This window comes from Pseudomonas sp. P4_C4 (assembly GCF_056402055.1).
Window position 1 is genome coordinate 1 of sequence record NZ_JBFUID010000015.1, and the last position, 57,671, is coordinate 57,671.

51 protein-coding genes and 2 pseudogenes (1 of these 53 running past the window's edge) are annotated in these 57,671 nt (G+C 61.1%); 34 read left to right on the forward strand and 19 right to left on the reverse strand.

Features of this window, described 5'->3' with window-relative positions; all coding sequences use genetic code 11:
• Positions 1-125 precede the first annotated feature (125 nt).
• The gene (locus tag AC1DXW_RS10240; protein WP_477756189.1) at positions 126-1,019 is read right to left on the reverse strand and encodes a PA4780 family RIO1-like protein kinase; all 894 of its coding nucleotides are present in this window, start codon (positions 1,017-1,019) and stop codon (positions 126-128) included.
• A gap of 446 nt (positions 1,020-1,465) precedes the next feature.
• On the opposite strand from AC1DXW_RS10240, the pseudogene AC1DXW_RS10245 reads away from it, so the two are divergent.
• Positions 1,466-2,554, forward strand: a pseudogene (locus AC1DXW_RS10245) (cache domain-containing protein); the annotation flags it as partial.
• A gap of 129 nt (positions 2,555-2,683) precedes the next feature.
• Positions 2,684-3,412, forward strand: coding sequence for a methyl-accepting chemotaxis protein (locus AC1DXW_RS10250; protein WP_477759999.1), 729 nt, complete (start codon positions 2,684-2,686; stop codon positions 3,410-3,412).
• 125 nt (positions 3,413-3,537) lie between these two features.
• Here AC1DXW_RS10250 and AC1DXW_RS10255 read toward each other — a convergent pair whose 3' ends face one another.
• Complete coding sequence (locus AC1DXW_RS10255; RefSeq protein ID WP_477756188.1) at positions 3,538-4,815, reverse strand: acetyl-CoA C-acetyltransferase; 1,278 nt, start codon at positions 4,813-4,815, stop codon at positions 3,538-3,540.
• A gap of 82 nt (positions 4,816-4,897) precedes the next feature.
• Between AC1DXW_RS10255 and AC1DXW_RS10260 the strand changes: the two genes are divergently transcribed.
• Positions 4,898-6,250 (forward strand): 3-oxoacyl-ACP reductase, encoded by a 1,353-nt coding sequence (locus AC1DXW_RS10260; protein ID WP_477759988.1) that lies wholly within the window; start codon positions 4,898-4,900, stop codon positions 6,248-6,250.
• A gap of 2 nt (positions 6,251-6,252) precedes the next feature.
• Positions 6,253-7,107, forward strand: coding sequence for a MaoC family dehydratase (locus AC1DXW_RS10265; protein WP_477754453.1), 855 nt, complete (start codon positions 6,253-6,255; stop codon positions 7,105-7,107).
• Between the two features lie 62 nt (positions 7,108-7,169).
• Here the strand turns inward: AC1DXW_RS10265 and AC1DXW_RS10270 are convergent, their stop codons facing one another.
• The 5 genes from AC1DXW_RS10270 to AC1DXW_RS10290 all read right to left on the reverse strand — a co-directional run bounded on the left by AC1DXW_RS10270 (position 7,170) and on the right by AC1DXW_RS10290 (position 10,598).
• Positions 7,170-7,475 carry a DUF6124 family protein gene (locus AC1DXW_RS10270; protein WP_477754454.1) on the reverse strand — a complete coding sequence of 102 codons (306 nt, stop codon included), beginning with the start codon at positions 7,473-7,475 and terminating at the stop codon, positions 7,170-7,172.
• 831 nt (positions 7,476-8,306) lie between these two features.
• Entirely contained in the window at positions 8,307-8,870 is a 564-nt protein-coding gene (locus AC1DXW_RS10275) for a DUF4136 domain-containing protein (RefSeq protein WP_477754455.1), read from the reverse strand.
• Positions 8,871-8,925: 55 nt separating this feature from the next.
• Positions 8,926-9,534 carry a DUF4136 domain-containing protein gene (locus AC1DXW_RS10280; RefSeq protein WP_477754456.1) on the reverse strand — a complete coding sequence of 203 codons (609 nt, stop codon included), beginning with the start codon at positions 9,532-9,534 and terminating at the stop codon, positions 8,926-8,928.
• Positions 9,535-9,546: 12 nt separating this feature from the next.
• A complete protein-coding gene (locus tag AC1DXW_RS10285; RefSeq protein WP_477754457.1) occupies positions 9,547-10,296 on the reverse strand; it encodes a methyltransferase domain-containing protein in 750 nt (249 codons plus the stop codon).
• Positions 10,296-10,598 carry a MazG-like family protein gene (locus AC1DXW_RS10290; RefSeq protein WP_150813548.1) on the reverse strand — a complete coding sequence of 101 codons (303 nt, stop codon included), beginning with the start codon at positions 10,596-10,598 and terminating at the stop codon, positions 10,296-10,298. Before AC1DXW_RS10290 ends, AC1DXW_RS10285 begins: the two co-directional genes overlap by 1 nt.
• A 157-nt stretch (positions 10,599-10,755) precedes the next feature.
• On the opposite strand from AC1DXW_RS10290, the gene AC1DXW_RS10295 reads away from it, so the two are divergent.
• Together AC1DXW_RS10295 and AC1DXW_RS10300 are read left to right on the forward strand one after the other, a co-directional pair.
• The gene (locus AC1DXW_RS10295; RefSeq protein WP_477754458.1) at positions 10,756-11,049 is read left to right on the forward strand and encodes a hypothetical protein; all 294 of its coding nucleotides are present in this window, start codon (positions 10,756-10,758) and stop codon (positions 11,047-11,049) included.
• Between the two features lie 196 nt (positions 11,050-11,245).
• Positions 11,246-12,595, forward strand: a complete 1,350-nt coding sequence (locus tag AC1DXW_RS10300) for an MATE family efflux transporter (protein ID WP_477754459.1) — start codon at positions 11,246-11,248, stop codon at positions 12,593-12,595.
• A gap of 11 nt (positions 12,596-12,606) precedes the next feature.
• Here AC1DXW_RS10300 and AC1DXW_RS10305 read toward each other — a convergent pair whose 3' ends face one another.
• The 6 genes from AC1DXW_RS10305 to AC1DXW_RS10330 form a co-directional block, all read right to left on the reverse strand.
• Complete coding sequence (locus AC1DXW_RS10305) at positions 12,607-13,407, reverse strand: DUF4123 domain-containing protein (RefSeq protein WP_477754460.1); 801 nt, start codon at positions 13,405-13,407, stop codon at positions 12,607-12,609.
• Positions 13,404-14,723 (reverse strand): type VI secretion system Vgr family protein, encoded by a 1,320-nt coding sequence (locus AC1DXW_RS10310; RefSeq protein ID WP_477759989.1) that lies wholly within the window; start codon positions 14,721-14,723, stop codon positions 13,404-13,406. Before AC1DXW_RS10310 ends, AC1DXW_RS10305 begins: the two co-directional genes overlap by 4 nt.
• A 232-nt stretch (positions 14,724-14,955) precedes the next feature.
• On the reverse strand, positions 14,956-16,869 hold the full coding sequence (gene speA, locus AC1DXW_RS10315) for an arginine decarboxylase (protein WP_115947750.1): 1,914 nt from the start codon (positions 16,867-16,869) through the stop codon (positions 14,956-14,958).
• A 217-nt stretch (positions 16,870-17,086) separates the two neighbouring features.
• Entirely contained in the window at positions 17,087-17,458 is a 372-nt protein-coding gene (locus AC1DXW_RS10320) for a translation initiation factor Sui1 (protein WP_007991289.1), read from the reverse strand.
• 289 nt (positions 17,459-17,747) lie between these two features.
• Complete coding sequence (locus AC1DXW_RS10325) at positions 17,748-18,305, reverse strand: NUDIX hydrolase (protein WP_477754463.1); 558 nt, start codon at positions 18,303-18,305, stop codon at positions 17,748-17,750.
• Positions 18,306-18,308: 3 nt separating this feature from the next.
• On the reverse strand, positions 18,309-19,376 hold the full coding sequence (locus tag AC1DXW_RS10330; protein WP_108219840.1) for a DUF2333 family protein: 1,068 nt from the start codon (positions 19,374-19,376) through the stop codon (positions 18,309-18,311).
• Between the two features lie 486 nt (positions 19,377-19,862).
• Here AC1DXW_RS10330 and gcbA point away from each other — a divergent pair, with 486 nt between their 5' ends.
• From gcbA to AC1DXW_RS10400, 14 genes and pseudogenes are all read left to right on the forward strand, one after another.
• Complete coding sequence (gene gcbA, locus AC1DXW_RS10335) at positions 19,863-21,533, forward strand: diguanylate cyclase GcbA (RefSeq protein ID WP_477754464.1); 1,671 nt, start codon at positions 19,863-19,865, stop codon at positions 21,531-21,533.
• A gap of 1,483 nt (positions 21,534-23,016) precedes the next feature.
• Positions 23,017-23,532 (forward strand): annotated as a pseudogene (locus AC1DXW_RS10340) (methyl-accepting chemotaxis protein); the annotation flags it as partial.
• Positions 23,533-23,709: 177 nt separating this feature from the next.
• Positions 23,710-25,455 (forward strand): protein-disulfide reductase DsbD, encoded by a 1,746-nt coding sequence (locus AC1DXW_RS10345; RefSeq protein ID WP_477754465.1) that lies wholly within the window; start codon positions 23,710-23,712, stop codon positions 25,453-25,455.
• Positions 25,456-25,587: 132 nt separating this feature from the next.
• Positions 25,588-26,043, forward strand: coding sequence for a type II 3-dehydroquinate dehydratase (aroQ, locus tag AC1DXW_RS10350; protein WP_007971361.1), 456 nt, complete (start codon positions 25,588-25,590; stop codon positions 26,041-26,043).
• A 24-nt stretch (positions 26,044-26,067) separates the two neighbouring features.
• Complete coding sequence (accB, locus tag AC1DXW_RS10355; RefSeq protein WP_477756861.1) at positions 26,068-26,532, forward strand: acetyl-CoA carboxylase biotin carboxyl carrier protein; 465 nt, start codon at positions 26,068-26,070, stop codon at positions 26,530-26,532.
• Between the two features lie 17 nt (positions 26,533-26,549).
• Complete coding sequence (gene accC, locus AC1DXW_RS10360; RefSeq protein WP_477756862.1) at positions 26,550-27,908, forward strand: acetyl-CoA carboxylase biotin carboxylase subunit; 1,359 nt, start codon at positions 26,550-26,552, stop codon at positions 27,906-27,908.
• Positions 27,909-28,147: 239 nt separating this feature from the next.
• Positions 28,148-29,026, forward strand: coding sequence for a 50S ribosomal protein L11 methyltransferase (gene prmA / locus AC1DXW_RS10365; protein ID WP_477753239.1), 879 nt, complete (start codon positions 28,148-28,150; stop codon positions 29,024-29,026).
• Positions 29,027-29,056: 30 nt separating this feature from the next.
• On the forward strand, positions 29,057-30,310 hold the full coding sequence (locus AC1DXW_RS10370; RefSeq protein ID WP_477753240.1) for a DUF3426 domain-containing protein: 1,254 nt from the start codon (positions 29,057-29,059) through the stop codon (positions 30,308-30,310).
• Positions 30,311-30,494: 184 nt separating this feature from the next.
• Positions 30,495-31,505: a tRNA dihydrouridine synthase DusB gene (gene dusB, locus AC1DXW_RS10375; protein ID WP_477753241.1), complete on the forward strand. Its 1,011-nt coding sequence runs from the start codon at positions 30,495-30,497 to the stop codon at positions 31,503-31,505.
• Positions 31,502-31,822, forward strand: coding sequence for a DNA-binding transcriptional regulator Fis (gene fis / locus AC1DXW_RS10380; protein ID WP_015093301.1), 321 nt, complete (start codon positions 31,502-31,504; stop codon positions 31,820-31,822). The genes dusB and fis overlap by 4 nt, the downstream gene beginning before the upstream one ends.
• 81 nt (positions 31,823-31,903) lie before the next feature.
• The gene (gene purH, locus AC1DXW_RS10385) at positions 31,904-33,511 is read left to right on the forward strand and encodes a bifunctional phosphoribosylaminoimidazolecarboxamide formyltransferase/IMP cyclohydrolase (protein ID WP_477753242.1); all 1,608 of its coding nucleotides are present in this window, start codon (positions 31,904-31,906) and stop codon (positions 33,509-33,511) included.
• A gap of 189 nt (positions 33,512-33,700) precedes the next feature.
• Complete coding sequence (gene purD / locus AC1DXW_RS10390) at positions 33,701-34,996, forward strand: phosphoribosylamine--glycine ligase (RefSeq protein WP_477753243.1); 1,296 nt, start codon at positions 33,701-33,703, stop codon at positions 34,994-34,996.
• A gap of 100 nt (positions 34,997-35,096) precedes the next feature.
• Entirely contained in the window at positions 35,097-37,874 is a 2,778-nt protein-coding gene (locus AC1DXW_RS10395) for a hybrid sensor histidine kinase/response regulator (protein WP_477753244.1), read from the forward strand.
• Positions 37,875-37,939: 65 nt separating this feature from the next.
• Entirely contained in the window at positions 37,940-38,536 is a 597-nt protein-coding gene (locus AC1DXW_RS10400) for a MarC family protein (RefSeq protein ID WP_111284385.1), read from the forward strand.
• A gap of 85 nt (positions 38,537-38,621) precedes the next feature.
• Here AC1DXW_RS10400 and AC1DXW_RS10405 read toward each other — a convergent pair whose 3' ends face one another.
• The 6 genes from AC1DXW_RS10405 to cobG all read right to left on the reverse strand — a co-directional run bounded on the left by AC1DXW_RS10405 (position 38,622) and on the right by cobG (position 44,727).
• A complete protein-coding gene (locus AC1DXW_RS10405) occupies positions 38,622-39,272 on the reverse strand; it encodes a hypothetical protein (protein ID WP_477753245.1) in 651 nt (216 codons plus the stop codon).
• Positions 39,273-39,329: 57 nt separating this feature from the next.
• Positions 39,330-40,145, reverse strand: coding sequence for a hypothetical protein (locus AC1DXW_RS10410; RefSeq protein ID WP_477759990.1), 816 nt, complete (start codon positions 40,143-40,145; stop codon positions 39,330-39,332).
• Positions 40,146-40,351: 206 nt separating this feature from the next.
• Positions 40,352-42,055 carry a precorrin-3B C(17)-methyltransferase gene (gene cobJ / locus AC1DXW_RS10415; protein WP_477753247.1) on the reverse strand — a complete coding sequence of 568 codons (1,704 nt, stop codon included), beginning with the start codon at positions 42,053-42,055 and terminating at the stop codon, positions 40,352-40,354.
• Entirely contained in the window at positions 42,055-42,786 is a 732-nt protein-coding gene (locus AC1DXW_RS10420) for a precorrin-2 C(20)-methyltransferase (protein ID WP_477753271.1), read from the reverse strand. Before AC1DXW_RS10420 ends, cobJ begins: the two co-directional genes overlap by 1 nt.
• Complete coding sequence (locus AC1DXW_RS10425) at positions 42,786-43,412, reverse strand: precorrin-8X methylmutase (protein WP_477753248.1); 627 nt, start codon at positions 43,410-43,412, stop codon at positions 42,786-42,788. The genes AC1DXW_RS10420 and AC1DXW_RS10425 overlap by 1 nt, the downstream gene beginning before the upstream one ends.
• Positions 43,405-44,727 carry a precorrin-3B synthase gene (gene cobG, locus AC1DXW_RS10430; RefSeq protein ID WP_477759991.1) on the reverse strand — a complete coding sequence of 441 codons (1,323 nt, stop codon included), beginning with the start codon at positions 44,725-44,727 and terminating at the stop codon, positions 43,405-43,407. Before cobG ends, AC1DXW_RS10425 begins: the two co-directional genes overlap by 8 nt.
• Positions 44,728-44,895: 168 nt before the next feature.
• Here cobG and cbiE point away from each other — a divergent pair, with 168 nt between their 5' ends.
• From cbiE to urtA, 14 genes are all read left to right on the forward strand, one after another.
• Positions 44,896-46,107: a precorrin-6y C5,15-methyltransferase (decarboxylating) subunit CbiE gene (gene cbiE, locus AC1DXW_RS10435; RefSeq protein ID WP_477753250.1), complete on the forward strand. Its 1,212-nt coding sequence runs from the start codon at positions 44,896-44,898 to the stop codon at positions 46,105-46,107.
• On the forward strand, positions 46,100-47,197 hold the full coding sequence (locus AC1DXW_RS10440; RefSeq protein ID WP_477753251.1) for a cobalt-precorrin-5B (C(1))-methyltransferase: 1,098 nt from the start codon (positions 46,100-46,102) through the stop codon (positions 47,195-47,197). The genes cbiE and AC1DXW_RS10440 overlap by 8 nt, the downstream gene beginning before the upstream one ends.
• Positions 47,194-47,910: a cobalt-precorrin-6A reductase gene (locus AC1DXW_RS10445; RefSeq protein WP_477753252.1), complete on the forward strand. Its 717-nt coding sequence runs from the start codon at positions 47,194-47,196 to the stop codon at positions 47,908-47,910. Before AC1DXW_RS10440 ends, AC1DXW_RS10445 begins: the two co-directional genes overlap by 4 nt.
• A 202-nt stretch (positions 47,911-48,112) precedes the next feature.
• Positions 48,113-48,415, forward strand: coding sequence for a type II toxin-antitoxin system RelE/ParE family toxin (locus tag AC1DXW_RS10450; protein ID WP_477753253.1), 303 nt, complete (start codon positions 48,113-48,115; stop codon positions 48,413-48,415).
• Positions 48,416-48,418: 3 nt separating this feature from the next.
• On the forward strand, positions 48,419-48,709 hold the full coding sequence (locus AC1DXW_RS10455; RefSeq protein ID WP_007994260.1) for an addiction module antidote protein: 291 nt from the start codon (positions 48,419-48,421) through the stop codon (positions 48,707-48,709).
• A 99-nt stretch (positions 48,710-48,808) separates the two neighbouring features.
• Positions 48,809-49,207 (forward strand): DUF2946 domain-containing protein, encoded by a 399-nt coding sequence (locus tag AC1DXW_RS10460; protein ID WP_477753254.1) that lies wholly within the window; start codon positions 48,809-48,811, stop codon positions 49,205-49,207.
• A gap of 47 nt (positions 49,208-49,254) precedes the next feature.
• Positions 49,255-49,734, forward strand: a complete 480-nt coding sequence (locus AC1DXW_RS10465; protein ID WP_477753255.1) for a copper chaperone PCu(A)C — start codon at positions 49,255-49,257, stop codon at positions 49,732-49,734.
• Between the two features lie 21 nt (positions 49,735-49,755).
• On the forward strand, positions 49,756-50,199 hold the full coding sequence (locus AC1DXW_RS10470; protein WP_477753256.1) for a DUF2946 domain-containing protein: 444 nt from the start codon (positions 49,756-49,758) through the stop codon (positions 50,197-50,199).
• 108 nt (positions 50,200-50,307) lie between these two features.
• Positions 50,308-52,425 (forward strand): TonB-dependent copper receptor, encoded by a 2,118-nt coding sequence (locus AC1DXW_RS10475; RefSeq protein ID WP_477753257.1) that lies wholly within the window; start codon positions 50,308-50,310, stop codon positions 52,423-52,425.
• 130 nt (positions 52,426-52,555) lie between these two features.
• Entirely contained in the window at positions 52,556-53,935 is a 1,380-nt protein-coding gene (locus AC1DXW_RS10480; RefSeq protein WP_477753258.1) for a PepSY-associated TM helix domain-containing protein, read from the forward strand.
• A 156-nt stretch (positions 53,936-54,091) separates the two neighbouring features.
• A complete protein-coding gene (locus AC1DXW_RS10485) occupies positions 54,092-54,880 on the forward strand; it encodes an ABC transporter ATP-binding protein (protein ID WP_477753259.1) in 789 nt (262 codons plus the stop codon).
• Positions 54,877-55,836, forward strand: coding sequence for an ABC transporter substrate-binding protein (locus AC1DXW_RS10490; protein ID WP_477753260.1), 960 nt, complete (start codon positions 54,877-54,879; stop codon positions 55,834-55,836). Before AC1DXW_RS10485 ends, AC1DXW_RS10490 begins: the two co-directional genes overlap by 4 nt.
• Positions 55,833-56,843, forward strand: coding sequence for a FecCD family ABC transporter permease (locus tag AC1DXW_RS10495; RefSeq protein WP_477753261.1), 1,011 nt, complete (start codon positions 55,833-55,835; stop codon positions 56,841-56,843). The genes AC1DXW_RS10490 and AC1DXW_RS10495 overlap by 4 nt, the downstream gene beginning before the upstream one ends.
• 248 nt (positions 56,844-57,091) lie before the next feature.
• Positions 57,092-57,671 carry the beginning of an urea ABC transporter substrate-binding protein gene (gene urtA, locus AC1DXW_RS10500; RefSeq protein ID WP_477753262.1) on the forward strand. The gene runs 686 nt beyond the window's last position, so only the first 580 of its 1,266 coding nucleotides appear in the window; its start codon is at positions 57,092-57,094; its stop codon lies beyond the right edge, outside the window.

Here is a 57,671-nt window from a genome sequence, read left to right on the forward strand (position 1 = left end):
CGATAGCAATCTGCCCGACACATCAATGTTGAAAGTGCCGACGCTATCGCGAGCAGGCTCACTCCTACAAGGGATTTGGGTGGCGCACAAAAAACCCGGCCGAAGCCGGGTTTTGCTTTAACCGATCACTGCATCCAGGGCGGAGGCGGTTCTTCGGTCTTGCCCGGCGGCGCATCGTCCGCCGCGCGTACGGCTTGCTTGCGCTCTTCATCCAGGCGCGCGGCCTCGATCTCGCGCATGATTCCGCCCACGTCGGCCAGCTCTTCCGTGTCGGCGAACTCGCCGGTCAGGACACTGGCCGGGTGCAAGGTGCCAGCTTCGTACAAGGCCCACATTTCCTTGGCGTACTTGGTCTTCTTCAACTCCGGCGCAAACCGCCCGAAGTAGGACGCCATGTTGCCCACATCGCGCTCCAGCATGCTGAACGCGTGGTTGTTGCCCGCCGCATCCACTGCTTGCGGCAGGTCGATGATCACCGGGCCGGTCGGCGTCAGCAGCACGTTGAACTCGGACAAGTCGCCGTGCACCAGACCGGTACACAGCATCAGCACGATCTGGGAAATCAGATACGCGTGATACTCGCGGGCCTGGTCCGGCTCCAGCACCACATCGTTCAGACGCGGCGCGGCATCGCCGTATTCGTCGGCCACCAGCTCCATCAGCAGTACGCCTTCGAGGAAGTCGTACGGCTTGGGCACCCGCACACCGGCATTGGCCAGGCGGAACAGCGCCGCCACTTCGGCGTTCTGCCAAGCGTCTTCGGTTTCCTTGCGGCCAAACTTCGAGCCCTTGGCCATCGCACGGGCCTGACGGCTGTTGCGCACCTTGCGGCCTTCCTGGTATTCGGCCGCCTGACGGAAACTGCGTTTATTCGCCTCCTTGTAGACCTTCGCGCAACGTAACTGGTTACCGCAGCGCACCACATAAACAGCTGCTTCTTTACCACTCATGAGTGGGCGCAGCACCTCGTCGACCAGACCGTCCTCGATCAGGGGTTCAATGCGTTTTGGAGTCTTCATCAGCTTTTATTGTGGGTCCTTTATTACCAAACACGCGAAAGTCATTCGTTATACGGCAATCCACCCACGGGGGGGAGGGGTTACCGACTTATGAGTATTGCACAAGCGCACAATGTGCCGATTTCATCAGGAAAAACCGACGACCGTCACGGCTCGCTCCAGATCATAGCCGAGCCTGCGTCACTTGTTGTGCAAGGGTATTGAGGGCAATAGCGACAGGAGCTGACATCACAACTCACACCTTCCGTAGGATTTTTCCCATCGGGCCTCAATTTCCTCCGACTACAGCCGAAGTCCTTAGTGACAAAGTGATTTGTCCGACAATCGCTCCCCCAATAATGGCGATGCCGCACTCAAGGACCCGGGTTGACCAAGAACGTTTACGCCTGCCAATAAACCGCGAGTCATCTGCACTGCGTGGGCCTATAAGAAAATCTGGAGCGCGGATGAACATCAAACAGAAGTTGACCTGGGCGTTTGCAATCATCGCCTGCCTGCCCGTGGTGCTGGTCGCCACCCTCGTTGTGCTGAACCTGCGCAGTGATGCCAGGGACGAATTCGTCGACGGCAGTGCCCGCGAGATTCGTCAGGTCAGCAACGCCATGCAATTGTTCTTTGACGGCATCAGCCAGAACGTCGATTACCTGGCCAAGCAGCCGCTGATCCGAAACTCCGACGACAGCCTCAAGACTTACATGGCCGCCAACGCCGAGAGCGTCCCTCAGGGCGAGGCGGACAAGAAAGTCTTCACCCTGCTCCAGGACTTGGGCAACAGCCACCCGGCCTACGCCTACGCCATCCTCGGCACGGCGGCGGGCGGCTACGTGTCGTGGCCGGATGATCCGAAGTTGAACAATTACGACCCGCGCCAGCGCCCCTGGTACAAGGCGGCCCAGGCCAAACCGGGCAAGCCGTTGCGCACCGAGGCCTATTACTGGGCCCAGGACGACGCGACCTACGTCAGCACCGTGCGCACCATCGACAACAAACTGGGCACCAACGGCGGTGTGGTCAGCATCGACGTGACGCTCAAGCAGCTCACCGAAATCGTCAAGCAGATCAAGCTCGGTGAAACCGGCTACCTGATGCTGCTGGAAAACACCGGCATGGTCCTGGTGGATCCGAAACAACCGGAACACAACTTCAAACCGCTGAACAGCCTTGGCGACGGCTACGCGCAACTGGCCAAGGCCGGCAAGGGCCTGGTGGAAGTGGAGTTGAACGGCGAACACTACATGGCCAACGTCTGGCCGTCGGAGCAACTGGGCTGGACCTTCATCGGCCTGATCAAGCAGGACGACGTGATGAGTTCCGCGACCCAGTTGACCTGGTTGATCGCCATCATCGCCGCCGTCCTGGCCGTCATCTTCGCCATCGTCGGCGCCAGTTTTGCCAGCCTCATCGTGCGCCCGATCCGCAGCGTGGCCAGCGGCCTGGAAGGCATCGCCCAGGGCGAAGGCGACCTGACCCAGAACCTGCAAATCCGTGGCAACGACGAAACCGCGCAACTGGCCAACTGGTTCAACCAGTTTCTGACGGCGATTCGCAACCTGATCCAGAACATCGGCGGTGCGGCGGGCAAGATCCTCGACACATCGAAGAGCTCGACCCAGGTCTCCAGCGACATGGCCGAAGCCGCCGGACGCCAGCGTGAGGCAGTGGACATGGTCTCCACGGCGTTCCACGAAATGGTCGCCACCGCCAACGAAGTCGCGCGTTCTTGCAGTCAGGCGGCGGAGTCTGCCGACAGTGGCCAGCGCCAGGCGCGCGAAGGTCAGCAGCAGATCGATGCGGCGGTGAACAGCGTTGATCGCCTGAGCCAGGAAATCGAACAGTCGGCCCAGTCGATGCAACAGCTCGAACGCGACAGCAACGACATCCAGTCGATCCTGGGGACCATCCGCTCGATCGCTGAACAGACCAACCTGCTGGCGCTGAACGCCGCGATCGAAGCGGCCCGTGCCGGTGAACAGGGGCGCGGCTTTGCCGTGGTGGCTGACGAAGTGCGGGCCCTGGCCAAGCGCACGGCCGACTCCACCGCAGAAATCGACGGGCTGCTGGGCAACCTGKCCAAACGCACCAGCCAGGTGACCCAGCAGATGCACGCCAGCCTGGAAGTGTCCCAGCAATCGGTGACGCGCATCGGCGAGGCGCGCAACAGCTTCGGGCAGATTCGTGAGTCGGTGGACGTGATCCGCGACATGAACACCCAGATCGCCACGGCGGCGGAACAACAGCATCAAGTGGCCGAAGACATCAACCGGCACATCAGCCAGATCCATGGCGATGCGCAGTTGGTGGCAGAACTGGCCAACTCGGCGCGCCTGGATTCCCAGAGCCTGGCCGGGTTGTCGAATGAGCTGGACGGGTTGGTGCGCAGGTTCCGTACCTGACCAGCTGGCACACCATCACCCCCTGTGGGAGCGGGCTTGCCCGCGATGGCGGTATATCAGTCAACATAGATGTTGAAGCTGATGGCCTCTTCGCGAGCAAGCTCGCTCCCACAGTTGTTCTGTGTTCAGCGTTCGATAATGGCGGTCACGCCCTGCCCGCCCGCAGCACAAATCGAAATCAGTCCCCGCCCCTTGCCCGCCACATCCAGCAACTTCGCCAGATTGGCGACGATGCGTCCGCCCGTAGCCGCAAACGGATGCCCCGCCGCCAGCGAACTGCCCTTGACGTTGAGCTTGCTGCGGTCGATCGAGCCCAGCGCCGCATCGAGACCAAGACGGGTTTTGCAATACTGCGGATCTTCCCAGGCCTTCAATGTGCACAGCACTTGCGCGGCGAAGGCTTCGTGGATTTCGTAGTAGTCGAAATCCTGCAAGGTCAGGCCATTGCGCGCTAGCAAACGTGGCACGGCGTAGACCGGCGCCATCAACAACCCTTCGGCACCGTTGACGAAATCCACCGCCGCCGCTTCGCCGTCGCGCCAGTAGGCAAGAATCGGTAACCCGCGTGCCTTGGCCCATTCCTCACTGCCCAGCAGCACCAGTGACGCGCCATCGGTCAGCGGCGTGGAGTTGCCTGCGGTCAGGGTGCCCTTGGCGCTTTTCTCATAGGCTGGTTTGAGCGCGGCGAGCTTTTCCAGCGTGGAGTCCGGGCGCAGGTTGTTATCGCGAGTGAGGCCCATAAATGGCGTCATCAGGTCGTTGTGCCAGCCCTCGGCGTAGGACGCGGCCAGTTTCTGATGGCTCTCGAGCGCCAATTGATCCTGTGCCTGGCGAGGGATGTTCCAGGTCTGGGCCATCAGCTCGCAATGCTGGCCCATGGACAACCCGGTGCGCGGCTCGCCATTGCGCGGGAATTCGGGGATCAGATGCTTGGGACGCAACTGCAGGAAGGTTTTCAGTTTGTCGCCGGTGGTTTTCGAGCGGTTGGCTTGCAGGAGGATTTTGCGCAGGCCCTCACTGACACTGATCGGCGCATCCGAGGTGGTGTCCACGCCACCGGCAATGCCGCAGTCGATCTGGCCCAGGGCAATCTTGTTCGCCACCAGCAACGCCGCTTCCAGCCCGGTGCCGCACGCCTGCTGGATGTCATAGGCCGGAGTGGCCGGCGACAGTCGCGAACCGAGTACGCACTCGCGTGTGAGGTTCATGTCCCGCGACAACTTGAGCACGGCCCCGGCGACCACTTCGCCGATGCGTTGGCCGTGCAGGTTGTAACGTTCGATCAGGCCTTCGAGGGCGGCGGTGAGCATCACCTGATTACTGGCCGTGGCGTAGGGGCCATTGGAGCGGGCGAAGGGAATCCGGTTACCGCCGATGATCGCGACGCGACGCAGTTGGGTCATGAAATGCTCCTGATGAAATAGCCAAAATTGAAACTACCCCCTGTAGGAGCTGCCGAAGGCTGCGATCTTTTGATCTTGATTTTTGTCTGATCGCTATATCGACTTCGCCAATTCGTCCATCGGCCATCGCCTGCTCGGCGCCCTGGGGCTGCCGGCGCCGACCAGGCTGGAGCGCTGGCAAGCAGGCCGACTGCGGCCCGTGGAAGGTGCGTTGTTGATCGGCGGCGGGCCGTTGGCGGAACACGTCAGCGCCTTCGCCAACCGCCTGACCGACGTGATCTACAGCTACGGCACCGAGCCTTCGATGGCCACGGCCTGGATTCCCGGCCATGGACCGAAACTCAAGGCTGTGGTGTTCGATGCCAGTGACCTGCTGCACACCGACCAGCTCAAGCAACTGCGCGAGTTCTTCCAGCCGCTGATGAAGAACCTCGATCACTGCGCGCACCTGGTGATTCTCGGGCGCGATCCACAAAGCCTGCGCGACCCGTTCGCCGCCAGTGTGCAGCGTGCCCTGGAAGGTTTCAGCCGTTCCCTCGCCAAGGAGTTGCGCAGCGGCGGTACCCTGCAATTGATCTACGTCGACGAAGGTGCCGAGGCGCAACTGGAAGGCCCGCTGCGGTTTTTCCTCTCACCGAAAAGCGCCTTCGTGTCCGGGCAGGTCATTCGCTTGAATGCGTGCTCAACGCCAGTCACCGACTGGACACGCCCGCTCGCCGGGCCCAAGGCACTGGTCACCGGCGCAGCACGCGGTATCGGTGCCGCCATCGCGGAAACCCTGGCCCGTGATGGTGCCGACGTCATCCTGCTCGACGTGCCCCCGGCCAAAACCGATCTCGAAGCCCTCGCCGCACGCCTCGGTGGGCGCAGCATTACCCTCGACATCTGCGCCGAAGACGCCGCCGCGCAGTTGATCGAACAGTTGCCCGACGGCCTTGACATCGTGGTGCACAACGCCGGCATCACTCGTGACAAAACCCTGGCCAACATGACCCCCGAATACTGGGACGCCGTGCTGGCGGTCAACCTCAATGCGCCGCAAGTGCTGACCAAAGCCCTGCTCGACAGCGGCACCCTGCACGACAACGGCCGGGTGATACTGCTGGCGTCCATCAGCGGCATCGCCGGCAATCGCGGGCAAACCAATTACGCCGCGAGCAAGGCCGGGCTCATTGGCCTGGCGCAAGCCTGGGCGCCACTGCTCCACGAGCGCGGCATCAGCATCAACGCCGTGGCGCCGGGCTTCATCGAAACGCAGATGACCGCGCACATTCCCTTCGGCCTGCGCGAAGCCGGACGGCGCATGAGTTCGCTTGGCCAAGGCGGCTTGCCACAAGACGTCGCCGAAGCCGTGGCCTGGCTCGCGCAACCGGGCACCGGCGCGTTTACCGGGCAAGCGTTGCGCGTGTGTGGGCAAAGCGCTCTGGGGGCTTAAGGATGATCACCGACTGGCACACACTCAACCGCGAACCCAGCTTGCCGGGGTTGTACGCACGAGCGGCGACACGGCGCAAAATCACCGGCACCACCCTGCCCGATTCGGGCTTGCGTTGCTGGGTCGAAGTCGATCCCAAGCGCCTGTCGGCCTATCGCAAGGTCTGTGGTTTCGCCGACAACGGCCTGCTACCGCCGACCTACCCGCACATCCTCGGGTTTGCCTTGCAGATGCAGTTGCTCACGGCCAGGGACTTCCCGTTCCCGCTGCTGGGCCTGATACACCTGAGCAATCGCATTCGTGTGCTGCGCCCAATGGGCGGGGTGAATCGGGTGCGCGTCAGCGTGCAAGTGCAGAACCTGCAACCCCACGCCAAAGGCGCGACGTTCGATTTGTTGACCAGCCTCGACGATCAGTTGGGGCCGTTGTGGGAAGCAGAAAGCCGGATGCTCTGTCGCGGCGTCAAACTCGAGGGTGAACCGCTCGAAGAGAACCTGGAATCGAGCCTGGCCCTGAGCGAAGTCGAGCACTGGAGAGCGCCCTCGGACATCGGCCGGCAATACGCCAAGGTGTCCGGCGACTACAACCCGATTCACCTCAGCGCGGCCAGCGCCCGGCTCTTCGGTTTCCCGACCGCCATCGCCCATGGCCTATGGAACAAGGCGCGCACGCTAGCTGCGCTGGCCGGGCACCTGCCGACAGCGAATGTCGAGATCGCAGTGCAGTTCAAGAAGCCGGTACGGTTACCCGGTGAGGTGACGTTGCTGGCCAGTGCGCCGGGACCGAGCGGGGATCTGCAATTGGTGGGTGCCGGGGATCTGGAGCATATGGTCGGGCACTGGCGGCCGGTTGCCTGATCCTGATAAAGCCGATGTCTGTGGCGAGGGCGCTTGGCTCCCTCGCCACAAAAGCTGCGTGGTCAGTCTTGCGGATCGAGATTGTCCAACGCCCGGTTCACCGCCAGCTCACCCAGCATGATCACCTGCGCAATCCCCAGCATCGTATTGCGCTGCGAGCCTTCCAGAAACCCCGCGAAATCACTCGCCATCACACTCGCCGACGCCAGTGATTCACAAGCGTGGGCCAGCAGGGTTTCGGTGTCGATGTGCGGGGCAATGACGAACATCGTGCTGGGCTTGTGGGTGACAGGTTGCCTGGGTGGATTGAGGTAGTGGTCGAGGGCGCGGTCGGCGGCTTCGGGGGGATTTGGGGTGGGTTTGATCATGGTGAAGCTCCAAGTATGAGATGGAGCTGCCACTGATCGCCGCGACAGCAATCAAGGGTGGCAGCTGTACGCGGGGTCGCGGACCGAGCTACTTGGAAACCCGGCATACCCGAAGGTATCCCGCGCACAGCCACCATTACATCAAACGACAAGCACCGAAGCGCTCCGGTTTGGGCCGGTGGATTATGCACCAAGTAGACTTAACAGGCCGCGACAGCCCGATCACTGAATTTGCAGTGACGGACAAAGGCTAGAGATCGCACTTCCGACGGACAACCTGAAAAACATGTCGGAGGTTTCCTCGGGACTTGAGGAAAACTACACCGGATTGGTCGGCTGCCAGGCCGCCATCGCGAGCAAGCCCGCTCCCACAAAAAAGCAAAGGCAGATCGGCGCACACCCGCTGCTCCTCACCACTCATCAGGCCGAGCATTAGCTCGCCTGCAGCTTTTGATCTTGATCCACCCGCCCCCTCGGGAGGCTGAGTGGAGGTGTTCATCCGGGGATTGGCGCGCAGCGCCGTTCGACGTAGTCGAACTCATTGCATGTAGGTCGAAGCGAAGCCGACCGGAGGGCAATGCCCCCGGATGAATACCGGAGCGAAGGAACGCCGAGCCTCAGCGAGGGGCCGTACGTAAGGGGCGAGACCTTTGGTTCCTTTGGGGCGTTTGCCAAAGGGACTCGCCGTAAGGGCGAAACCATAAGCCGCCGTTACCGCAGCAATGGATATGTACACCATCCAAAAAAACTCAGTGCCCCGTAACCCACTGCCGCACCCCGAAATTACTGGGCAACAAAGCCAACGCCAACTGCGTCCGAGGCCGGCTGATTCTAGGATGCGTGCGGTGGATAGTTGGCCAATATCCGCGTGACCGTTTGCCAGATGGCATCGCGACGATCCGTCGGGTTCGGCGTGCGACTGAGTATCTGTTCGTCACTGCCGCGCCACACCAGTTTGCCGTCCTTGCCATCGAGCAGGTCGATCTGGATGGTCGCCACTTTGTAGCTGACATTGCGGGTTTCGTTGTACATGGGGGCGCCGTAGTAGCCATACCAAGGGTTACCCCAGCCGCCGCCGTAATTGGTGGTCACCTGTTGTTGCCGCTCTTCGACAATCAGGTAGGTCTGCACATTCAAATCGCCCTTGGCGCCTACAGCGGCCGGACGCAGACCGCGCTGATCCAGTTGATCGGCAACCGCCTGACGGACGCGCTGTTCGGTCAGGTCGCTCTTGATTCGAGGATCATCGGGACGGTATTGCAGGGCGGGTTCTTTCCAGGTCCAGCTGCGATAGGCAGCAAAGTCGCGGCTGGCGTCGAAGTCATGATTGACCTGGTTGGCGGCGCAGGCACTGAGCAGCGCGGCCACTGCCAGTAAAACAAAACGGCGGAACATGATGATTCTCCGGTTGAAGACATGATCCTGTGGAATGCTTCTTATCTACAAGAAGCTAACTAGGAGGATACGCCGACATTGCCTTTTCCACAGCCTCCCGTATGGCATCGGCGCGCTCGCTTTCGCTGCCCCGGTTGCCGGTTTCAGCGCTGGAGCTCCACACCGGCTGACCGCTTTTGGCGTCAAACATGTCCACCTGCACGACCACGACCTGTTCCCGATAGGTACGGATGATCGGCACGGAGGCGTATCCGCCATATCCAGGGCCGTAGCCGTTGTAGCCGCCATAACCGCCGCCGTAATAGTCGTCCTGAACCTGACGCAGGCGGGTTTCCAGGCGCATGTTGGCGCTGACAAACAGGTCGGCCGGGCGATTGTCGTGCAACGGGCGCAAGCCGCGTTGATCCAGCGCATTGCTGACCGCTTCGGCGACCTGCGCCGAGTCGGCCCAGGCGGTGCCCGGTGGCAGATGGCCGTTGAGCCAGGCCCAACTGCGATAACGCCCATAGTCACGCGGCGCTGCCGGGTAGGCGCTGCGATCGAACGTATTGGCAGCCTGGGGCGGCGCCGGTGGCAAAGGGTTTGAGGTAGCTACATATGGGTTGCTGCCCTGACAGGCAGCCAGCCCCAGGCAGAACACCAGTACACCTGAATGATTTTTCATTTCGTGCTCCGATCAGACAGGCCGACAGATCCAGTGCAAGTAACGCCCAAGCCCGGCAAAGCTTGGATGACGGCGATGGGCCAGTTCCATTTCGAGCAGGTCCACCAGTTCGGCACGGGCCTGGAATTCCACCGGCATGTAATCGTGAAAAACTCGCACGCCACTCTGTATTTCGACCTTCCACAGGCCTTCAAGTTGCGCCGCCAGCTCGCGCGGATCAAGGGGCTGCTGCGGGGTCAGGCTCTGCTTTTCACCGGCCATGTCGTTCTTGCGCATCTTGCGGAAATGGCCTTTGAGCAAGTTGCGATAAATCAGCGCATCGCGGTTGTAGAACGCCAGGGACAGCCAGCCATCCGCCTTGGTCAGTTGATGCAGCACCGGCAGGATGGCGTGGGGCTCGGCCAGCCATTCCAGCACCGCATGGCACAGCACCAGATCGTAAGGTTCGGTGAGCTGCCCGAGCAGTTCCTGCCAGGGTGCCTGAATGAATGTGGCGCTCTGCCCGGCTTCGGCAAAACGCTGGCGGGCGCCTTCGAGCATCGGTTCGGCAGGCTCGGCGAGGGTCACCTGATGGCCGCGCTCGGCCAGCCACAACGACATATGGCCAAGGCCGGCGCCGATGTCCAGAACGCGCAGCGGCCGGTCGGGCAAGGTTTCGGCCAGATCGGCCTGCAACACCGCCAGACGGATCGCACCTTTGGCACCGCCGTAGATTTTTTCGGCGAAACGGGTCGCCAGTTGATCGAAATGACGGTCGCTCATCAGTTGAACCTCCGTTCGCTGTCCGCCAGTTTGCTGCGCACCACGGCATCCATGTCCAGGCCCAGCTCACTGCACAACAGCAACAGATAAAGCACAATGTCACCGACTTCCTGCCCGGCGTGGGCGAGTTTGTCCGCCGGCAACTGGCGTGACTGGTCTTCGGTCAGCCACTGGAAAATTTCCACCAGCTCGGACATTTCCACGCTCGCGGCCATGGCCAGGTTCTTCGGGCTGTGAAATTGCCGCCAGTCATTGCGGTCACGGATGGCGTGCAGGCGTTCGGTCAGTTCAACAAGGTTCATCGGGCTCTCCTGAAGGCGTATAGCTTCGGGGGGATCACAGGTGAAGGCAAGGGGCAGAAGATACATGCTCATCTGTGCAACCCTCTATGCTTGTGGGAACTCGGCAGCATGATCGACAGCCCAAGACTCAATTCTCTTTAATCAGGACGTTCACTCCATGCAGGTAGAAGGTTTTTCCGAATGGCTCGGCCAGGTACTCGGCTCGATCATCCGCTTCATCGTTGATGGCCTCAGTGGGCTGTTCAATCTGTTGAGCAACGCCAGCAGCAACTTTGTCGAAGGCTTGTCCCAAGCGCTGGGCATGGATACCTCGGTCGTCAGCATCGTGACCCTGATCCTCGGGCTGCTACTGCTGTGGTCGGCGATCCGCGCCTTTCTCAATGCGTCGTTCATCATGGGGATTATCTGGTTGGTGCTGGGGCTTTGGTTGCTCAGCTGGATCATCCACTGACACCACTGACACCACTGAACACCTGTGGGAGCGAGCTTGCTCGCGATGGCGGCGGCACATCAAAAATTGATTCAACTGAAAGACCGCTATCGCGAGCAAGCTCGCTCCCACATTGGATCTCTGGTGTTTTATGGATTGAGCTCACTTAGCCAACCCGTTTTCACCGCTACAATGCCCGCTCCCCCAAGGAGCCTGCATGTCCAACCTGACCGCCGACTGGCGCGACCGCCCTACCCATCGCCGGGTCTGGGCACTCGCCGCGCCGATGATTCTTTCGAACATTTCCGTACCGCTGGTGGCACTGGTCGACAGCACCGTCATCGGCCACCTGCCCCATGCCCATCAACTTGGCGCCGTCGCGGTCGGGGCCAGCCTGTACACCTTCCTCGCCTGGGCCATGGGCTTTCTGCGCATGGGCTCCACCGGGTTCGCCGCCCAGGCGGCAGGGCGCGGGGATGGCGCGGCCTTGCGGCAGATTCTGTTGCAAGGCCTGCTGCTCGCCATCGGCCTGGCCGTGGTGTTGGGTGCGGTGGGCGTGCCATTGAGCGCGATCGCATTGCACTTCATGCAACCGTCGGCTGAGCTCGATCAACTGACCCGCGAGTTCTTCCACACCCGCCTGTTCGGCCTGCCGGCGGCGCTCGCCAGTTATGCACTGGTCGGCTGGTTTCTCGGCACCCAGAATGCCCGGGCGCCGCTGGCGATTTTGCTGACCACCAACCTGGTCAACATTGCCCTGAACCTGTGGTTCGTCCTCGGCCTGGAATGGGGCGTGGTCGGTGCGGCCAGGGCCTCGGTGATTGCCGAATGGACCGGTGCACTGATCGGTTTGCTGATGACTCGCAAAGCCCTGCGCGCCTACCCCGGGCCTATCGTTTGGGCGGCATTGGCGCTGTGGCAGAGTTGGCGGCCATTGCTGGCGGTCAACCGTGACATCTTCATCCGCAGCCTGGCGCTGCAATCGGTGTTCTTCCTGATCACGGTGCAAGGCACGCGGCTGGGCGACGCCACGGTCGCCGCCAACGCTCTTTTGCTCAATGGCCTGCTGCTGACCGCCCACGCCCTCGATGGCCTGGCCCACGCCGTCGAAGCCCTGTGCGGACATGCGCTTGGCGCCCGCGACCGCGATGCCCTGCGCCGTTCATTGGTGGTTGCTGGTGGCTGGTCGTTGCTGGCGAGCCTGGGGTTCGCCGCGCTGTTTCTGTTCGCCGGGCATCTATTCATCGAAATGCAGACCAACATTCAGAGCGTACGCGACACCGCATTCATCTACCTGCCCTACCTCGCCGTGCTGCCGCTGATTGCCGTCTGGAGTTACCTGCTCGACGGTCTGTTCATCGGCGCCACCCGCGCCAGGGAAATGCGCAACGGCATGCTGCTGACCGTGGCGCTGGTGCTGCCTATCGGCTGGGCACTGCAAGGCGGGGGCAACCATGGCCTGTGGATAACCTTTTTGTTGTTCATGCTCCTGCGCAGTCTGACCCTTGGCGTGATTGCCTGGCGCCTGCGCCGTCACGATGGCTGGTTCGCTGGCAGCACTCACTGAACGGGGCGACCTCATGACCCGGGTGGATCGTTCTGCCACAAGTGACGCAGGCTATCGAGGCGTTCCTGTTGAGTCCGCCCCGGCAACGGCTGCACGGGCACGGCGTCGGGATACTGCAAGCGCAGCCATATCCAGCCATCAAGCACCGGGCGCTCGCTGAAACCCAGCGCCACCCCTTCTTGCACATGGGCCCACAGGCGGGAGAAATCGGCACCGGTGGATTGGCTCCAGCGCCAGGCCTGCTGCTCGAGCAGGCAGGTTTGCAGTTTTTCCTGTTGCCCGGCGCTGAGGTTCTCCTCGACTGCCAACGGGCTGACCGCCAGCCTCGGGTTGGACAAGCGCTGCCAGCCCTCACATCCCATCGCGTGGTCGGCCCAGCTGCCACCGAACCAGCGCAACTGGTTGATGGGCCCGAGCCAGCGACTCAGTTCAACGGCATCGCTGGCATCGAAGAAATAGCTTGCCGTGATCGGGTTGTAGTAGCTCAAAAGGGCCCGGTGCAGGCCAAGCGTGACCGTGAGCATGCGCCGCAAATGCGCCAGCAACGACGCAGCGCTGGCCTCGCTGACCATCAGCAATCCGGGCCAGCGTTGTCCGTCGACGATGCATAAATCGGCCAGTGCCGGGCAGGTGCGCAGATCGACCAGGACCGGTCCCTGCTCATGCAGCGCATGCCACTCCGTGCCTTCGAACAACCCTGACCACCGGGCTTGCGCAAACATCTGCCGAAGTGTGGCACCCGCCTGCGGCGTGCCCGGCACATCCAGCAACAGCCACTGCGGGGGTGCCTCGGGCGTGCGTGTGGCGATCATGCTCCAGAGCTCTGGCCAAGCTGCGTCGCCAGACGACAGGTGCACAACGCCTGTGCGCAATGGTTGAAACTGCCACCGCCGGGCAGCAGGCACAACACCAGCAATGGCTCCCCCGACCGCAACCATTGCTCCAGGCCCTCATCATGGGTGCAGCCGGGCTGGGGGGTGTCAGCGTCCGTCACTTCGACCGTTGCCGGCGCATGCAGCAGCCCGGTTATCTGCGGTTGATCGGGATCGCCTTCGACAAAACCCACGACCAGTTCAGTCCCTTCCCGCAATGGCAAGAACGTCGATGCCTGCAGTTGCCTGGCCAGGGGTAACCAGCAATGGCTGGGCGCAGCCCCTTCGCCCTGATAAAGCCAGTCGAACTGCACCGGTACCTGCCTTGCCGGGTCGGGGCTTGGTTCATCGACCTCGACGACCCACGCCCGTTGCAGGCTATGCATTTGTGGTTTGACCRTCACACAGGGCGGCGCGAAGGGTGTCGGCCACTGCAGGGCACGGGCCTGATTGTGGTAAGGCGTCGCCGTATCCTGACTGCCCCAATGCTCAACGTGGGTTAGCAACCAGAGGCGATTGCATTCGGCAACCGGATGACCGGACAGCGGCATCAGCCGACCGCTGCGCAGGGTCACCAGGTCTGTCCGGCATTCGGCACTCTGCGCCGCTGTCCCACCGCAGTGCTGACGCTCGAACTGCCGCACCGCCGGCCGATCGCCCTCGCTGCGCAATACCGCAGGTTCGCCGGTTGGAAAATGCTGATGATCATCCCCAAACACCACACAGTGCCCGCGAGCCCGGTGTTCGAAGCGGTAGTGAAGCCGTTCCTGGGCGCACAGTCGCTGCAGAAACTGCAGATCCGACTCTCGATATTGCGTGCAGAAATCCCGGGGCGGGTATTCGCCGCTCAGCGCCAAGCGTCGATCTTTGCCGGTAATGCCGTGCTCCTTGAGCACCCTGTCGAGTATTTGCGGCACTGAAAGGGCGCTGAAAATTCGTTGGCTGAAGCGCTGGGCCAGGCATGCCAGTTTTGGCCCCAGACGCACCTGGCAGAGCCGGGGTCCCGAGGCATGATCACGCTGGACGAGTTCATGCAATTGTCCATGCACGTGGCTTCCAGCTGGTCCGAAATGCAACGAGGCCGGGCGGTACAGCAAACTGGCAAGGTCAAGCACCGGGTCATCGATCAGCAGTTCCAGGTCGAACACGAACGGCTCGCTGATGGCCTCTTTACCGGTAAAGGCCAGGACCTCAAAGGAGTCGGGCAGACCTGCTACATCCAGACGAAATGACGGTTCGCTGACTGGATTGAACATCGGCGTTTCTCTACAGGAGGGGCGGTCGGGGATTCTCGCTGAGAGACATGGCCGAGTAGAGTGCCGAAATACAAATTAGGAAATAACCTACGCGAAAAGGAGACCAAATGCTTTGGGTGGTCGAGGACGCGGAAAATTTCGCCTGGAATAGGAGAATTGCCGCACCAGGTCATCTGAAATTTCCGCGGTAAACGGAAAATTTTCAGACAACCTGATGAGCATGGCGCTTACCTCAGGAAGACAGGTAAGACGAACGGGTCAGCCCCAGACGCAAGGCATCGAGGAACTGCGTGCGCTCGGTGGCGCTGATGCGGGCACTGGCACACTTGTCGCGGTAGTGAGTCATCAGCTCCTCCGGCGACAAATGCACGTAACGCAGCATGTCTTCGATGGTGTCGTGGGTTTCGATACCGGCGTGGTACACGCTACCGTCGGCGTTCTGATAGATGTTCACCGAGTCGGTGTCACCGAACAGGTTGTGCATGTCGCCAAGAATTTCCTGGTAGGCGCCCACCAGGAAGATCCCCAGCAGATAGTCTTCACCTTCATTCAGACCGTGCACCGGCAAGCTGGTCTCGATGCTCTGCTCGTCGACGTACTGCTTGATCTTGCCGTCGGAGTCGCAGGTCAGGTCTTGCAGCACGGCACGGCGCAGCGGCTCTTCGTCGAGTCGGTGCAGCGGCAGGATCGGCAGGACCTGGCCGATGGCCCAGGTGTCCGGCAGGCTCTGGAATACCGAGAAGTTGCAGATGTACTTGTCAGCCAGCTTGTCGTTGAGCTCGTCGAGCACCTGACGGTGAGAACGCTGACGGGCTTTCAACGAGTTGTGCAGGCGGCGGCAAACGGCGAAGTAGCATTGCTCGGCCAGGGCTTTTTGCGCCAGGGTCAGCTTGCCATCGGCGTATTGAGTGGCCACGTCGCTCATGTAGTGCGTGGCGCGCCAGTAAGTCTCGGTGACCATTTCGATGTCGGTCGGGCCGAGCAGGTCAACCAGCCACTGCACGGTTTCCGGCAGCTCTTCCTTGTTATCGATCTTCGGCACGTCGTCGTTGTGTTTCTCGACGTCGGTCACCTGCACCACCAGCATGGCGTGGTGAGCGGTCAGGGAGCGGCCGCTTTCGGAGAAGATGTTCGGGTGCGGCAGGCTCTGCGCGTCGCAGAACTCCTTGAGCATCCCGACCACGACACCGGCGTAATCGTCCATGTCGTAGTTGATCGAACTGGCGTTACGCGAGTGAGTACCGTCGTAGTCCACGCCCAAACCGCCGCCGACGTCGATGTGATCCACCGGCAGGCCAAGGTTGCGCAACTCGCCGTAATAACGGATCGCTTCCTTGAAGCCGTGCTGGTAGTCCGCCAGGTTGGCGATCTGCGAGCCCATGTGGAAGTGCAACAGGCGAATGCCCTGATCCAGACCGGCAGCGCGGAAACGCTCGACCACCGACAGCAGTTGCGCCGCCGACAGGCCGAACTTGGATTTTTCACCACCGGTGTCTGCCCACTTGCTCGACGCCAGGGACGACAGACGCACGCGCAAGCCGACCTGCGGCTTGACCTTGAGCGCCGCCGCTTCTTCGATCACCAGACCGACTTCGGATTCTTTCTCGATCACGATGAACACGTTGTGGCCGAGCTTCTGGCCCATCAGCGCCAGACGGATGAACTCGCGGTCCTTGTAACCGTTGCAGACGATGGTGCCGCCCTTCGGCGCCAATGCCAGTACCGCCAGCAGTTCCGGCTTGGAGCCGGCTTCCAGACCGATGGAAACGTTCTGGGTAGCAATGATGTTTTCGATCACCGCTTCCTGCTGGTTAACCTTGATCGGGTACAGCGCGGTGTACTTGCTCTGATATTCCAGGCGCTCGATGTTGGCGTCGAACGCACCGGTCAGCTGACGCACGCGGTCTTGCAGGATGTCGGGGAAACGCACCAGCAATGGCAAGGACAAACCGCTTTTGCGCAGTTGGTCGACTTGCTCGAACAGGTCGATAGGCGAACTGGTCGGGCCGTTCGGACGAACTTCGACGCGACCGGCGTCATTGATCGCGAAATACCCGGCCCCCCAATGGCGAATCCCGTAAACACTGCGGCTGTCCGCAACTGTCCATTGGCTGCCATCGTCTTTGCGTGTGCGTCGTACGGACATCGAAGTCCCCTATAAAGAAGTCATAGAGCGTCGCCTGGGTTCAGGCCGGCGCAGTCTAAAGTATGAAAATGACGGTTCGTCAACGAGGGGGTAGACCTCGCTGACCGCAGTGAGTTTAGAAACCAGTCATGAACAGGCTCTGTGAAAACCATGGAGACGACGCCAGACCAGAATGAACGGGACTGGATCAAGCCGTGGGTGGCTTTCACAGAGGCTGCTAGCCGCCGGACTTCTTCGCCTTGAAACCGAGCTTGATCAGTTCTGCCAAGAGTAGCTCGACATGATCGCCCTGGATTTCGATGACACCGTCTTTCAACGCGCCACCGGTACCGCAACGTTTCTTCAACGTCGTGGCCAGTTCCTTGAGCGCGTCTTCAGCCAATGGCACGCCGGTGATGGTGGTCACCGTCTTGCCGCCACGGCCCTTGCTTTCGCGACGCACGCGTGCAATGCCGTCACCGGCCGGGATAACGGTCTGTTTGCAGATGCAGGCGTCCACCGGTTTACTGCATTCCGGGCAATGACGACCTGCGTCGGTGGAAAATACCAGGCCGCCCAGGGCGGCGAAGGATGCGGCTTTTTTGGCCACCGGCAATCCTCTTCGGAGGACAAAGACTGGTCGCAGCACTCGGGAAGGCTATCGACCGCGAAGCCCCACTCAGGCAGGGGCAGCGCTACTGAAACGGTACCACCCTTGTAGGAGCGAGCTTGCTCGCGAAAAACCCACGGACAACACGTGCTGTCTGATACCGCGCGTTATCGTTGACGTCCATCGCGAGCAAGCTCGCTCCTACAGGTGAAGCAATACCGGTTCAGTTTGAAAAGTCGCGCAGTGTAACGGCAAAAACGCCGATTGCTAAGAGCCAATCGGCGCCAATTTATAGCTGTTTTGCGACGTCGATCCGGTGTGAGCGCAAATAGCGCTTCAACGCGGCCAGAGAGTCCGGGCAATAAGGCTTTTGCCCGATTTCCAGCATGACCTGATCAATGGGGATAAAGCGCGCTTCCAGCACCTCTTCCGGTTGCAGGATCAACGGGCCGTCCCATACCGCCGAGAACGCCGAACACCACAGGCGATTGCCGGTGTCCTCGAAGAAAAAATGGTCATGAGCGGTCAGTTCCACGCCACTCACTCCCAGCTCTTCCTCCAGCTCCCGGGCCGCCGACTCGGCGTAGGTTTCACTGGCGAGCACCATGCCGCCCGCCGCCACGTCCCAGAAACCGGGATAGATCGCCTTGCTCAGGGTGCGCCGGTGCACGCACAGCTCGCCAGCGGAATTGAACAACATGATGTAGGTGCCACGCCCGATCAGCCCGCGCTCGCGCAAGTCGGAACGGACCAGGGCGCCGAGCAGGTTGTCCTGCTCGTCGACCCAGGCGATCTGTTCGGCATCGGACGCCGCGCGGTGCGCGGCTTCCCTGGTGTTATCGACCATGACTCAGCCCTGATTGAGCAATTGACGCAAATCGATCACCGCGGCGTTGGCCCGGGAAATGTAGTTGGCCATGACCAGCGAGTGGTTGGCCAGTACGCCGAAGCCACTGCCGTTGAGGATCATCGGGCTCCATACCGGCTCCTGCGACGCCTCCAGTTCACGAATGATCTGGCGCACGCTGACCGTGGCGTTCTTCTTTGCCAGTACGTCGGCGAAGTCGACTTCAATGGCGCGCAGCAAATGCGACAACGCCCAGGCCTGGCCGCGGGCTTCGTAGAACACGTTGTCGATTTGCAACCATGGGGTTTCAACGATTTCTTCGTCGACCTGCGGCGCCACGCCCGGTGCTACCACCTCGGTTTTCAACGCGGTGTTGAGCTTGACTCGGCCCACACTGGCCGACAGCCGTTGCGACAGCGAACCCAGACGGGTGCCGACATCACCCAGCCAGTTGTTCAGGTTATCGGCGCGGGCATAGAACAGCGCGCTCTTCTGGTTCGGATCGGACAGGCGCGCCTGATAGCGACTCAGAGAATTGATGCCTTCCTGATATTCGGACTCGCTGGATGGCAGCACCCAGCTCTTGTTGTCGAAGTTGAAACGCGGCTCGGCCTTGGCCAGGTCGGCGTCTTCGGCGGACTGCGACTGCGAACGGGCGAAGTCTTTACGCATTGCCCGGCTCAGGTCGCGGACCTGCACCAGCACACCGTATTCCCAGCTCGGCATGTTGTCCATCCACAGGCCTGGCGGAAATCGGTCGTTGGAAATATAGCCGCCCGGCTTGGTCAGCAAGGTGCCGGCGACGGTCTTCAGGGTTTCCACTGTGGTGTAGCCAACGACCATCTGCTTGCCTTCTTTCTCGGCCGCCAGTTGGGCGGTCTGCTGGACCGGGAACAGCGCCGGCTCCTGGCTCCAGTACCAGCCCAGGACACTCGCCACCAACAGGTAGATGCCCAGCAAAGTGGCCAGCGCCCGGCTGAACAACAGACCGCCCAGATAACTGCGGGTCTCCGACTTCGGTTCAGCGGCACGTTCAGGCGCACTGCCTGTGCGGTTCTTCCAGTCCAGCATGGCGATATCCTTTCAAGCTCTTGAGGTCAACGGTTCGACCACAACCATACAACAACGTGCCTTGGCCCGGCACCCGCCATCGCACCGATGCGGAAAATTACCGGTCTTGCGGATGAAAAGAGTTCCTGCCCACCAGATGACTGTGTTGCCGTCGAAATCCTCCTAATGGTTTGGATGACACGCCCCAAGGGAATCCCTGCCCCCTGAGGCCAATAAAAACTGGCCGATCCGCACCGCTCAGACCGCCGTAAATGACCAATGGTCTGTCACCCGCCAATTGCCGCCCTACGCCCGTCAAGCGCCCTGATTCACGGCACTTCGCCTCCGCACACGGCGACTAAACAGCCCAGAATCAGACCGATCGATCACAAATTGAATGAAGCGACATTGCAGATTATTGACGTACAGCACTCATGTAATGGAAAAGTGGTGCTAGCATAGAGCCACCAGTCGACCTCAGCGTGCACCCTAACTAGTAGTCAGGATATGACCGAGCCAGAAGACCCCAGCCGCGAGCGCCTCAAGCACCACTTTGCCCAGCGGGTAATTCATCAGGCTCGTCAGATTCTTGAGATATGGCAGCGCCTGCAACGCAGTGAGTGGTCCACCGCCGACCTGTCGGAACTGAGCGAGGCCAATCTGCGTCTGCTGCGTTTCGCCGAGCGTTTCGAACAACCGGAACACACGCAATTGGCACGTCACATCGGTCAGTCCCTGGAGGCGGTCGACGCCAATCGCGGACGCCTGAGCAGCGGCCTGATCACCGACCTCAATCGCTTGATGCAGCGCCTGTCACGTACCGGCCTGCGCCATGGCGACCAACTCGATCAGACCTTCCTGCCACCGCTGCGCAAGCCCGTCTATGTGATGCTGCAGGATCACGGCCGTGCCGAGCGCCTGGCCAAACAACTGGAATTCTTCGGGCTCAGTGCCCAGTCCCTGGACAGCGTAGACGCGTTTCGCTCATCGATGGTCGAGCGCTTGCCGGCGGCGATTGTCATGGACGTGGATTTCAGCGGCCCCGGCGTCGGCCTGAAACTGGCCGCCGAAGCCCAGGAAGGCCTGGACCATCGCTTGCCGCTGCTGTTCTTCAGCCTGCACGAAACCGACACCCCGACCCGCCTCGCCGCCGTGCGTGCCGGCGGCCAGGAGTTCCTCACCGGTACCCTCGAAGCGTCGAGCCTGCTGGAGAAGATCGAAGTCCTGACCTGCGTTGCCCAGTACGAACCTTATAAAGTGCTGATCATCGACGACTCCCGCGCCCAGGCCCTGCACACCGAGCGCCTGCTCAACAGCGCAGGGATCGTCACCCGGACGTTGATCGAGCCGATCCAGGCCATGGCCGAACTGGCGGATTTCCAGCCGGACCTGATCATCCTAGACATGTACATGCCGGCCTGCACCGGCACGGAACTGGCCAAGGTGATCCGCCATAACGACCGTTACGTCAGCGTGCCGATCATTTACCTGTCGGCCGAAGACGACCTGGACAAACAGCTCGACGCCATGAGCGAAGGCGGCGATGACTTCCTGACCAAACCGATCAAGCCCCGGCACCTGATCACCACCGTGCGTAACCGCGCGGCACGGGCACGCAACCTCAAGGCACGAATGGTCCGCGACAGTCTCACCGGCCTGTACAACCACACGCATATCCTGCAATTGCTCGAAGACTGCTCGTTCCGCGCCCGCCGCGAAAGCAAGCCGCTGAGCTTTGCCATGCTCGACATCGACCATTTCAAACGGGTCAACGACAGCCACGGTCACCCCATGGGTGACCGGGTGATCAAGAGCCTGGCGCTGTTTCTCAAGCAACGCCTGCGCAAAACCGACTTCATTGGCCGCTACGGTGGTGAAGAGTTCGCCATTGTCATGCCGGACACCGATATCGAAGCGGCCTACAACGTGCTCGATGAAATCCGACAGCGTTTTGCCGAGATTCACTACCCCGCGCAACCCCAGGATCTGTGGTGCACCTTCAGCGCCGGGTTGGTGGAGTCATGCGAAAGCTCCGACAGCCTGATGATGGCCAGTCAGGCAGATGATGCGCTGTATCGCGCCAAACATGACGGACGCAATCGAATACAGGCCGCTCGCACATCAAAGCAAAGTGCCACTTTTTTATCGGAGTCGACCGATACAGTCATAACCCTGTAACAGAAACGCAATAACTTCAGGCACTTACCATTTCTGCCGTTGGTAGTCCGTAATGCGCCTGAAGCTGCTGACCAATCTCAATACCCTCCTTCTGGTGGCCGTGTGCGTGGCCCTCGGCGCTACGCTGTGGTGGTCGCAGAAGGCCCTTGAGCGTCCGTATCTATTAATGGAGCGCTACCTGGGCCTGTCGCAGCAGTTTCAGAATGAAGTGGCCCGCAGCGTCGAGGATTACTTGGGCAGCGGCGATGCACTGCGCCTGAGCAGTGCCTCCCAAGGCATCGACAGCATGAAGAAAGAACTCGGCGAATTGCCACCGGCCTTGGCCGAGACGCTGCGCCCCAGCCTGTCGACCCTTGAAGAATTCAGCAAAACCGACCTGCTGGCCGCCGGCAAACTGGCAGGCGATCCGCAGGCCTTGCTGCTACAGGCCGAGCGGGAACTGGGTGCCAGTCTCGATCAGCTCAGCCAGTACGCCAGTGGCAATGCGGCCTACCTGACGCCGCTGCTCACCGCATCGCAGCACCTGGGCAAATTGTCCCTGGCCCGGGACAAACTGGTCAGCAGCGGCCGCAGCGGACTGGCTGCCGACGTCGAACGCGAAGTGGCCAACATCCGCACCCAGGCCGAAAAACTGGATGCCCTGCCCTTGCTGGGCGTGACCACCAGCAACGAGTCGAACACCGACGATTTCGCCTCGATGATGGGCCTTGAGAACAAGGAAAAAACCGTCGCCGAAGATGCTGGTGTCGGCCTCAAGCGCGAACTCAACAGCCTGCTCACCCGCTATCCGGCCGAGCTCACGCGCACTCGCGATCAAATCCAGAAACGCGCCGACCTCAGCGCCGCGACTCACGTGAAAATCGCCGACGTGCAACAGGCCATTGCCGGGCTGGAACCGGTGGTGCGCGCCCAGCATGGGCAGATCCAGGGTGAAGTGCGGCTGATGCAAGGTGTGATGATCGGTTTGATTCTGTTGATCGCACTGCTGATAGACACCCTGCAGCGCAAACTGGCACGGACCCTGACGAACCTCGCCCCGGCCCTCTCGACCTGGGCCGAAGGCGACTTCAGCCACGACATTCAACTGGGTAACACCAACCGCGAACTGCATGACATTGAAGCGTCGCTCAACCGCTTGCGCGCCTATCTGGTGGACTTGGTGGGGACCATTCGCCGCAACGCCGAACAGGTGGCCGGCAGCAGTCGCACCCTGGCTGACCTGAGCAACGACTTGCACAGCGGTGCCGAGCATCAGGCCGGCGACACGGCACTGATCCGCGATTCCCTCAGTGAGCTGGAAGCGACCATCCAACAAGTCGCCGGCGATGCCAGCCAGGCCGCCGATGCCAGCCGCCACGCCGGCCTCGCCGTGGAGCATGGACAGAAAGTCATCGGCCTGAGCCTCACCGGCCTGCATGCGCTGGTGGATGAAGTGCAAGGCAATGCACAAATGATCGAACACCTGGCCGAAGAGTCGGCCACCATCGGCGGCGTGTTGACGGTGATCCGCTCGATTGCCGACCAGACCAACCTGCTGGCCTTGAACGCCGCCATCGAGGCGGCCCGGGCCGGGGAAATGGGCCGAGGCTTTGCCGTGGTGGCGGAAGAGGTGCGCTCACTGGCGCAACGTACCGCCGGGGCCACGGCGCAAATCCAGACGCTGATCGCAGGGCTGCAAACCGCCGCACGGCAATCGGTGGAAGGCATGCGCGCCCAGGTCGAACACGCCGAGGCCACGGCCAACCAGGCCCAGGCCGCCGATGGTGCGCTGGATAAAATCGTCGGGGCGATCCAGACCATTTCCGACACGGCGGTCCGCATCGCCGATGTCACAGCCCAGCAAAGCGGCGCTGTCAGCGAGATCCGTGGCCACAGTGAGAGGATTCACCAGTTGGGTGGGGATAACCTGCTGCGTATCGGCGAAGGGCGTGAGCAGGGAGAAAATCTTCTGGTGCTGGGTGGTCGATTGTATACAGCCGTTCAGGCTTTTCGCGTCTGACAGACCGCCATCGTCGGAACGCCGCCCGGAGCAAGCTCGCTCCCACAGGGTCGTGCGCGGTCATTGTGGGAGCGAGCTTGCTCGCGATGACGTCAGTTCACTCACCACACATCCTTGGCTCTGCACACCGAACGACTGTCCGCTATCATCCCCCCAATTCCGATACGCGAGATCGTCATGCACCGTTTGCTTTGCCTGCTGTTTTTAGTGTTCGCCCTGCCGGCAAGCGCCACTGGTTTGCTGGAGAACCGACCCAGCTCAAGCCTGGGCTCGATCAACAACAGCGCCGACTTCCTGCCGGTGCGCGAAGCCTTCCAGCTGAGCCTGGTAGAAAGCACGCCGCAATCGATCAAGCTGCGCTTTGTCGCTACCGAAGGTTATTACCTCTACCGTCACCGTTTTCAGTTTCGCGCCGATCCGGCCGAAGTTTTCCTCGGCGCGGCGAAACTGCCCGACGGCCAGAAAAAACACGATGAATACTTCGGCGACGTCGAGGTCTACCACGGCATTCTCGACGTCGAGTTACCACGCACCGATCAGCGCGCCTTCACTCTGGCCGTGACCTATCAGGGTTGCGCCGACAAAGGTTTGTGCTATCCACCGGAAACCGAGCGTTTGAGCATCGACGGCAGCGGCGCTCCGGCGACGGCTTCTCCATGGAGCTGGCGTGAACTGGCGCTGTTTTTCCTCGCGGGCCTGGGCCTGACGTTCACGCCATGCGTGCTGCCCATGCTGCCGATCCTGTCCGGCGTGGTGCTGCGCGGCCAGGTCGGTGGCTGGCGCGGTTTCAATCTGTCACTGGCTTATGTGCTGCCGATGGCCGCCTGCTTTGCCCTGCTCGGTGCGCTGATGGGGCTATTCGGCGCCCAGCTCAATCTGCAGGCGCGGCTGCAATCGGCCTGGGTACTGGTGCCTTTCGCGATGTTTTTTGCGCTGTTCGCGTTGGCGATGTTCGGCGTCTTCGAACTCAAATTGCCGCACGCCATCAGCAGTCGCCTGGACCGCATCGCCGGTCGCGCCAAAGGCGGCTCACTGTGGGGCGCTGCGGTGTTGGGCGTGGTCTCCAGCTTGCTGGTTTCACCCTGTGTTTCGGCGCCATTGGCCGGCGCGCTGTTGTACATCAGCGCCAGTGGCGATGCGCTGGGCGGCGGCTTGAAACTGTTCATGCTCGGCCTCGGCATGGGCGCACCGCTGTTGCTGGTGGCCACCGGTGGCGCAGCCTGGCTGCCGAAAAGCGGTCCGTGGCTGGTCTACGTGAAAAACGCGATTGGCGTGTTGTTGCTGGGACTGGCGATCGGCCTGCTCAGCCGGGTCTTGCCCGGCCAGGTCAGTTTGCTGTTGATCGGGCTTCTGGCCGGTGGCGTCGGCTTGTTCATGGGCGCGCTGGAGTTCGTCTACAAGCCGCCGCGCAAGCGTCTCGGGCAGTTGCTCGGAATGTTCCTGGTGTTTTACGCCCTGGCCTGCTGGTACGGCGCGTTCAGCGGCCAGACCGATCCCTTCAATCCGATTGGCCAACCGCACGTCGTCGAGGGCAACCAGCCTGTACAAGGCACCAGTGTCTGGCAAACCGTCAGCACTTCCGCCGATCTGGACCGCGTGCTCGCCGAGGCCCGGTCATCCGGCACACCGCTGCTGCTCGACTGGTACGCCGACTGGTGCATCAGCTGCAAAGTCATCGAACATGAGGTGCTGGACGACCCTGTCGTCATCGAACGCCTCAAGGGTTACCGGCTGATCCGCTTCGACATCACCGCCAGCAACGCCGAGCAACGCACCCTCCTCGACCGTTACCAGTTGTTCGGTCCTCCGGCGCTGATGTTTTTTGGCAAGGATGGTGTCGAACGCGCCGATGTACGGGTGATCGGCGAGATCAACGCCAGGGACTTCGCCGAACGTGTTGCCAGGGCGAATGACCACATTTAATCAAGCAGTCATATATTTCGCGCAAACATCGGTCATCGTGCTGGCTATTGCAGAGAACTGGACAGTCACAAAGGCTTTGCGGCATAGTCGCCGGGTTCTGACAATTGCTCACAGATAACATAGGAACCGCCGATGGCGACGTTACTCGTTCTGCACGGACCCAACCTGAACTTGCTCGGCACTCGTGAACCGGGCACCTACGGCGCCACGACGCTGGCGCAGATCAACCAGGACCTGGAACGCCGTGCCCGCGAAGCCGGTCACCATCTGCTGCACCTGCAAAGCAATGCCGAGTACGAATTGATCGACCGCATTCACGCTGCCCGCAGTGAAGGCGTGGACTTCATTCTGATCAACCCAGCAGCTTTTACACATACAAGTGTCGCATTACGTGACGCGCTGCTGGCGGTGAGCATCCCATTCATCGAAGTGCATTTGTCTAACGTGCACAAACGCGAACCTTTCCGCCATCACTCTTACTTCTCCGACGTAGCGGTGGGAGTGATCTGCGGCCTTGGCGCCAGCGGTTATCGACTGGCCCTGGAGGCCGCCCTGGAACAGCTTGAACAACAAGTTAACCGCCCCTGACCGACCCTTGGGAGTTGATGATTCATGGATATCCGTAAAGTTAAGAAACTGATCGAATTGCTGGAAGAGTCCGGCATCGACGAGCTCGAGATCAAGGAAGGCGAAGAGTCCGTACGCATCAGCCGTCATAGCAAGACCCCGGCTCAGCAGTACTACGCACCAGCTCCAATGCATGCTCCGGCTGCCGCGCCTGTCGCTGCCGCCGCTCCGGCTGCCGCTGCCGCACCTGCTGCTCCGGCCGCGCCAGCACTGAACGGCACCGTTGCCCGTTCGCCGATGGTCGGTACTTTCTATCGCAAGTCTTCGCCAACCTCGCCGTCCTTCGTGGAAGTCGGCCAGACCGTGAAGAAAGGCGACACCCTGTGCATCGTTGAAGCCATGAAGATGATGAACCACATCGAAGCTGAAACCAGCGGTGTGATCGAATCCATCCTCGTCGAAGACGGCCAGCCGGTTGAGTACGACCAACCGCTGTTCACCATCGTTTGAACCGCGGAGAGCCTTTGATGACTGCGAAGTTGGAAAAAGTTCTGATCGCCAACCGCGGTGAGATCGCCCTGCGGATCCTGCGCGCCTGCAAAGAAATGGGCATCAAGACCGTCGCCGTTTACTCCAAGGCTGACAAGGAACTGATGCACCTGGGCCTGGCAGACGAATCCGTCTGCATCGGTCCGGCATCGGCCGCCCATTCCTACCTGCACATTCCGGCAATCATTGCCGCGGCCGAAGTGACTGGCGCCACCGCCATTCACCCGGGCTACGGTTTCCTTGCGGAAAACGCCGACTTCGCCGAACAGGTCGAGAATTCCGGCTTCGCGTTCATTGGCCCGAAAGCCGAAACCATTCGCCTGATGGGCGACAAGGTATCGGCCAAGCACGCCATGATCGCTGCCGGCGTACCGACTGTTCCGGGTTCTGACGGCCCGCTGCCGGAAGACGAAGAAACCGCTCTGCGCATCGGTCGCGAAGTCGGTTACCCGGTGATCATCAAGGCCGCTGGCGGCGGCGGTGGTCGCGGCATGCGCGTTGTGCACAAAGAAGAAGACCTGATTTCCTCGGCGAAACTGACCCGCTCCGAAGCAGGCGCGGCGTTCGGCAACCCGATGGTCTATCTGGAAAAGTTTCTGACCAACCCACGTCACGTGGAAGTCCAGGTACTTTCCGATGGCCAGGGTCACGCTATCCATCTGGGCGACCGCGACTGCTCGCTGCAACGTCGTCACCAGAAGGTTCTTGAAGAAGCGCCGGCACCGGGCATCGACGAGAACGCACGTGAGGAAGTACTCGCACGCTGCGTCAGGGCGTGCATCGATATCGGCTACCGTGGCGCAGGCACTTTCGAGTTCCTGTACGAAAACGGTCGCTTCTACTTCATCGAGATGAACACTCGTGTCCAGGTAGAGCATCCGGTTTCGGAAATGGTCACCGGCATCGACATCGTCAAGGAGATGCTCAGCATCGCCGCCGGCAACAAGCTGTCGTTCACCCAGGATGACGTGGTCATCCGCGGTCACGCACTGGAATGCCGGATCAACGCCGAAGACCCGAAAACCTTCATGCCGAGCCCGGGCACGGTCAAGCATTTCCACGCTCCAGGCGGCAACGGCGTTCGCGTCGACTCGCACCTGTACAGTGGCTATGCCGTTCCACCGAACTACGATTCGTTGATTGGCAAGCTGATCACCTACGGCGCAACCCGTGACGAAGCCATGGCGCGCATGCGCAATGCGCTGGACGAAATCGTGGTTGACGGGATCAAGACCAACATCCCGTTGCACCGCGACCTGACCCGCGATGAAGGCTTCTGCAAAGGGGGCGTGAACATTCACTACCTCGAGCACAAGCTGGCTGGCGAGAAGCACTAAGCTTCGACCCCATCAACAAGGCCGCCTTCGGGCGGCTTTGTTGTTTGCGGGAAAGAAAGATCAAAAGATCGCAGCCTTCGGCAGCTCCTACATTTGGAATGCATTCCCCTGTAGGAGCTGCCGAAGGCTGCGATCTTTTGATCTTCGGCCATGGTCGTCTTCTGAGCCGCGCTCGCGTAAACTTGTGCCCCTCTCGCAGCCCGCCAGGCTGCAATCAACATTTTTCAAAGGTGCCCGCCATGCCTTGGCTGCAAGTACGTCTCGCCATCAGCCCAGAACAAGCCGAAACCTATGAAGACGCTTTCCTTGAAGTGGGCGCCGTGTCGGTGACCTTCATGGACGCCGAAGATCAGCCGATCTTCGAGCCAGAACTCAACACCACGCCGCTGTGGTCCCACACGCACCTGCTGGCCCTGTTCGAAGGTGGCACCGAGCCAGGCCCGGTACTGGCCCATCTGGAGCTGCTGACCGGCAGCCCGCTGCCCGAGCACCACAGCGAAGTGATCGAAGATCAGGACTGGGAACGCAGCTGGATGGACGGTTTCCAGCCAATGCGTTTCGGCCAGCGCCTGTGGATCGTGCCGAGCTGGCACGCCGCGCCGGAACCGGATGCCGTGAATTTGCTGCTGGACCCGGGCCTGGCGTTTGGCACCGGCACCCACCCGACCACCGCGCTGTGCCTGGAATGGCTCGACGGTCAGGATCTGAAAGGCTGCAACGTGCTGGACTTCGGTTGCGGTTCGGGGATTCTGGCGATTGCCGCGCTGTTGCTCGGCGCCAGAGAGGCCGTGGGCACCGATATCGACGTGCAGGCACTGGAAGCCTCACGCGACAATGCCGGACGCAACAACATTGCCGAAGAGCTCTTCCCGCTGTATCTGCCGCAAGACTTGCCACAGGTTCAGGCTGACGTGCTGGTGGCCAACATTCTCGCCGGCCCGCTGGTCTCACTGGCGCCGCAGTTGTCCGGCCTGGTCAAGTCCGGCGGTCGCCTGGCGCTGTCGGGCATCCTCGCCGAACAGGGCGACGAAGTCGCAGCCGCCTACGCCAAGGACTTCGATCTGGACCCGATCGCCAATCGCGATGGCTGGGTGCGCATCACTGGCCGTCGGCGCTAGAATGGCCGTCTGCATAATCCGGATCGCCGCATGACCGATAGCTTCGTCACTCAGTGCCCGCATTGCCAAACCAGCTTCCGCGTCAGCCATGCCCAGTTGAGCGTGGCGCGTGGTGTGGTTCGCTGTGGCTCCTGCCTGCAGGTGTTCAATGCCGCCAGGCAGCTGCTTGAGCAGGCCGGCAAGGAACCACCGGCAGCGAAGCCGCTCCCGCCTGAGCAGCCTGCGCAGCCCCTCGAAGCAGCGCCGCCGCGCGCCATCAGCCAAAAGCAATGGAGCGCCACCGAACTGGACCTGGACAGTCTCGACCTCGACGAAGAACTCGCCCGGCTCGAACAGAGGGAGATCCAGCCGACCACCGAGCTCGGCCGCCATCGCGACGACTCGCTGAGCGCCCGTCGTGACAGCACCGGGCAGGATGACGAGGAGCCGTGGTCCGACAGCCTGTTCAGTGAGTCGGCGGCCGATCGTGCGCAACTCGACGAACCACTCGACAGCCTTGAATCGCCAGAGCCGACGGTCGAACCGAGAAAAGCCTCGCGCACCGAACCTTCGCTGTCCCTGGAACCGGTTGATCTCGACGACGAGCAGCAACCACCCCAGCTGCGCCTGAACGACCCGCTCGATGCGCCGCTGAGCCACGAACGCCTGTCGGCCGCCGACGAGAACGAAATCGACGACGACCTGCCCTCGATCGAACCGCTGCGCAAGCGGCGTGAACGCAGCGAGCCGGGCGTGCGTGCCGAAGTGCTGCAAGATCTGACCGACGACCCGCTGCAACTGGACTGGCAAAAACGCCGCTCGCCCTGGGGCCGACGGCTGTTGTGGTTGCTGCTGGTGCTGATTGCCGCTGGCGCCCTCGCCGGCCAGTACATCGCCTACCATTTCGACGAACTGGCGCGGCAGGATCAATTTCGCCCGTGGTTCCAGCAACTGTGCCCGCAAATCGGCTGCACCGTGCCCTCCAAGGTCGACATAGCGAAAATCAAGAGCAGCAACCTGGTGGTGCGCAGCCATCCCGAGTTCAATGGCGCCCTGGTGGTCGATGCGATCATCTATAACCGCGCGCCCTTCTCCCAGCCCTTCCCGCTGCTGGAACTGCGCTTCGCCGATCTCAATGGCCACCTGATCGCCAGTCGCCGCTTCAAACCCGGCGAGTACCTCAATGGCGATCTCGAAGGCATGGCGGAAATGCCTCCGCAAACGCCGATCCACATCGCCCTGGACATTCTCGACCCCGGCGCCAAGGCCGTGAACTACAGTCTGAGCTTCCACTCTCCGGAGTGAAACGCTCCATCGCTCCCCGATTGACGTCGGCTTTCTGAATCCACCCGGCAAACCAAACCACGGGTAATAACAGAATAACTGTTCAGAATTTGTTCAATTCAGCCTTTATCCAGTCATCGAGAGCGGGTATCATGCCAACCCTTTTTCGAACTCCCATGATCCGGCCCCACAACAGGGAAGTCCTATGTCGGCGGTACGCATCGGTCCATACACATTACATAACAGCTTGATTCTCGCCCCCATGGCGGGCGTCACCGACCAGCCCTTTCGTCAGCTGTGCAAGCGCTTGGGCGCGGGACTAGTGGTCTCGGAAATGGTCACCAGCGACATGAGTTTGTGGAACACCCGCAAGTCGCGCATGCGCATGATCCACAAAGGTGATCCCGAGCCACGCTCGGTACAGATCGCCGGTGGGGACGCGCAGATGCTGGCGGACGCCGCCCGTGCCAACGTTGAAATGGGCGCACAGATTATTGATATCAACATGGGCTGTCCGGCAAAAAAAGTCTGCAACAAGGCTGCCGGTTCCGCACTGTTGAAGGATGAATCCCTGGTAACCGAGATCCTGCAGGCCGTCGTGGCTGCGGTCGATGTGCCGGTTACCCTGAAGATCCGGACCGGTTGGGACCGGGACAACAAGAATGGCCTGACGGTGGCAAAGATCGCCGAGCAGGCAGGCATTACGGCGCTGGCGGTGCATGGCCGCACCCGTGCCGACCTGTACACAGGTGTTGCCGAGTACGACACCATTGCCGCGATCAAGCAGGCGGTGTCGATTCCGGTCTTCGCCAACGGCGATATCGATTCGCCGGAAAAAGCCCGGTACGTGCTCGACGCGACCGGTGCCGATGGTTTGTTGATTGGCCGGGCTGCCCAGGGGCGGCCATGGATTTTTCGCGAGATCGACCATTTCCTGCGTACCGGCGAGAAGCTCCCGGCGCTGGAACTGATCGAGGTGGAACGCATTCTGCTAGAGCATCTGGCCGCCCTGCACGCCTTCTATGGCGATGTCATGGGTGTGCGCATTGCTCGAAAGCATGTGGGCTGGTATCTCGCAACCCTGCCGGGCGCCAGGGAGTTTCGCGCCCACTTCAATCGTTTGGATGGTACGGATACACAATGCGCCAACGTTCGGGCGTTTTTCGCCGAGCGTTACAAGAGCCTGACAGGGGACGGAGAGTGGGTGGCCGCATGACGATGATGACCGAGACTTTAGTGAGTGGAACAACACCCGTGAGCGACAACGTAAATTTGAAACAGCACCTCAATACGCCAAGCGAAGAAGGCCAGACCCTTCGCGGGAGTGTCGAGAAGGCGCTGCACAATTATTTCGCCCACCTTGAGGGCGCTGCCGTCACGGATGTGTACAACCTGGTGCTCTCCGAAGTCGAGGCTCCCCTGCTCGAGTGCGTGATGAATTACGTCAAGGGCAACCAGACCAAGGCCAGCGAGATGCTCGGACTGAACCGAGGCACGCTGCGCAAGAAACTCAAGCAGTACGATTTGCTGTAAGCATTCAATCAAACCAGAAAGGCGCCCGCGTAAACCGGTCGCCTTTTTTGCTGACTTCCTTTGCTTTTGATGGAAATTGAGATGACCGACCAGACTACCCGCCTGCCGATCCGCCGCGCCTTGATCAGCGTTTCCGACAAGACCGGGATCCTCGAATTCGCCAAGGAGCTTGAAGCCCTGGGCGTCGAGATCCTCTCCACCGGCGGGACGTTCAAGCTGCTGCAGGACAACGGCGTTGCCGCAGTGGAAGTCGCTGATTACACCGGCTTTGCCGAAATGATGGACGGTCGGGTGAAGACCCTGCACCCGAAAATCCACGGCGGGATCCTCGGTCGTCGCGGTATCGACGACGCCATCATGAACGAGCACGGCATCAAGCCGATCGATCTGGTTGCGGTCAACCTGTACCCGTTCGAAGCCACCATCAACAAGCCAGGTTGCGACCTGCCGACCGCCATCGAAAACATCGACATCGGCGGCCCGACCATGGTCCGTTCCGCTGCCAAGAACCACAAGGATGTGGCCATCGTGGTCAACGCCAGCGATTACGCCCGCGTCCTGGAAAACCTCAAGGCCGGCGGCCTGACCTACGCTCAGCGTTTCGACCTGATGCTCAAGGCCTTCGAGCACACCGCCGCCTATGACGGCATGATCGCCAACTACATGGGCACCGTGAACCAGGCTGCTGACACCCTCAGCACAGAAGGTCGCAGCGAGTTCCCGCGCACCTTCAACAGCCAGTTCATCAAGGCCCAGGAAATGCGCTACGGCGAGAACCCGCACCAGAGCGCGGCGTTCTACGTGGAGGCCAAGCCTGCCGAAGTCGGCATCGCCACCGCGACCCAACTGCAAGGCAAGGAACTGTCGTACAACAACGTGGCCGACACCGATGCCGCGCTGGAGTGCGTGAAGAGCTTCGTCAAGCCGGCTTGCGTGATCGTCAAGCACGCCAACCCGTGCGGCGTGGCTGTCAGCCCTGATGCCGAAGGCGGCATCCGCAAGGCCTACGACCTGGCCTACGCCACCGACACCGAATCCGCCTTCGGCGGCATCATCGCCTTCAACCGCGAACTGGACGCCGAGACCGCCAAGGCCATCGTCGAACGTCAGTTCGTCGAAGTGATCATCGCTCCATCGGTCAGCGAAGAAGCCCGCGCCATCGTCGCCGCCAAAGCCAACGTACGTCTGCTGGCCTGCGGCGAGTGGTCGGCTGACCGCGCGGCGGCCTGGGACTACAAGCGCGTCAACGGAGGCCTGCTGGTACAGAGCCGCGACATCGGCATGATCGGCGCCGACGACCTGAAAGTGGTCACCAAGCGCGCACCGTCCGAACAGGAAATCAACGACCTGATCTTCGCCTGGAAAGTCGCCAAGTACGTGAAGTCCAATGCCATCGTCTACGCCAAGAACCGCCAGACCATCGGTGTCGGCGCCGGCCAGATGAGCCGCGTGAACTCGGCACGTATCGCCGCGATCAAGGCCGAACATGCTGGCTTGCAGGTAGCCGGTTCGGTGATGGCTTCCGACGCTTTCTTCCCGTTCCGCGACGGTCTGGACAGTGCGGCCAAGGCGGGCGTGACTGCCGTGATCCAACCAGGCGGCTCAATGCGTGATGCTGAAGTGATTGCTGCTGCCGACGAAGCCGGCATCGCGATGGTATTCACCGGCATGCGCCACTTCCGTCACTAATACGGCAACGGTCGCACTGACGCCGGCATCTGCTGCGTTGGAGCCCACCTCGATGATGCTCATTGCCAGAAGGCAACTCCGCTCATCGAGGTGGGCTCCGCCTTGCATCTACCGGCGTCATTGCAACCTCCTACAGCGTGAAGCGCTTTAGGTTCTAAAACAGAATTAGCGTCATCCGAGGTTTTTGAAATGAATGTTTTGATCATTGGCAGCGGTGGCCGTGAACACGCCCTGGCCTGGAAAGTGGCTCAGGATCCGCGCGTGCAGAAGGTGTTCGTGGCTCCGGGCAACGCCGGTACCGCCATCGAAGCCAAGTGCGAGAACGTCGCCATTGATGTACTGGCGCTTGAGCAACTGGCAGACTTTGCCGAGAAAAACGTTTCCCTGACCATCGTTGGCCCTGAAGTGCCGCTGGTTGCCGGTGTTGTGGATCTGTTCCGCAGCCGCGGCCTCGATTGCTTCGGTCCGACCGCCGGCGCTGCACAGCTGGAAGGTTCGAAAGCCTTCACCAAGGACTTCCTGGCTCGCCACAAGATCCCGACTGCCGACTACCAGAACTTCACCGAAATCGAGCCAGCCCTGGCCTACCTGCGTGAAAAAGGCGCTCCGATCGTGATCAAGGCCGACGGCCTGGCCGCCGGCAAAGGCGTGATCGTCGCCATGACCCTGGCTGAAGCCGAAGACGCCGTGCGCGACATGCTGGCGGGCAATGCCTTTGGCGATGCGGGTTCGCGCGTGGTCATCGAAGAATTCCTGGACGGCGAAGAAGCCAGCTTCATCGTCATGGTCGACGGCAAGAACGTGCTGCCGATGGCCACCAGCCAGGACCACAAACGCGTCGGTGACGGCGACACCGGTCCAAACACCGGTGGCATGGGGGCTTACTCCCCGGCACCAGTGGTCACCGCCGACGTGCACAAGCGCGTCATGGACCTGGTGATCTGGCCGACCGTGCGCGGCATGGCCGAGGAAGGCAATGTCTACACTGGCTTCCTGTACGCCGGCCTGATGATCGACAAGGCTGGTAACCCAAAAGTCATCGAATTCAACTGCCGTTTCGGCGACCCTGAGACCCAGCCGGTGATGCTGCGCTTGCAGTCGAGCCTGGTGCTGTTGGTCGAAGCGGCTCTGGCGCAGGCGCTGGACAAGGTCGAAGCGCAATGGGATCCACGTCCGAGCGTCGGTATCGTGCTGGCCGCAGGCGGCTATCCTGGTGACTACGCCAAAGGTGTGGCCATCAACGGCCTGGATGCGGCAGCTGCACTGGAAGGCAAAGTCTTCCACGCCGGTACTGCGCTCAAGGACGGTCAAGTCGTAACGGCCGGTGGTCGAGTGCTTTGTGCCACGGCCATGGGCGCCAGCGTCGACGCTGCACAGCAGCAGGCTTACAAACTGGCGGCGTCGATTGACTGGGAAGGCTGTTTCTATCGCAAGGACATTGGCTACCGTGCCATTGCCCGCGAGCGTGGCGAAAATCAGGAATAAGGTAAACACCGCGCCAGGCAATGAACACGGTTTATTGCCTGGCTGTTCCGGCGTCGCGCATCGTTATATTCTGGCATCAACCTAACGAAGGGATTTCGCCGTGCGCTGGCTCAGGATTGCCATAAGCTTGACCGTCACTTTGCTGACCTTGCTCTGCATGCTACCGGCCCAGGCCACGCAAGGCAGTGGCTGGGCGGTATTGCTCGACGAACAGGGCGACTTGCAACTGAGCGACATCCGTTCCGCACGCTATACCAATCAATTCAGCCCTATCGAACTCGACCGCATTACCGCGGCCGAACCCGATGGCGCGTTATGGTTGCGATTCAGGCTTGCGCCGGGTAACCACGAACAGTTGCTGCGAGTGTTCGCGCCTGACCTGCGCCAGTTCAACATGTACGTGCTGGACGGCGACAAGCTGATCGATCAATCCAGCACGGGCAACGAACAGCCGCAATCCGAGCGACCATTGCCCAGCAGCGACTTCATGCTGGCCCTGCCGCAAAGCGACACCCCCCTCGACGTTTACCTGCGACTGACCTCCGACCACCAGTTACGCCCCTATATCACCCTGCAATCGGCGATCCTCGCGGCTGCCAACCAGAACCAGACGCTGATCTATGGCCTGCTTTTCGGTTGCATCGCCATGTTGATCCTGCACAATCTCATCCGCTACACCTACACCCGCTCGCACAGCGCCCTCTGGTTGGCGACGTGCGAAGGGTTGTTGATGCTCAGCCTGCTGCTGTTGCTGAACCTCGCTGGTCCCTGGCTGCCGGACTGGCATGCACTGCAAACGCCGGGGGCTTACCTGGCATTGTTAATGACGGCGCCCTGCGGTCTGATGCTTGCCTATCGCTTCTTCTCCCCGCTCGGGCCGCACCCGCTGAACCGGTTGCTGCTCGGCGAGATCCTGCTCATCACCATCTGCGGCCTGATGCTGCTGTTCGTCAATACCTTGCCGCTGAACTTCATTACCTACGGCCTGGTAGCCTTGGCAGGCCTGACCATGCTGTTCATCAGCGTCTATCACTGGCAAAAAGGTTATCGCCCGGCTCGCCTCTTCGTGGTGGCCATGGTGGTGTTCAACCTCGGGACACTGATCATCCTGCCCGCCCTGTTGGGGCTGACCCTGATCGAGCCCCATGGCCTGCTCACCACCTTGCTGGTGTTCATCTGCATCAGCGGCCTGCTGATGAGCATTGCATTGAGCGAGCGCCAGCGCCGCATCACCGAAGACCGTTTCAGCATCAGCCGTGACCTGGCGGCCAGCAACGCCGAGATCAACGCCAAGGCCGAGTTCCTGGCGAAAATCAGCCATGAGATCCGCACACCGATGAACGGCGTCCTCGGTATGACCGAGCTGCTGCTGGGCACGCCGCTTTCGGTCAAGCAACGCGACTATGTGCAGACGATCCACAGCGCCGGCAACGAGCTGCTGACACTGATCAACGAAATTCTCGACATTTCAAAACTCGAGTCCGGGCAGATCGAGCTGGACGATGTGCAGTTCGACCTCAACGCGCTGATCGAAGACTGCCTGAGCATCTTCCGCGCCAAGGCCGAGCAGCAAAACGTCGAGTTGATCAGCTTCATCCAGCCGCAAGTGCCGCGGGTGATCAGCGGTGACCCGACACGCTTGCGCCAGACCCTGTTGAGCCTGCTGGAAAACGCCCTGAAAAAAACCGATGAAGGCGAAATCCTGATCGTCGTGGCGCTCGACGAGCGCAACAACAAACCACGCCTGCGTATTGCCGTGCAGGACAGCGGCGAGCCCATGGACGCCGAAGAACGAGACGCCCTGATGCACGCCGAACTGCACAGCCGGCATTTCCTTTCGGCCACCCATCCGGGCGGTAACCTGGGGCTGGTGATTGCCCGCCAGCTGATCCGCTTGATGCAAGGGGAGTTCGGGATCAAGAGCGGCAGCAACCAGGGCAGCACGCTGTGGCTGACCCTGCCGCTGGACCCGGATCGCCTCGAACACCCGACCTCCGACCTCGACGGCCCTCTGCAAGGTGCGCGGGTATTGGTGGTGGACGACAATGACACCTGTCGCAAGGTACTGGTGCAGCAATGCAGCGCCTGGGGCCTGAACGTCAGCGCTGCGCCTTCCGGCAAGGAAGCGCTTGCACTACTGCGCACCAAGGCTCATTTGCGTGATTACTTCGATGTGGTCCTGCTGGACCAGAACATGCCCGGCATGACCGGCATGCAACTGGCGGCCAAGATCAAGGAAGACCCGAGCCTGAACCACGACATCCTGCTGATCATGCTCACCGGCATCAGCAACGCACCGAGCAAGATCATTGCGCGCAATTCCGGGATCAAGCGCATCCTCGCCAAACCGGTAGCCGGCTACACCCTCAAGACCACTCTGGCCGACGAACTGACCCAACGCAACAAAGGTCTCGTCGCTACCCAGCCCGTGCCAAGCGGCCAGGTCCTGCCGGTCAAGGTCCCCTGCGACTTCCGCATTCTGGTGGCCGAAGACAACAGCATCTCGACCAAGGTGATCCGCGGCATGCTGAGCAAGCTCAACCTGCAACCGGATACTGCCTGCAACGGCGAAGAAGCCTTGCAAGCGATGAAAGCCCAGCGTTACGACCTGGTGCTGATGGACTGCGAAATGCCGATCCTCGACGGCTTCTCGGCCACCCAGCAATTGCGTGCCTGGGAAGTCAGCAACCAGCGGGTCCGAACCCCCGTGGTGGCATTGACCGCCCATATCCTGGCCGAACACAAAGAACGTGCGCGGCAGGCCGGCATGGACGGGCACATGGCCAAACCGGTGGAACTGTCGCAGCTGCGCGAACTGATCGAGCACTGGGTCGCCCAGCGTGACCAGCAGAATCGCGCAACGACCCAAACGTCCTGAGCCGACAGACTGCGCAACCCCTGATAGACTCCCCCTCGACTTCCCTCGCCAGTGAGCCCGGCACCATGCTCCATGTGTTGTTCAGCGTTTACCTGAAGATGCTGGTGCTCTACAGCCCATTCTTCGTGTTGTCCTGCTTCATCAGCCTTACCCGTGGTTATTCGCGCAAGGAACAGCGTCGGCTGGCCTGGAAAGTAGCGGTCGCCACCCTGGTCTCCAGTGTTCTGCTGTACTTGTTCGGCCGAGTGATTTTCAGTGTTTTCGGCATCACCGTGGACGCATTCCGCATCGGCGCAGGCAGTGTCCTGTTCATCTCGGCACTAGGGATGGCACAAGGCAAATCGGCGGTACAGACCGACAACGTGCAGCAGGATGTGACCATTGTCCCGCTGACCATTCCGCTGACGGTCGGCCCCGGCACCATCGGTGCCTTACTCGTGATGGGCGTGAGCCAGCCGCACTGGGACGACAAACTCACCGCCATTGTCAGCATTGCCCTTGCCAGCTTCACCGTGGGGGTGGTGCTTTATCTGTCCAGCCGCATCGAACGCATTCTCGGCGATCAGGGCTTACAGATAGTCAGCCGGTTGATGGGATTGTTTGTGTGCGCGCTGGCGGCGCAGATCATCTTCACCGGAGTCAAGGGTTACCTGGTGCCTTGAAGCGACGGCTTGTCCAACCCCGAAAACAAGGCCCTGTGCATCAATCACAGGGCCTTGCCTTTTTATTGTGTGTAAAGCCTTTCAGTCAGGACTGGAGTTTGCGCACGAACACCTTGTTCGAATAAGCTTCGATTTTTTCGTGGACCCGTTTACGGTAGTTTTCAAACACCCGTCGGTTGAACACAAACACCCCGCCATTGGGAATGATTGCCAGCTCTCGATTGAACTCGCTCCACAGGAAAAAGTCGCGTTCAATCACGGTCGCGATGTAGCGCAAGCCAAGCAGGCAGACGACCACTTCACCCGAGGCGAGCCGCTCGCAAGGCGCGCACTTGAGGATGCCCGAGCCGCCATTGGCGACATTGCCGCGAAAGAAGTTCCAGGCAAACTCATCCAGCCGCAACGCCTGATAGGTGTCCTCGAGGAGCTGGCCCAAGCTCTCCACGCCCAAGCGGCCAATCACGCTATAACTGGCGCTGAGCAATTGTCGGACACTCGTGACCAGGATCGGCTCGGCCGGAACGATGGTCTTGAGCGTGTATCCCGCCTTGAGCAATCGCCCTTGAAAATAGTCGAACCAGACCTTCCTCGACACCTGGCCCGGGTATTTCTCATTGGCCGCCAGTTCCGCGTACAACAGGCAGTCCTGTATATCCTCCTGGTCTTGCGAACTTACCCTCTGGGTAAAGGACAACAGGCAACCACCCACTACGACAGCATTAACAGACGCAGGCATATTTACCCCCTTACAGCCAGTACTTTAATCGATTACATCGATAAAAGCCTGCCCGCCTTATTGACCTGCCACCTGTTTGAAAAGACCATCGGCAAATTGATCGATATAGGCATGCAGTTTGTCTTTCATTCGCTTGAATGCTCGTCGATTGAACTTGCGCACACCGGCCCCCTGGAAAATCTGCAACCCTTGGGTCTTGTAAGTCACGAATAAAAAGTTGCCGTTGTATTCCTTGTCCACCAAGTCAAGGCCGCCCATCAACATGGACATGCCACCGCCTGGCGTCGCAATGAAGGGCACAGCCTTGAAACTGATGACCTCGTTTTTCTTGCTGCCGGCATCGACAATCTTCAGTGCGTCCTTATCGCCTTTAAGCTTGCTGAAACCCGACGCCACCAAGTTCAGGACGCTGCTCGTACCTCTGGAAATGACGGTCTCCAGTACCTGCAACACCGCCTCATTCATCGTGATGGTGAGCTGTTTGCTGACGTATTTCTTGTAGGTGAGGCTTTCCGTCACCCAACCTACCGCCATCAATGCCTCGTTGTACTTATGGTACCGCTCTTCGTTGCTGGTTCCCTTGGGCAGGCGCCGGACCACCGCCTCAGCAAACTGCTGGCAGTCCAGCGCATCCTGCATGTCTTCCTCCGAAAGCGCCTGGTCGAATACCACCAGCGAGGGCCCTACTACCGAAGTCCCAACACCTTGCGCCGGCGAATCACTCGATGCTGAGCTCAGGATCGAGGTGGAACGCTTGGTCCGCCCCCGTGGTGCGACGTTTTTCAGTTCTGCCGCAATGCCTTCGAAATACTTATCCTGCATGGCATCATCAAATGCGACTTGAGCCACTGAGTAATCTTTTACATCGACCATTTAAATCTCCATTTAATCAATAAGCCGCCTCATGCGACCTGCTGAAACTAAAGCGCAGAGTTGAATCGGTCAAAGTAAAAACACTCAGAACTTATTTCAGGAACTATTAGAAAATAAAAAGGCCAGCGACAACTTTCGTCAATCGCAGGCCCTATCGTTAGTTGTTGCCTTGAACATCAGCGACCTTTGAGCAAAGCCGCTTTCACTCAGGTGACTGGCTTGCTTGGGTACCAGCGCGGCGTGTAAACCCAATCACCGCCGCCGACCCGCGGAAAAACACAGGTCAAGGATGAGCCGATCAATACCATCGTGCGCATATCGACCTGGTCGGGGGTCAATTGGCCGAGGGTCGTAACGCGCAGTGTCTGACCCGGCCGGCCAATGTCCCGCCCCAACACGACAGGTGTTTGTGGCACCCGGTGCCGGGCGACGATGTCCAGGGCCTGGCCCAACTGCCATGGCCGCGAACGCGAGATCGGGTTGTAAAAGGCCAGGGCCAGGTCGGCTTGCGCGGCCAGGTCCAGGCGTTTCTCGATGATTGCCCATGGCTTGAGGTTATCCGACAGCGACAGCACGCAGAAGTCATGCCCCAGCGGCGCACCCGCCTGGGCGGCTGTCGCCAGCGAGGCGGAAACCCCCGGCAAAATCTCGAGATCGACGTTGTGCCAATGGACGTCGGTGGATTCGTGCAGCGCTTCCAACACCGCCGCGGCCATGGCGAAAACCCCCGGATCCCCTGAAGAAACCACCACCACCGAACGCCCTTGGGCCGCCAGTTCGAAAGCGTGACGGGCGCGCTGCATCTCTTCACGGTTGTCGGTGCAATGCAGCACCTGGTCGGCGCGAAACGGCCCGGCCATGCGTACATAGGTTTCGTAGCCCAATACATCGTTGGCGCGTGCCAGTTCAGCCTTCACTGCCGGCACCATCAGTTCAGCAGCACCTGGCCCGAGGCCGATCACCGCCAGCCGTCCACGCGGGCGGCCGATTTGCAATGGGGCCAGCGGCTGCTCTGCCACCGCAATGGCAACGGTGTCGCTACCAAGCATGGAAAATGGCTGGCCTATGGCAGTACGCAGACGTTCGCCAAGCGCCTTCTCAGCGCCGGCAAAACGCAACGGCACGCCCAATTCAAGCGCTGCCTCACGCAACGCCGGACTGGCCATTTCCGTATCGGCGGCCAACAGACAGGCCAGCGACTGCACGGCGATTTTTCCCTGATGCAATGCCTCGCGCACCGCCGCCGCGACATTCACCAGGCCAGTATCCACAGCGACCGCCACATTGCGTGGGTAGATCAACAGTTCGTTGGCAGCAGGTGCCCGCTCGACATGACTGACATGCACCGCCAATCGGGCCTGCGCATTTTCGGGCAACTGCGCCCGCGCCAGCCAAGGGGCCTCACCCTCAATTCGCACCGCTTCCCCGGCGAGCAAATCGGAGACAAAACGCTTGCCCAGTTCCAGATCGCCCAGGGCATAGCCGCTGGGCGGGTTGAGCAGGCACGTGCCGAAACGCAACTCACCGCTGGTGGTGATCGCCGCAGAAACTTCCAGTGCGACGGCAATTTCCCGCGCCATCACATTCACCCCGCCGAGACCACCCAGCAGTGGAACCACGGCGCTGCCGTCTTCGGCCACCGCCAATACCGGTGGCTCGGCGCCTTTTTCCAGCAACAAGGGCGCCAGCGTGCGGATCACGATCCCGGCCGCGCACAGGGCAATGATCGGCGTGCCCTGTTGATAGAGCTCGCGCAGGGTCGCACCGAATTCGTGATAGACCCGATCCGCGCCTTCGACCCGTTCGGCCAGGCCATGGATCAGGGCTTCGGGGTACACCTGCTGAATGCTGCGTGCGGTAGCGAGGCTGCCATTGCCGAGAATGACAATCGCCGGAACTGGACGAGTCATCAGCCTTGCCACCTTTCGCCGGGAACGATGATCAACGAGAAGTACGGTGAAGACATCGGCTCGACCTGATCCAGCGGCACGATCTTCTGATTGGCCATGGTCGCGCGTTCGACGTACAGCGCACGCTCGGCCAGGCCGAGTTCTTCCAGCACCTGGCGGACCTTGGGAAAGTTGCGCCCCAGTTTCATGATCACCGCCGCATCGGCATCGGCCAGGCGACGCTTGAGTTCGTCGTGCGGCAACACACCGGACAACACCGACAGACTCTGATTGCGATACACCAGCGGTGCACCGAGCACCGAGGCGCCGCCGAGCATCGAGCACACACCGGGCACGACTTCAGCCTGATAACGTTCGGCGAGCCGGTCGTGCAGGTACATGTAGGAGCCGTAGAAGAACGGATCACCCTCGCAGATCACCGCGACATCACGGCCTGCGTCGAGATGCGTGGCCAGTTCTTCGGCAGCGTCATCGTAGAAGTCGCTGATCACTTGTTCGTAGGACAGCGGCGCCGGCAAGGCTTCGGTGGTCACCGGGTACACCAGTGGCAACAGATTCTGCGCTTCTTGCAGATGCGTTTCGATGATGCCGAAAGCGTTGCCTTTCTTGCCCTTGGCGACGAAGTACGCCACCACCGGCGACTCGCGCAGCAAACGCAGGGCCTTGACGGTAATCAGTTCCGGATCACCGGGGCCGACGCCGAGGCCGATCAAACGTCCAGGTTGCTGCATCATTCGATCTCCGTGGCGAGGGCATTGACGGCGGCGGCGGCCATGGCGCTACCGCCCAGGCGACCTTGCATGATGACAAAAGGCACGCCACGGCTGTCGGCCGCCAGCGCTGCCTTGGATTCGGCGGCGCCGACGAAGCCTACTGGAAAACCGAGGATCAACGCCGGTTTCGGCGCACCGGCGTCGAGCATTTCCAGCAAATAGAACAGGGCCGTCGGTGCGTTGCCGATGACCACCACGCTGCCTTCCAGATGCGGACGCCACAACTCCAGCGCAGCGGCTGAGCGGGTATTGCCCAATTCACGGGCAAGCTCTGGAACGCTCTCATCGCGCAAGGTGCAGATCACCGCATTGTTCGCCGGCAGGCGCGCGCGGGTCACGCCTTCGGAGACCATCCGCGCATCGCACAAAATCGGCGCGCCGGCCGCCAGTGCATCACGCCCGGCTTTGCCTGCACCTTCGGAAAACTGCAAACCGTCGATGGCATCGACCATGCCGCAGGCGTGAATCACACGGACCGCGAGTTTCTCCAGATCAGCCGGGATTCGGTCGAGGTTGGCCTCGGTGCGAATGATCGCGAAGGAGTTGCGATAGATCTCCTGACCGTCGCGGATGTAATCAAGCATCGATGGGGCTCCGTGAGCGGGCGTCGAGCAAGGCCGCGACCGCTTCAATAGTAAGGTTGCGTGCGTGCAGCGCGCCGAAACCCGGCTGCGCTGCATCGCGTAAATAGAGATCGTAGTGACCGGGGGCCACGGCCAGCAAGGTGACGGGCGCCGTATGCGCGGCGGCGCAGGAACGCGGGCAACCGCTCAAATGTACGTTCGGCGCTTGTCCGTGACGCTGCAGCAATTCGGCCAATTTCAGGGCATCACCCTTGGTCTCGGCCAACCCCTTGGCGCAACCGTTGGAACCGGTGCAGGCGATCAACCGGGACAATGGCTGATCGGCTTCGCACTGCAAGCCCAGACATTTCAATTGCCGAATGACCTCGGCGGCGTTTTTCGCGTGGACATTAGGCAGCAGCAGGCTTTGCCAGGGTGTGAAGCGCAGACTGCAATCACCGAACTCGCGTGCCAGTTGCGCCACACCCCGCAGCATCGTCGGATCGAGCCGACCCAGCGGCGGGACAGCCCCCACATAGACAACACCCGGCTCGGCCTGGGGATGGGCGCCCAAGTGCACATCACTGGAACCCGAAACCCGCTGCCAACCGACAACCTCTTGCATCGATACACGCTCAGCCAACCGAAGTAGAACGTCCTCGACCGAATACCCGACCAGCAAATGACGCATCCGCGTCTGCTCGGGGCGCGCCAGCTCCAGGAACAACTCAAGGACCGCGACCACCAGAGAGTACCCGTCAGCCAGCGCAACCGAACCGGCGGGGCTGTCCGTCGGGCATCCCGTCAGACCGAACGCCAGCCGTCGCTCGCCATCTTGTTCAAACGCCGAGAGCCACAGGTCATGGGGATGTTCGAGCATCGCCAGGTCTTCGCCGCCATCGAGCTGTACGGCGAACTTGGCACTGAGGTCGTGGAACACTTCGTGGCCTTGCAGTGTGGCGAGGATCTGCGCTGCCAGCGGGCGAGTGTCGAACAGCATGCGCAGGTCGATCCCGGCGCCGGGGCTGAGCATCAGGTTACGCACATCGTCGCCGGCCGCGTTTTGCGGCCCCAGATCGGCGGCCAGCAAGCTGTCGATCAACGCCGTTTGCTCGCTACCAATGCCGCGGATCTGCAGGTTGGCCCGGTTGGTCGCCTCGATCGCCCCGCTGGCGTACCGCTCGGCCGCAGCCGCCACGGCCTCGGCCTGGACGCTGCTGATCGAACCGCCGTTCAACTTGATCCGGCAGATACCGCCATCCAGTGCCGGGACAATACGCAGTAACCCCGGGCAAGCCGAGGGGCGTAAGGCAGCGGACAGCGGACGTTGGTTCAAGGCGGACCCGTTCAGGTGGCGAGGCGATTCACGGCGAAAGTGCGCGGTATTATGCCTGCTTTACTTCGCCGCATGAAAAGACTCCGGTCGGGAAGAGAAGGCAGTCAGCTCAAGGAACCCGCGCTATCATGCCGCCCAACAACGTTTAACGCGTGATTGAGGAATGGCATGACACCCTGGCTGACGGTAGTGGGCATCGGCGAAGACGGTTTCAAGGGTCTGGGCAAGAACGCCCGGCATGCGCTGTTGCGCGCCGCGAAAATCTTCGGCGGCCAGCGGCATCTGGATTTGCTCCCGCCGTGCATACGCGGCGAGCGCCAGCCATGGCCGAGTCCCTTCTGCCTTGAGTCGCTGCTGTCATACCGTGGCGACCCTGTTTGCGTCCTGGCCAGTGGCGACCCGATGTTCTTCGGCGTCGGCGCCAGCCTCGCCCGGCAACTCCCCGCAGCCGAGATGCTGACGCTTCCCGCACCGTCCTCCTGCTCGCTGGCCGCTGCACGAATGGGTTGGCCCTTGCAGGAGGTGGTCACACTGTCCGTGGTGGCCCGGCCTTTCGCCGCACTCAACGCCCACTTGTCCAGTGGCGTGCGCTTGCTGGTGTTGAGCAACGACGGCCGCAGCCCCGCCGCCATCGCGGCCCTGTTGCGCGAACGTGGCTTCGGCCCTAGCCGTCTCACCGTGCTGGAACACCTGGGCGGTGAAGCCGAGCGGCGTATCGACGGTATCGCCAGCGACTGGAACGATCCGCTGATCGCCGACCTGAATCTGATCGCCATCGAGTGCGTCGCCGAGCCGAACACGCTGCGGTTGTCGCGACTGGCCGGCCTGCCGGACTCGGCCTTCCGGCACGACGGCCAACTGACCAAACGCGATGTGCGCGCCATCACCCTCGCGCGCCTGGCCCCAGTCCCTGGCGAACTGTTGTGGGACGTCGGCGCCGGCAGCGGCTCGATCGGCATCGAATGGATGCGCGCTCACCCCAGTTGCCGCGCACTGGCCATCGAGGCGGATGCGGGCCGACAAACGTTGATCGAACACAACCGCGATGCCCTCGGCGTTCCCGGCCTGCAACTGGTTCGCGGCAGTGCGCCGCTGGCCCTGGCCGGGCTGGAGCGGCCGGATGCGATTTTCATCGGCGGCGGAGTCACCCGCGAAGGCGTGCTCGATACGTGCTGGGCCGAACTCAAACCCGGGGGCCGGCTGGTCGCCAACGCGGTCACCCTGCAAAGTGAAATGACCCTGATGACCTGGCGCGAGCAACACGGCGGGGAGTTGACCCGCATTCATATCGCGCAAGCACAACCGCTGGGCGACTTTGACACCTGGCGACAGGCCTTGCCGATTACCTTGCTGGACGTGACGAAACCCTTCGATGCGTGACGAAACCGCCGAACAACCCGCACCACTGCGCAGCGGCCTGACCACCGGCAGTTGCGCCACGGCCACCAGCCTCGCCGCCGCGCGTCTGCTGCTGGATGGCACATCGGCCGATGCGGTGGAAATCGTGTTGCCCAAGGGCAAACAGGTGCAGATGCGCCTGGAGTTCTGCCGCCTCACCGAGGACGGCGCCGAAGCGGGAACACTCAAAGACGCCGGTGACGATCCGGACGTGACCCACGGTGCCCTGCTCTACTCCCAGGTGCGCCTGAGTAGCGAACCCGGGACACGCTTCAAGGCCGGTCGCGGCGTCGGCACAGTGACCCGACCCGGGCTGGTGCTGGGTGTCGGCGAACCGGCGATCAACCCGGTGCCGCGCAAAATGATCAGCGAACACCTGGCCCGGCTGGCCGACGAACTCGGCTACAGCGGCGGCTTCGAGGTCACGGTCAATGTCGAGAACGGCGAGGCACTGGCACTGAAGACCATGAACCCGCGCCTGGGCATTCTTGGCGGCCTGTCGATCCTCGGCACCAGTGGCATCGTCCGGCCGTTTTCCTGTGCGGCCTACATCGCCTCGATCCACCAGGGCATCGACGTGGCGAAAACCAACGGTTACCTGCACATCGCCGCCTGCACCGGCAACGCCAGCGAAGACACCATGCGCCGGGTCTACAACCTGCCGGAAATCGCCCTGATCGAAATGGGCGACTTCGTTGGCGCCGTGCTTAAGCACCTGCGCAAAGTACCGGTGGAAAAACTCAGCCTGTGCGGTGGTTTCGGCAAGATCAGCAAACTGGCGGCCGGGCACATGGATCTGCACAGTCGCCATTCGAGCATCGACCTGCCGCAACTGGCGCTATGGGCGGCACAGGTCGGCGCTGATGCGGCGTTGCAGCAGAGCATCCGCGAGGCCAACACCAGCCAGCAGGCACTGGCCATGGCCGCCGCAGCCGGGGTCACCCTGGGTAATGCAGTCTGTCAGCACGCCCTGGATTTTGCCCGCAGCGTGGTGCCGGCGCAGGTTCAGGTGGAAGTCTTTGCCATCGATCGCCAGGGCGGGATCGTTGGCCATGCGGGAGCCTTTCAATGAAGCGCATTCTCCTGCTAGGCGGCGTGACCGAAGCCATGGTCATTGCCCGCACGCTGGGGCCGCAGCACATCTATAGCCTGGCCGGTATCGGTCGGGTGCCGACGGACCTGCAATGCCAGGTTCGCGTCGGCGGCTACGGCGGTGCCGAGGGCCTGGCGCAATTCATTGGCGATGAAGGCATCGATCTGCTGCTCGATGCCACTCACCCCTACGCCGCCCAAATCAGCCAGAACGCCGCGACCGCCGCGCGCTTGAGCGGCATTCCCTGCTGGGCGCTACGGCGTCCGGCCTGGCAAGCCCAGGCAGGGGATGACTGGCGGGAAGTCAGCGATTGGGCCGAACTGATCGAAGCCCTGAAACCCTTCCGTCGACCGCTGTTCACCCTCGGTCGCGAGCCCCTGCAGCACCTGGATGAAATTCCGGCGGAGCAATTCTGGACCCTGCGCGCACTGGATGTGTATCCGGGCAACGAGCGCTGTGAAGTGATCGGCGCACGTGGGCCATTCCTGATCGACGATGAACGTGAGTTGTTCGAGCGGCGAAACATCGACGTGCTGATCAGCAAGAACAGCGGCAGCACGGCGACCGAGCCGAAGCTGGAAGTGGCGCGTGAGCGTGGTGTGCCGGTGATTGTCTTGAAGCGCCCCGAATTGCCAAGTGTGGAACGGGAGTTTGGCTCAGTGGCAGATATGCTGGGTGCCCTACCAGTGTAGGACTATTCCTAAGACCTGCTAAACCTTGCGATTCCGCTGGCAGCATTCTCAGACGAAGCTGGCTATCGACTCTACGGCCTCAATCCTATAGTTCGCCTCCCCCCTGAACCAATCAAGCGCACCCAACATCCACAGGGATGAATGGTCTCGCCCAAAAGAAAGTGCCGCTTGCCACCCTGTATCCCAAGGAATACGATTCAACATGATCGAATTTGAGCGATCCCAAGTATTTGCTGACTGGCTCAACTCGCTGAGGGACACCATCGGCAAAGCTCGAATAATCGCCAGACTCCGGGCAGCCGAGTATGGAAATTTTGGTGATTGTGAATCTGTAGGTGCTGCGGTTTATGAGATGCGCGTTCACTACGGCCCAGGCTACAGGATGTACTTCACTCGCAGAGATGAGGTGATTTACTTGCTGTTGATCGGGGGTGACAAGTCGACTCAAAAACGAGATATCAAACGTGCTATTCAAATGGCACACAATATCGGTAATGAGGAGTAAATCATGGCCGAACAATTTACCCGTTTTGATGCCGTCGAGTTTCTCAAAACTCCGGAGGAAATGGCGGCTTATCTGGATGCCTGCTTTGAAGAAGATGCCGGAGACGGCGTGCTGATACGTGCAGCGCTCAACGATATCGCCCGAGCAAAGGGCATGACACAAATCGCCCGTGATGCCGGTCTGGGGCGCGAGAGTCTTTACAAAGCGCTGAGCAGTAGTGGCAATCCGGAATTCGCGACTATCATGAAAGTTATGAAAGCCTTGGGTCTGCGCTTGCATGCCATCGCTGTCTGATTACGCTGCGACACCAAACCGCATGCCGCCTTTTTACTTATCGGCCCTGATCAGGCTAAATAGCCCGCGCCTGATCACCCACCCAAACGGATTTGTCCCATGTCCCGACAACGGCTCGCAATTGCCTGGATAGCCTGCTTCGCAGTGCTGTTCAACATGCTCGCCATGCCGATGTCCGGAGCGATGGCGCAAACGGCAAAGTCACCTGCCGAACAGTTGTTGTGGGGCAGTTTCTGCAGCTCCAGCGGCACCAGGATGGTGGCGATTGCCATCGGGGACCTTGAGCAGAAAGCCCCGCAAAGCGACGATCATTCCAACATGCAGCATTGCTGGTGCTGCTCGGGTTCTGCGCCATTGGTGGCGTTGCCGGGGCATTCGCCACAGCTGTATTTCGCGCACTTCGAATCCAACCGAAGCCTGCCCGCCACCTCGCTCGACAGCCCGTCACCGCGCCAGCAATGGCCGAGTCTCAACCCCCGTGCGTCCCCTCTGGTGTGATTTTTTCTCGCGATTGACCTGCGTTTAAATCGTTCCGGAGAACTGCCATGTTGAACAAACTTATCGTTCTGGCCGCGTTGCTGCTGCCTGCCTGCTTTGCCAATGCCCACGAATACAAAGTCGGCGAACTGGAAATCGCGCATCCGTGGTCCCAGGAGTTGCCGCCCAACGCGCCAACCGTTGCGGCGTATTTCGTGATCAACAATGAAGGCAAGACCGCCGACCGCCTGCTCAGCGTCGACACCCCCATTGCGGGCGAAGCGCAATTGCATGAGCACGTGATGCAAGGCGACATGATGAAAATGCAGCACGTACCGAGCGTGGAAGTGCCCGCCGGTGGCGAGGTCACTTTCGCACCGATGGCCTATCACGTGATGTTGCTGGGTCTCAAGGACCGCAGCCTGCTCACTGACGGCAAGCGTTTCCCCATGACGCTGCACTTCGAGAAGTCCGGTGACGTGACGGTCGAAGTCGCGGTGCAGAAGCAGGCGCCGGACACCATGCAAGCGCACGTGCACAAGCCGTAATCGCCTGAACTGAAAACGCCCATGCGCCCGCTTAGCGCCAGGTCATCCAGGTCACGCGATCAGGCATTGAGCCTGACACGCGGCAGCTGGATCAGCCTGTTCGCCATGCTGATGATTTTTATCGGTCCGCTGATTTCTCAGTCGATGCCGATGGATTCGCGCGCCATGTCGATGACCATGCCTGTGGGTATGAGCATGGACATGTCGGCGATGGAGCCTGCCGACCATGCCACGCTAGCCACCGCCGAGCATTGCCCGCCAACCCCGGGGCACCCTGTGCTGTGGGAAAAGTGCGGCTATTGCAGCCTGCTGTTCAATTGCCCGGCGCTGACCGGTGGCGTGTCTTTCGCCAACTTCGTCATCTCACCCGTCAACACGTTCACCACGCCTTCCCCACGCTTGGGCCATGCCCGGCAAACCTTCTTTCCCGGCGCCCGCACCCGCGCCCCGCCCGCCATCGCGTAAACACCCACCCCGATCTCACACGGTCCGCAAGACAACCAAAGCTCGCTCCCACAGGGACAGCTTCAGGCTGCCGGCCGTGTCGTTTACGACTGTTCGATGGAAATTGTCATGTCCAGGTTTTCTGCTGTCCCATGCTTGAGCCATGCCCAAGCCTCTTATGCCCTGAACGAATCCGGCGTTCGTTTCAGGCACGCCACTGCGATCCTGTGCGGTGCCTTGCTGGCGCCCTCTGCGCTCGCCGATGACCATGCCGGTCACAGTGAAGAATTGAGCCCGACGGTGATTACCGCCGTTGCCCCCAGCTCGCCCTTGACCATCGTCACCAACCCCAAGGACCCGCGCCAACCGGTGCCGGCCAGCGATGGCGCCGATTACCTGAAGACCATCCCGGGCTTTGCCATGGTGCGCAACGGCGGCACCAATGGCGACCCGGTGCTGCGGGGCATGTTCGGCTCGCGGCTGAACATCCTCACCAACGGCGGCATGATGCTCGGTGCCTGCCCGGGCCGCATGGACGCTCCGACTTCCTATATCTCGCCGGAAACCTACGACAAACTCACCGTAATCAAAGGCCCGCAAACCGTATTGTGGGGGCCGGGTTCCTCGGCTGGCACTATCCTGTTCGACCGCGAACCGGAGCACTTCGGCGAACTCGGCACACGGGTCAACGCCAGCGTGCTGGCCGGCTCCTACGGCCGTTTCGACAAACTGGTGGACGCCGCAGCGGGCGGTCAGTCGGGTTACGTGCGGGTCATTGGCAACACCGCGCACTCCGACGACTACCAGGACGGCAACAACGACACCGTGCCGTCGCGCTATGACAAATGGAACGGCGACGTGGCCGTCGGCTGGACGCCGAATACCGACACCTTGCTGGAACTGACCGCCGGCCGTGGCGATGGTGAAGCCCGCTACGCCGGGCGCAGCATGGACGGTTCGCAGTTCCTGCGCGAAAGCCTCGGCCTGCGCTTCGAACAATCCAACATCGACGAGGTGCTGGACAAGGTCGAGGCGCAGGTCTACTACAACTACGCCGACCATGTGATGGACAACTACACCCTGCGCACGCCGTCCGGCACCGGGATGATGGCTGGCCCCATGGCCTCCAACGTCGACCGCCGTACCCTCGGCGCACGGATCAAGGCCACCTGGCGCTGGGCCGATGTGCAACTGATCAGCGGCATCGACGCGCAGACCAACGAACATCGCCAGCGCAGCGCCATGGGGGTCGACACCTACAAGGACCTGCCGTACACCAAGGATGCCGACTTCCATAACTACGGTGTGTTCGGCGAACTGACCTGGTACGCCGCCGACCGTGACCGCCTGATCAGCGGCGCGCGCCTGGACCGCGCCTCGGCCAAGGATTATCGGCAGACCACCGGCTCGGGCATGATGACCCGCCCGAATCCGACCGCCGACGACACCCGCGCCGATACCCTGCCCAGCGGCTTCATCCGCTACGAGCATGACCTGGCCGACAGCCCGACCACCTTGTATGCAGGCATAGGTCACACCCAGCGATTCCCGGATTACTGGGAGCTGTTTTCACCCAAATCCGGCCCCGTCGGTTCGGTGAATGCCTTCGATTCGATCAAACCGGAAAAAACCACCCAGCTCGATTTCGGCCTGCAATACAAGACCGAAAAAATCGAAGCCTGGGCCTCGGCTTACGTCGGACAGGTTCGCGATTACATCCTGTTCAACTACACCCCGACAATAATGGGTACGACCTCGCAAGCCGAAAACATCGACGCGCGAATCATGGGCGGCGAACTGGGCGCCGCTTACAACTTCACCGACAACTGGAACGCCGACGCGGCCCTGGCCTACGCCTGGGGCAAGAACAGCAGCGATGGTAATCCGTTGCCGCAGATGCCGCCGCTGGATGCCCGTTTCGGCCTGACCTACAGCGAAGACAACTGGAGCGCCGGCGCACTGTGGAGAGTGGTCGCCGCGCAAAACCGCATCGACCAGAACAAGGGCAACGTGGTCGGCAAGGATTTCGGCAAGACGCCGGGCTTCGGCGTGTTCTCCCTCAACGGTGCCTATCGGATCAACAGCAACTGGAAGGTCAGCAGCGGCGTCGACAACCTGTTCGGCAAGGCTTACGCCGAGCACTTGAACCTGGCCGGCAACGCCGGTTTCGGCTACCCCGCCAATGACCCGCAAGCCATCAAGGAACCGGGGCGCACGCTCTGGACCAAGGTGGACATGAGTTTCTAACAAAAAAAGTCAAAAGATCGCAGGCTTCGCCAGCTCCTACATTGGAGCGCGTACGCCCTGTAGGAGCTGTCGAGTGAAACGAGGCTGCGATCTTTTACAAACAATTGATTCGCCAAGCGGAGCACAACCGATGAAACAGCCCAAAGTGAACTTCTACAACCTGGCGTGGCGCTGGCATTTCTATGCCGGATTGTTCGTTGCGCCATTCATGGTGATGCTGGCCCTGACCGGCATCATCTACCTGTTCAAACCGCAGCTCGATTCGCTGATGTACAGCAGCCTGTTCAACGTCCCGTCCGGTCATCACATCGTCCCGGCCGACGACCTGCTGACGCGGGTGAAAACGGCTTACCCACAAGGCCAGGTCACCCAATACCTGCCGCCGGTCAACGCCGAGCGTAGCGCGCAGTTTGTCGTGCTCAACGATGGCAAGGAGCTGAACGTTTTCGTCGACCCCTACCACGGCGACATCCTCGGTGAGCAAGACGCCAAGAAGAATCTGCAAGCCATTGCCCGAGCGATTCACGGTGAGCTGATGATCGGCACTGTTGGCGATCGGCTGATCGAACTGGCCGCCGGTTGGGGCGTAGTGCTGGTGGTGTCCGGGATTTTCCTGTGGTGGCCGCGTGGTCAGGCGGCAGGCATCTTGTGGCCGCGCCTGAACAGTCGCGGTCGCATATTGTGGCGTGACCTGCACGCCGTCACCGGGTTCTGGGGCGCGTCCCTGCTGCTGGTGATGCTGCTCAGCGGCATGACCTGGACCGGCTTCTGGGGCAAGCAATACGCCGAAGTGTGGAACGTGTTCCCGGCGGCCATGTGGGATGACGTACCGAAGTCCGATGTCGAGGCGCGCAGCCTCAACACCGCGACCCGCCAGACCGTGCCGTGGGCCATGGAAAACACGCCGATGCCGATGTCCGGCGACCATGCCGAACACATGGCTCACGATGGAGCGTCGGCCGGCCCGGCCTCGCCGTTGATCCGCCTGCAGGACGTACAAAACATCGCCAGCGAACGCAAGGTCGAACCGGGTTACAGCATCACCCTGCCGACCACCGCGACCGGCGTATTCACCATCGCCGTGTTCGCCGACGACCCGCGCAATGACGCCACGCTGCACATCGATCAATACACCGGCAAGGTCCTGGCCGATGTACGTTTCGAGCACTACGGCACCGTCGCCCGCGCCACGGAAATCGGCGTGATGCTGCACGAAGGCAAGATGTTCGGTGTGTTCAATCAGATCGTGGTGTTGCTGATCTGCCTGATGATTTTGCTCAGCGCCGTCAGTGGCGTGGTGATCTGGTGGAAGCGCCGTCCGCAAGGAAAACTCGGCGTACCGCCGCTGCGCCATGACCTGCCGAAATGGAAAACCGCGATGGTGATCATGTTCGCCCTGGCGGTGGCCTTTCCATTGGTGGGCGCTTCGCTGGTGGTAGTGTGGGTGCTGGATCGTGTACTGCTGTCGCGTTTCACCCGGCAGACTGAAAGCGCCTCATCTTCATCTTGAAACAGGCGAGATGCGCGGGGCGAAAGGCACTGTAAACTCCCCGCGCATCACCTCAGCCCCATCGCGAGCAAGCTCGCTCCCACAGGGATTGCGTAAGACCTGTGGGAGCGAGCTTGCTCGCGATGGGGCCCTTGGCATCACCTCAAGAGTCACTGCATGTCCTCGCTGAACCTCACAAACCTCACCTGGTCCCCACTGGGCCACGGCCATTGCCACCATCAGTTCCAGCTCCGTGATGCCTCGCTACACGTGGCTGCCGGTGAGTTCGTCGGGCTGATCGGCCCCAACGGCAGTGGCAAGACCAGCCTGTTGCGTTGTGCCTGGCGCTTCAGCAAACCGCAAAGCGGTGAGGTCAGACTCGATCACCACAACGTCTGGAAGCAATCCTCGCGCTGGTGCGCGCAACGCATCGCCGTGGTCTTGCAAGAGTTCCCCGACGCCTTCGGCCTGACCGTCGAGGAAGTGGTCGCCATGGGCCGCACGCCGCACAAAGGCTTGTTCGATGGCGACACCCTTGAAGACCGCGATCTTATCAATCAGGCCCTGGAATCTGTCGGTCTCAAGGGCTTCGAAAACCACGGCTTCGCCACCCTCTCCGGTGGTGAAAAACAGCGGGTCATCCTCGCCCGCGCACTGGCTCAGCAACCACAGTTGCTGATACTCGACGAGCCAACCAACCACCTCGATCCGCGTTATCAGCTTGAGCTTTTGAAGCTGGTCAAGCGCTTGAACATCGGCACCCTGGCGAGCATCCACGACCTCAATCTGGCGGCGGCTTTTTGTGATCGGCTGTACGTGATCAACCATGGTCGTATCGTCGCCAGCGGCACACCGAAAGAAGTCCTGACGGCTGCGCTGCTGCGCAATGTGTTCGGCGTCGAAGCGCTGATCGATGAGCATCCACTGCACGGCTACCCACGAATCACCTGGATAACCCAACCATGACTTTGCGTTCCCTGCTGCGCTGCGGCCTCTCTCTCGTGATGCTGCTGGGCTGCACCCAGGCATTGGCCGAAGCCACCCGTTACCCGCTGACAATCAAAAGCTGCAACCGCGAGGTGACCTTCAAGCAGGCACCGCAACACGCCCTCAGCCACGACATCAACATGACCCAGATGATGCTCGCCCTCGGCCTCAAACCACAAATGGCCGGTTACAGCGGCATCAGTGGCTGGAAGGCCGTGACGCCCGAGATGCACAGCATTCTCGAAGGCCTGCCGGAACTGGCGGCCAAGTACCCGTCGGTGGAAACCCTGCTCAATGCCAACGTCGATTTCTTCTTCGCCGGCTGGGACTACGGTATGCGTATCGGCGGCGATCTCACGCCACAAACCCTGCAACCGCTGGGCATCAATGTGTATGAGCTGAGCGAGTCCTGCGCCTTCGTGATGAAGCGTCCACCGGCCAGCCTCGAAGACACCTATAACGACCTGCGAAACCTCGGCAGAATCTTCGACATACAGGACCGCGCCAATGCCCTGATCGCCAACATGCAGGCGCAAGTGGCGGACATTGGTAAAGGCCTGCCCGCGGAAAAACCGCGGGTCTTCCTGTACGACAGCGGCGAAGACCGGGCCATGACCTCGGGGCGCCTGGGCATGCCGCAAGCACTGATCGACGCCGCTGGCGGGCGCAATGTTCTGGAGGATGTCGACGCGAGCTGGACCCGGGTCAATTGGGAAACCGTGGTCGAGCGCAATCCGCAGGTGATCGTGATCGTCGACTACAGCGAAGTCACCGCAGAGCAGAAGATTCAATTTCTGCTGGACAACAAAGCCCTGCAATCGGTGGATGCGATCAAGCACCGGCGCTTCATCGTCATTCCTTACGTGCAGGCCACGCCGGGGATCGATAACGCGCTGGCGGTCGCAACCCTGGCCAAGGGTTTCCACGGCGAATGATCAACCGTCGCTACGCCCTGTTGTTGATCGCCCTCGGTGCGCTGTTGCTGGTGTCGTGCGTGGTGTCCCTGGGTTTCGGCCCGGCACGGGTGCCGGTGGACGTGGTGTGGCGCATCCTGTTGTACAAACTGTTCGGATTAGCTGTGCCGGACTGGAACCCCGGACAAGAGTATATCGTCTGGCTGATCCGCGTCCCGCGCATGCTGCTCGGCGCGCTGGTGGGCGCCGGCCTGGCATTGATCGGCGCGGTGCTGCAAGCGGTCACGCGCAACCCCTTGGCTGACCCGCATTTACTCGGCGTCACGTCCGGTGCGACGTTGGGCGCAGTGATTGTGGTGCTGCATGTCGGTGAGATCGCTGGCCGGCTGAGCTTGCCAATCGCGGCATTTATCGGTGCATTGCTGAGCATGCTGGTGGTGCTGATGATCGCCAGTCGCCACGGTCGCCTCGACAGTGATCGTTTGTTGTTATGCGGTGTGGCGGTGTCATTCGTGATGATGGCGATTGCCAATTTACTGCTGTTCCTGGGCGACCATCGTGCCAGTTCGGCGGTGATGTTCTGGATGCTCGGCGGGCTCGGGTTGGCACGCTGGGAGCTGCTGGCGGTGCCGACAGCCAGTGTGTTGCTCGGACTGATTTTGCTGTTGGGTATGGCGCGACCGCTGAATGCGTTGATGGCCGGTGAACAGACGGCGGTGACCCTGGGCCTGAATGCGCGCACCGTGCGCCTGCGGGTGTTTTTGATTGCGTCACTGATGACCGGGGTGCTGGTGTCGATCAGCGGCTCGATCGGTTTTGTCGGGCTGATGGTGCCGCACATTGCGCGGCGTCTGGTCGGGGCCGAACACCGACGTGTGCTGCCGGTGTGCGTGGTGCTCGGCAGTGTATTCCTCGTTTGGGTCGACGTCGCCGCCCGGACACTGATCGCTCCGGAAGACCTTCCTATCGGCGTCGCCACCGCTGCGATTGGCGGGTTGTTCTTCATCGGCCTGATGCGCCGCCGCTGATTCACACAGATCAAGCCCGCCCCCACATTTGATTTGTGTTGCTCATAAAATCCGCGCCCCAATGTGACGCACCTCAGCGCACCAGACCACTGACCATGTCCTCTCATGGTGCGCTTGAGAACCGTGCAACCGCTCTGGAACGACGTTTCCCTGCCTTTTGCCGACCGGGCACAGCCCTTGCAAAACACACCTTCAGTAGTCCGCATCTGCCAACCATAAAAAACTTTAACGTTCATGGAGATCGCACAATGAAGCGTCGCAGCTTGATCAAGGCTTTCACACTCTCGGCATCCATTGCCGCGATGGGCATGACCTGGACCGTCCAGGCCGCCGAGACCATCAAGGTCGGTATTCTGCATTCGTTGTCCGGAACCATGGCGATCTCCGAAACGTCGTTGAAAGACATGGCGCTGATGACCATCGACGAGATCAATGCCAAGGGCGGCGTGAACGGCAAGATGCTCGAGCCGGTGGTGGTCGACCCGGCCTCGAACTGGCCGCTGTTCGCCGAGAAGGGTCGTCAGTTGCTGACCCAGGACAAGGTCGCCGTGGTGTTTGGTTGCTGGACTTCCGTGTCGCGCAAATCGGTACTGCCGGTGTTCGAAGAACTCAACGGCTTGCTGTTCTACCCGGTGCAATATGAAGGCGAAGAAATGTCGCCAAACGTCTTCTACACCGGCGCTGCGCCGAACCAGCAGGCGATCCCTGCCGTTGAATACCTGATGAGCGAAGAAGGCGGCAGTGCCAAACGCTACTTCCTGCTCGGCACCGATTACGTCTACCCGCGCACCACCAACAAGATCCTGCGTTCGTTCCTGCACTCCAAAG

Bases quoted from the DNA above. Each gene is read 5' to 3' on its own strand.
- AC1DXW_RS10240 (WP_477756189.1), bottom strand. From the start codon at position 1,019: ATGAAGACTCCAAAACGCATTGAACCCCTGATCGAGGACGGTCTGGTC.
- AC1DXW_RS10255 (WP_477756188.1), bottom strand. From the start codon at position 4,815: ATGACCCAACTGCGTCGCGTCGCGATCATCGGCGGTAACCGGATTCCC.
- AC1DXW_RS10265 (WP_477754453.1), top strand. From the start codon at position 6,253: ATGATCACCGACTGGCACACACTCAACCGCGAACCCAGCTTGCCGGGG.
- AC1DXW_RS10270 (WP_477754454.1), bottom strand. From the start codon at position 7,475: ATGATCAAACCCACCCCAAATCCCCCCGAAGCCGCCGACCGCGCCCTC.
- AC1DXW_RS10275 (WP_477754455.1), bottom strand. From the start codon at position 8,870: ATGTTCCGCCGTTTTGTTTTACTGGCAGTGGCCGCGCTGCTCAGTGCC.
- AC1DXW_RS10280 (WP_477754456.1), bottom strand. From the start codon at position 9,534: ATGAAAAATCATTCAGGTGTACTGGTGTTCTGCCTGGGGCTGGCTGCC.
- AC1DXW_RS10285 (WP_477754457.1), bottom strand. From the start codon at position 10,296: ATGAGCGACCGTCATTTCGATCAACTGGCGACCCGTTTCGCCGAAAAA.
- AC1DXW_RS10290 (WP_150813548.1), bottom strand. From the start codon at position 10,598: ATGAACCTTGTTGAACTGACCGAACGCCTGCACGCCATCCGTGACCGC.
- AC1DXW_RS10295 (WP_477754458.1), top strand. From the start codon at position 10,756: ATGCAGGTAGAAGGTTTTTCCGAATGGCTCGGCCAGGTACTCGGCTCG.
- AC1DXW_RS10300 (WP_477754459.1), top strand. From the start codon at position 11,246: ATGTCCAACCTGACCGCCGACTGGCGCGACCGCCCTACCCATCGCCGG.
- AC1DXW_RS10305 (WP_477754460.1), bottom strand. From the start codon at position 13,407: ATGATCGCCACACGCACGCCCGAGGCACCCCCGCAGTGGCTGTTGCTG.
- speA (WP_115947750.1), bottom strand. From the start codon at position 16,869: ATGTCCGTACGACGCACACGCAAAGACGATGGCAGCCAATGGACAGTT.
- AC1DXW_RS10325 (WP_477754463.1), bottom strand. From the start codon at position 18,305: ATGGTCGATAACACCAGGGAAGCCGCGCACCGCGCGGCGTCCGATGCC.
- AC1DXW_RS10330 (WP_108219840.1), bottom strand. From the start codon at position 19,376: ATGCTGGACTGGAAGAACCGCACAGGCAGTGCGCCTGAACGTGCCGCT.
- gcbA (WP_477754464.1), top strand. From the start codon at position 19,863: ATGACCGAGCCAGAAGACCCCAGCCGCGAGCGCCTCAAGCACCACTTT.
- AC1DXW_RS10345 (WP_477754465.1), top strand. From the start codon at position 23,710: ATGCACCGTTTGCTTTGCCTGCTGTTTTTAGTGTTCGCCCTGCCGGCA.
- aroQ (WP_007971361.1), top strand. From the start codon at position 25,588: ATGGCGACGTTACTCGTTCTGCACGGACCCAACCTGAACTTGCTCGGC.
- accB (WP_477756861.1), top strand. From the start codon at position 26,068: ATGGATATCCGTAAAGTTAAGAAACTGATCGAATTGCTGGAAGAGTCC.
- accC (WP_477756862.1), top strand. From the start codon at position 26,550: ATGACTGCGAAGTTGGAAAAAGTTCTGATCGCCAACCGCGGTGAGATC.
- prmA (WP_477753239.1), top strand. From the start codon at position 28,148: ATGCCTTGGCTGCAAGTACGTCTCGCCATCAGCCCAGAACAAGCCGAA.
- AC1DXW_RS10370 (WP_477753240.1), top strand. From the start codon at position 29,057: ATGACCGATAGCTTCGTCACTCAGTGCCCGCATTGCCAAACCAGCTTC.
- dusB (WP_477753241.1), top strand. From the start codon at position 30,495: ATGTCGGCGGTACGCATCGGTCCATACACATTACATAACAGCTTGATT.
- fis (WP_015093301.1), top strand. From the start codon at position 31,502: ATGACGATGATGACCGAGACTTTAGTGAGTGGAACAACACCCGTGAGC.
- purH (WP_477753242.1), top strand. From the start codon at position 31,904: ATGACCGACCAGACTACCCGCCTGCCGATCCGCCGCGCCTTGATCAGC.
- purD (WP_477753243.1), top strand. From the start codon at position 33,701: ATGAATGTTTTGATCATTGGCAGCGGTGGCCGTGAACACGCCCTGGCC.
- AC1DXW_RS10400 (WP_111284385.1), top strand. From the start codon at position 37,940: ATGCTCCATGTGTTGTTCAGCGTTTACCTGAAGATGCTGGTGCTCTAC.
- AC1DXW_RS10405 (WP_477753245.1), bottom strand. From the start codon at position 39,272: ATGCCTGCGTCTGTTAATGCTGTCGTAGTGGGTGGTTGCCTGTTGTCC.
- AC1DXW_RS10410 (WP_477759990.1), bottom strand. From the start codon at position 40,145: ATGGTCGATGTAAAAGATTACTCAGTGGCTCAAGTCGCATTTGATGAT.
- cobJ (WP_477753247.1), bottom strand. From the start codon at position 42,055: ATGACTCGTCCAGTTCCGGCGATTGTCATTCTCGGCAATGGCAGCCTC.
- AC1DXW_RS10420 (WP_477753271.1), bottom strand. From the start codon at position 42,786: ATGCAGCAACCTGGACGTTTGATCGGCCTCGGCGTCGGCCCCGGTGAT.
- AC1DXW_RS10425 (WP_477753248.1), bottom strand. From the start codon at position 43,412: ATGCTTGATTACATCCGCGACGGTCAGGAGATCTATCGCAACTCCTTC.
- cbiE (WP_477753250.1), top strand. From the start codon at position 44,896: ATGACACCCTGGCTGACGGTAGTGGGCATCGGCGAAGACGGTTTCAAG.
- AC1DXW_RS10440 (WP_477753251.1), top strand. From the start codon at position 46,100: ATGCGTGACGAAACCGCCGAACAACCCGCACCACTGCGCAGCGGCCTG.
- AC1DXW_RS10445 (WP_477753252.1), top strand. From the start codon at position 47,194: ATGAAGCGCATTCTCCTGCTAGGCGGCGTGACCGAAGCCATGGTCATT.
- AC1DXW_RS10450 (WP_477753253.1), top strand. From the start codon at position 48,113: ATGATCGAATTTGAGCGATCCCAAGTATTTGCTGACTGGCTCAACTCG.
- AC1DXW_RS10455 (WP_007994260.1), top strand. From the start codon at position 48,419: ATGGCCGAACAATTTACCCGTTTTGATGCCGTCGAGTTTCTCAAAACT.
- AC1DXW_RS10460 (WP_477753254.1), top strand. From the start codon at position 48,809: ATGTCCCGACAACGGCTCGCAATTGCCTGGATAGCCTGCTTCGCAGTG.
- AC1DXW_RS10465 (WP_477753255.1), top strand. From the start codon at position 49,255: ATGTTGAACAAACTTATCGTTCTGGCCGCGTTGCTGCTGCCTGCCTGC.
- AC1DXW_RS10470 (WP_477753256.1), top strand. From the start codon at position 49,756: ATGCGCCCGCTTAGCGCCAGGTCATCCAGGTCACGCGATCAGGCATTG.
- AC1DXW_RS10475 (WP_477753257.1), top strand. From the start codon at position 50,308: ATGTCCAGGTTTTCTGCTGTCCCATGCTTGAGCCATGCCCAAGCCTCT.
- AC1DXW_RS10480 (WP_477753258.1), top strand. From the start codon at position 52,556: ATGAAACAGCCCAAAGTGAACTTCTACAACCTGGCGTGGCGCTGGCAT.
- AC1DXW_RS10485 (WP_477753259.1), top strand. From the start codon at position 54,092: ATGTCCTCGCTGAACCTCACAAACCTCACCTGGTCCCCACTGGGCCAC.
- AC1DXW_RS10490 (WP_477753260.1), top strand. From the start codon at position 54,877: ATGACTTTGCGTTCCCTGCTGCGCTGCGGCCTCTCTCTCGTGATGCTG.
- AC1DXW_RS10495 (WP_477753261.1), top strand. From the start codon at position 55,833: ATGATCAACCGTCGCTACGCCCTGTTGTTGATCGCCCTCGGTGCGCTG.